We start from the raw sequence: 57,671 nt of genomic DNA, 5'->3' as shown, positions 1-57,671 counted from the left end.
AGTGGTGCCAGTCGGCTTTTCGAGTCGGCCGCGAGGATCAGCCGACGAGTTCGAGCTCCGGCTCCGGCTCGGCAGCCGGCTCGGTCTGCTTGTCCCGCTTCTTCACGAAGAAGGCCGAAAGGGCAACCAGCGCACCGACGATCGAGACGGCCGCGGCGAACATCAGGCCCGGGCGGTAGGTGTCGAGCATCGCGGTCGGCGAGGTGTCACCGTGCGAACCCGACGCGATGATCGCGGTGGTCACCGCGAGCACGATGGCCGCACCGACCTGCATCGAGGTCTGCAGCACACCTGCCGCGAGACCTTGCTCGTCGTCGTCGATCCCGTTGGTCGCCTGAATGTTGATGGCGGGGAAGCCGACCCAGCCGATGCCGATCAGCATGATCGCGGGCAGCAGCATCGTCCAGTACGACGGCGCGGTGTCCAGCCGCAGGAACAGCAGGTAGCCGACGGCCATCACGGCCATGGTGACGCCGATGATCGGGGCGGTGCCGAACCGGTCGACCAGCTTGTCCGAGAAGACCGCGGACAACGCGACCATCAGACCGACCGGCAGGAGTGCCATCGACAGCTTCAGCGGCGACCAGCCCAGGGTGTCCTGCATGTACATGGTCACGATGAACTGCCAGCTGAAGTAGGAACCGGCCACCGCGACGATCGCCAGGCTGGCGCGGACCAGCGACACCTTGCGCAGGATGCCGAGCCGGACCAGCGGGTGCTTGACCCGCTTCTCCACCGCGATGAACCCGGCGAACAGGACCAGCACCGCGGCGAACGAGCCGAGCGTGCGGGCCGACGCCCAACCGGCCTCCGGCGCGGTGACGACGGTGTAGACCAGCAGCAGCATGGCGGAGGTGGACAGCAGCGCACCGAAGAGGTCGTGGCCGCCACCCTCGGCGGGCTTGTCCTTGGGCACCAGCACCCACGCGGCGGCCAGCGCGGCCAGCGCGATCGGCACCGGCAGCAGGAAGGTCCAGCGCCAGCCGACGCCGGTCATCAGGCCGCCGAACAGCAGGCCGGACGAGTAGCCGCCCGCGCCGAACACGGTGTAGATGGACAGCGCCTTGTTGCGGGCCGGGCCCTCGGCGAAGTTGGTGGTGATGATCGACAGACCGGTCGGCGCGGTGAACGCGGCGGCCAGGCCCTTGATGAAACGGGTCAGGATCAGCAGCGGGCCCGAGCTCACCAGACCACCGGCGAGCGAGGCGATGGCGAAGACCGCCAGTGCGATCAGGAAGACCTTGCGGCGCCCGAAGAGATCGGCGGTGCGGCCACCGAGCAGCAGCAGGCCGCCGTAACCGAGGATGTAGCCGCTCACCAGCCACTGCAGCGTTGAGGTCGAGAGATCGAGTTCGTTGCCGATGGACGGCAGCGCCACACCGATCATCGAAACGTCGAGGCCATCGAGGAACAGCACGATGCACAGCGTGATCAGCATGCCCCAAAGGCGGGTAGTCCATCTGGTCGGATCGGTCGCGGAAGCGGCCGCCAGGGCTGCTGGTGAAGTCATGCGGGGTACGCTACATGCGTGCGCATTAAATGCCAACACATTTAATGCAGTTGCATAGACCGCGTAGGACCACTAGGATGGGGCCATGTCGAACCCGTCGGCTATCGAGACAGCCCGGCGCACCGTCGCGCCGACCGGGCTGATTGGCGAGTGGCGAGAGCTACTCGACCGCCACGCGACGGTGAGTTGCGCACTGGAAAAAGCGCTACAGGGCCAGCATCAGATCGGGCTCAGCGAGTTCGAGACGCTGGACCGGCTGATCGACGCCAACTGTGGCGACTATCGAATGAGCGATCTGGCCAACGACATCTACCTGAGTCAGAGCGCGCTCTCGCGTGCGGTGGCGCGCCTCGAACGCGACGGTCTGGTGGCACGCACCATGTGCACCGACGATCGCCGCGCCGTGTTCGTCTGCCTCACCGAGAAGGGGCGCGAGGTCTACGAGCGAGCGCTGCCGACGCACCGCTCCGTGCTGACTGCGACCTGGGGTACGCCCGGCCAAAAGTGCTGAGCCCCAACAACACCTAGGTAGCGCACCATGCCACAGCTCAGACGCTGCAACTAGCCCGCGCGTCCTCGATGCTTTCGCGCGCGTCCACCGCGACCGACGCCAGGCTCCCGAAAGCCTTTCGGTACCGGTCGATTTCGTTTTCCTTGTCCAGGTAGACCGGCCCGGTGAACGCCTCGACGTAGACGACCGGCGGCTCGGGCTGCTCGCCGACCCGCAGCTCGGGGAACTCGAGCATGACGAACCGGCCCGACTCCATGCCGTCGTGGTAGCCGGAATCCGGTGGCACCACCCGGATTCGGACGTTGGGCAGGTCGCACATGCGCCGCAGGTGTTCCAGCTGCCCGGCGGCCACCTCGGCACCGCCGATGCGCCGCCACAGCACGCTCTCGCTGATCACCGCGTCGAGATGCACCGGCGAATCGGTCCGGGTGACCAACGTCTGCCGCGCCAGCCGCAGCTGCACCCGACGGTCGATCTCGCTCGCGGACATCTCCGGGCGCGAGGCGATGAGCATCGCGCGCGTGTATGCCTCGGTCTGCAACAGGCCGGGCACCAGCTCGTTCTCGTAGGTCGACAGCCGGGCCGCGGCCTCCTCCAGACCGATGTAGACCTCGTAACCCTCGGCGATCACGTCGCCGTACGCGGTCCACCACCCCCGTGCCTTGGTCTCCCGCGCCAAGGCGGTGAGCGGTCCGATGAGGTCGGACGGCGCGCCGTAGACCTTGCACATCGCCTCGACATCGAGGCTGCGCAAGGAGGTCTGGCCCGTCTCGATCCGCCAGATCTTGGCTTCCGACCATTCCAGCTGCTGGGCAGCCATCCTGGTGGTCATCCTGGCCCGGTTGCGCAGATCGCGCAGATGGCGCCCGAGCTGGCGCCGCGGCATCGTCGATCCAGTCGTGGCCTGCGGTAAAGCCATAGTTGTTCCCCCCTCGTTGCCGTGCAACGGTCGCACTACCCGAACCCGCACGAGTTCGCGTTGCGACCATCCGTACCAGATGCCCGTTGTCGATACCCCGGCATCCAAACAGCATTGTTTCACAGCGAATCGGACACAGGTCACGATCGGTGGCTCAGCTAGGCCGATGGCCTCGCAACGCCAAACATGTTTGACGAGCGCGGTTTAGCTCCACTACCTGCGCGAGCCGCCCTTGCGGAAGCGCCAGAACTGCACCGCGCGAACGTCTTCGGAGAGCTGGTTGACCGGCTCGGCGACATCGGACAGCGCCTGGAACAGGTCATCGGCGAGTTCGCTGATGTGCTCCATCCGGGTCGCCAGTCGGGACGCGTTCGCCAGGAATTCCAGAATGAGCCGCACCGCGGCCGCGATGGTCAGCCCGAGCGGCACCCCGATCAACGCCGCGAGCACCCCGAGCACGGCCGACACCCGCCACATCGACACCGTCAGCGCGATCGGCACCGCGAAGGCGAACACCAGCCCGAGGATGTAGACCAGCGGCAGCAGCGTGCGCGTGGCCGTGCGACGGAACTGGACATCGAGCAGACCGCGCGCCGCCTCGACGCTCCACTGCCCGAAGGCGCGGGGGCTCTCGAACGGCTCCCGCTGTTGTTCCTCTTCGACCACGGTGCTCCGGGAGAACCGGCGTGCCGCCGATTCCTTCCAAGTGATCCACCGCGATTCGGCCTCGTACTCCTCCGGGTTCGGCAGCTCACTTCCCCTGCCGGTGCCGTTGGACTCATCACTCATGATCGAAATCCTCCCTGTAATCCCACATCCGGGCCAGCTGGAAACTCGGGCAGACCACACGAGACACACCTATGCACAGCAGCCTCGCAGGAGCGGCGCAGTGAAAGAACAGGTCAGCGGCCGAAAGTAGCAGTGGGACAACAAGTCTTGTTACCAGCTCGAGCAACGTCATAGCAATTAGCTTTCAAGCTGGCCTGAAAGAGACGTAGCCAACAGTCCTAAAGAAGTTTTGAAGATCGCGTAACGCTGCGGATGTCCGGCACCGATACGCCCCATGAAGATGCAGGACCCAGATCTACCGGGGAATGGAGAGAACAGTGCGCACCACGTTTCCGACTTCCGTCTCGGCGGCCGCTATGACCGCCGCTGCGCAGGACTACACCCAGCGCGGATGGACGGTCGCAGAAACGGCCAACGGTCTCTGCCTGATCACCGATGACGACCTTTCCGCCATCGAGGTCAGCGGCGAGCTGGCCGGCGAAGTTCGCCGCTTCCTGCGGGCGAACAACCTGTCCGGCCCGGTTATCGAACTGCCCGGCGCCGAGCGTCGCGAGATCCACTTGGTCACCGGCGTCCGCAAGGCCGCGATGGCGCTCGAAGCGCTCACCGCCGCGGGTGCCGTTGTCTACACCGACGGCGCGGGCGTCCCGCTGCCGCCCACCCAGCTCTCGGCGGCCGGTTCGGCCGGCTGGAGCGTCGCACCCGGCGAGGCCCGCTGGGTTCCGCCGGTGGTCGCGATCAGCGCCGCCGTCCGGGCCGCCACCGCCCGCAAGGGCTCGCAGCTCACCAGCGTCGCTTGCTAGCCCGCCTCTCCGCGTATTCAGGCCAGACCTAGGTGCCACGACAGTGGCGTTGGCGGCCGACTGTCAAGTAGTGGGTAAGTCAGCCCGTCCCCGGGGAGTTACCCATGTACTTCCGAAATCACTCGTCTCGTCCGTATCGTCGATGACTCGGGCGAGCGGGTTTCGGCCGTTGTAGCTTCCACAACGCCGCATATCGCCCGTTCTCTTTTCAGACCAGCGTCGGCGCGGGAGGATGGGGCATGGCTACTCCCATCACGGAATCTCGCAACTTGTTGCGCACCTGCCCGCTGTGCGAGGCCGTGTGTGGACTCGAAATCACCCTCGATCCTGACGACCACGTGACCTCGGTCCGCGGCGACAAAGCGGACCCCTTCAGCAAGGGCTTCATCTGCCCCAAGGGGGCGAGCTTCGGAAGTCTGGATGAAGATCCGGATCGGGTGACCGAGCCGCTTATTCGGGATCGGGCGACCGATACCTGGCGGACCGCCTCATGGAACGAGGCATTCGATCTCATCGCGGAACGCTTTCCGGCGGTCATCGCCGAGCACGGAAAACAAGCCGCGGCAGCATATCTGGGCAACCCGAACGCACACACCGTGGCGGGCGCGCTGTATGTCCCCGTGCTGCTGCGCGCGCTGAGCACCAAGAACCTCTACTCCGCCAGCACCGCCGACCAGATGCCCAAGCAGGTGGCCAGCGGGCTGATGTTCGGCGATCCGCTGACGGTGCCGGTGCCCGACCTGGATCGGACCGACTATCTGCTGATGCTCGGCGCGAACCCGCTCGAATCGAACGGATCGCTGTGCACCGCACCGGATTTCCCCGGCCGGTTGAAGGCCTTGCAGCGCAGGGGCGGCCGTTTCGTGGTGGTCGACCCGCGGGTCACCCGCACCGCGAAGCTGGCCGACGAGCATCTGTTCATCCGGCCGGGCAGCGACGCGTATCTGCTGTTCGGGATCGTGCACACGCTGTTCGCGGAAGATCTCACCGACGTTCGGGTCGCGGTCGACGGGCTGGACGAACTGCGCACCGCCGCAGCGGCATTCAGCCCCGACTCGGTGGCGGTGCGCACCGGAGTGCCCGCGGCGACAGTGATTCGCCTCGCCCGCGAGCTCGCGGCGGCGCCGACCGCGGCGGTGTACGCCAGGATCGGCACCTGCACAGCGGAATTCGGCACCATTACGCAGTGGCTCGTCGACGCGATCAACGCGCTGACCGGCAACCTGGACTCCCCCGGCGGCGCGATGTTCGCCACCGCGGCGGCGGGCGGCATCGTGCGCAGCAGGCCGTTCCGGCTGGGGCGCTGGGCCAGCCGGGTCCGCGAATTGCCCGAGACAATGGGCGAACTGCCGGTCGCGACCCTGGCCGACGAGATCCTCACGCCGGGCGAGGGGCAGATCCGCGCGCTGGTGACGGTCGCCGGAAACCCGGTGTTGTCCGCGCCGAGCGGCGCCCGCCTGGACGCGGCCTTCGCTCAGCTCGATTTCATGGTCAGTGTCGACCGCTATCTCAACGAAACGACCAGGCACGCCGACGTGATCCTGCCGCCGCCGCGGCCGGTGCAGTCGTCGCACTACGACTTCGCCTTGCTGCAATTCGCGGTCCACAACTACGCGCGCTACTCCCGCCCCCTGGTACCGCTGGGTGATCGCCCCTCGGAATCGGCGGTGCTGGCGCGCCTCGCCGCGGCGGTTTCGGGCATGCCGCACGAGGGCGTGGACGGAGTCGACCCGCTCACCGGCGTGGACGAACTGATCATCGCGGGCACCCTGCAGAAGGCCGGAATGGCCGACCGGCGCGACGAATTGGCCGGCGCGGACACCACCGAGCAACGCATCGACATGATGCTGCGCCTCGGCCCGTACGGCGAGTGGACCGGTGGCTCGCTGAATCTGCAAGTGCTGCTGGACAATCCGCACGGCATCGACCTGGGCCCGTTGCTGCCGAAGCTACCCGGCGCGCTACGGACCGAATCGAAGCGGGTGGACCTCGCGCCGCGGCCGCTGCTCGACGACGTGGCCAGGATGCGGGCGCGCCTGGCCGATCTCGCGCCGGACGTGGTGCTGATCGGCCGACGCCAACTGCGATCCAACAACAGCTGGATGCACAACATCGGGCAGCTGGTCAGCGGGTCGAATCGCTGCACGCTGCACATCAATCCGGCCGACGTGGCCCGGCTCGGGCTCGGCGAGAACGCGGTGGTGAAGTCGGCCGCCGGAACGCTCACGGTGCCGCTGGAGCCGACCGATTCGATCATGCCCGGCGTAGTGAGCCTGCCGCACGGATGGGGACATGCCGACAGCACGCAGACCGTCGCCAGGGCACACGCCGGCGTCAATGCCAATGTGCTGACCGATGATTCGGTGGTCGATGTGCCGTCCGGCAACGCGATCTTCAACGGCGTCCCGGTGACGCTGAACCCGGCGTGACGCACCCGCCGACCGCCCCACTGACGAGCCGACCGATCGGGAGAACAATCCCGGCCGGTCGGCTTGTAGTCGAGTCACGGAATCCCTTGCGCTAACTATGCATTCGGTGCATTCTCAACGTTGGTTTCACAGTTTTTGCCAGGCCGAACGGACTAAAATGGACAGGATTTCGGTTTAGTCGCGGGCTCAGCGTCGACCCTCGAAGGATCCGGATTCCGGCAAACAGAGGGTGGCGAAGATGCCCGGTATACAGTGCGGCAGCGACGGTGAACACGAGCTACAAGATCGGTACGGCACCCAGGACAGAGCCGCTCGCTTCTACAACGACCAGGTGCTGGAACAGCTGAATCCCACGATGATCGAATTCATCGGCCGGATGGAGATGGCCTTCATCGCCACCTCGGACAAGCACGGCGACTGCGATGCCAGCTTCCGCGCGGGCGAACCCGGCTTTCTGCACGTCATCGACGAACGCACGATTGCGTACCCCGAATACCGGGGCAACGGCGTGCTGGCCAGCCTGGGCAACATCCTGGAGAACCCGCACGTCGGCATCCTGCTCATCGATTTCGTGCGAGACCTGATCGGCCTGCACATCAACGGCTCGGCCCGGATCATCCCCGACGCCACCCTGCGCAACGCGACCCCCGGCCTGCCCGAGAACCTCAAGGGCCGCACCGCCGAACGCTGGGTCGTGGTCGACATCGAAGAGGCATACATCCACTGCCGCAAGCACATTCCGCACCTGGTGCCCGCCGACCGCGAACGCCGCGACTGGGGCACCGACAACGTCCGCGCCAAGGGCGGCGACTACTTCGGCGCCAAGGCCGAGAGCGGCGACCGGACCGGAGCACTGGTCACTCGCTGACCCGGTTAGTTGATCTTGAAGATCACCAGGCGCTGCACGACAAAGTTGATGACCGTCGCGATGCCCTGCGCGATGACGAACGCCAGCAGCTGCCGCCAGGCGGCGTCGGGCAGGCCGTCGTAGAGCACCGCGTTGATGCCGACCTGGACGGCGAAGGTCACCGCGTAGAGGATCACCACGGCGACGAACCGGGCCCGACTCGGCGCGGCCTGGAAGGTCCACCGACGGTTGATCAGGTACGCCGTGGTGGTGCCGACGATGAAGCTGATCGACTTGGCCGCCTCGCGCGGCAGCCCGATCAGGTTGAAGAGCAGGCTGTACAGCCCGAAGTCGACGACCGCCGACAGGCCGCCGGTCAGGGTGAACCGGACGATCTGCGTCTTCAGGTCGACGTCGGTACCGCCCGGCTCGTCGACCAGCGGCAGCTCGACCGGCAGCGGCAGGTGGGGTTCGGCATGCACGCGACGAGCGTAGCGGGCGCTAAACCGATATGTAGATCACTACTCCGGAGTAAGAGACATCGACGCCGATGTCGGGTCATACCTGTAGCCTCTATGCCGATGTCCACGAAAGCTCCGACCGCCACCACGACAACCGGTAACGAGAGCGGCACCACCGTCACAAACGATGGGGCCGCCGCCGGGAACGCGTTCGCATTGCCAACGCAGACCCGCACGTTGACCGGGTGGGGTCGCACCGCACCAACCTCTTCCGAAGTGCTCTCGACCAGCGATCCCGAACTGATCGCCAAGGCCGTCGCCATGGTCGCCGAGGACAATGACTCGAAGCCACCGCACCTGCGCCGCGGCGTCATCGCGCGCGGGCTCGGTCGCTCCTATGGCGACCACGCGCAGAACGCGGGCGGCCTGGTCGTCGACATGACGGCGCTGAACAACATCCATCGCATCGACCGCGACACGCGGATCGTCGACGTGGACGGCGGCGTCAGCCTGGACCAGCTCATGAAGGCGGCGCTGCCGTTCGGGCTGTGGGTCCCGGTGCTGCCCGGCACCCGTCAGGTGACGATCGGCGGCGCCATCGCGTCCGATATCCACGGTAAGAATCATCACAGCGAGGGCAGCTTCGGCAACCACGTGCGCTCGATCGATCTGCTCACCGCCGATGGCCAGGTGCAGCACATCACACCGAAGCGCAACGCCAAGCTGTTCTGGGCGACCGTCGGCGGCAACGGGCTCACCGGCATCATCCTGCGCGCGACCATCGAGATGACGCCGACCGAATCGGCGTACTTCCTCAACGACGGCGTGAAGACCACCACACTCGACGAGACGATCGCGGCGCACAGCGACGGCAGCGAGGCGAACTACACGTATTCGAGCGCGTGGTTCGACGTGATGAACCCGCTACCGAAGCTCGGCCGGGCAAACATCACTCGTGGCCGCCTGGCCAAGGTGGACGAGCTGCCCAAGCGTCAGCGTGCGAACCCACTGAAATTCGATGCGCCGCAGCTGATGACGGTGCCGAACATCTTCCCGAGCTGGGCGGCGAACAAGCTGAGCCTAGGTGCGGTAGGTGAGGCGTATTACGCACTCGGCGGCAACTACACCGGCAAGGTGCAGAATCTGACGCAGTTCTACCACCCCCTCGACATGATCGCCGAGTGGAACCGTGCCTACGGACCTGCCGGGTTCCTGCAGTACCAATTCGTGGTTCCGACCGAGGCGGTCGAAGAGTTCAAGCGGATCATCATCGACATCCAGGCGTCGGGCCACTACTCGGCCTTGAATGTGTTCAAGCTATTCGGCGTGGGCAATCCGGCCCCGTTGAGCTTCCCGATGCCGGGCTGGAACATCTGCGTCGACTTCCCGATCAGGCCTGGCCTGAACGAGCTGGTCAGCGAGCTGGACCGGCGGGTGCTGGAGTTCGGTGGGCGGCTCTACACCGCGAAGGACTCGCGGACCACCGCCGAGACGTTCCACAAGATGTACCCGCGGATCGACGAGTGGATCAAGATCCGCCGAAGTGTCGACCCCACAGGCGTTTTCATGTCCGACATGGCGAGAAGGCTGGAGCTGCAGTGATCAATGCCGTAGGTAACCCGCAGGCCATCCTGCTGCTGGGCGGGACCTCCGAGATCGGTCTGGCGATCTGCGCGGAATACCTGAAGAAGGGCGCCGCGCGCATCGTCCTCGCCGCACTGCCGAACGATCCGCTACGCGAAGCAGCGGTCGCCCAGATGACGGCGGCCGGCGCGAGCCAGGTCGACGTCATCGACTTCGACGCGCTCGATACCGACAGCCACCCGAAGGTGATCGACGCGGCCTGGGACGGCGGCGACGTCGATATCGCCATCGTCGCGTTCGCGCTGGACGGCGATCCCGAAGAGCTGTGGCAGAACCAGCGCAAGGCCGTGCAGGTCGCCGGAATCAACTACACCGCATCGGTTTCCGTCGGCGTGCTGGTCGGCGAGAAGATGAAGGCGCAGGGCTTCGGGCGGATCATCGCCATGTCCTCGGTCGCCGGTGAGCGGGTCCGCCGCTCCAACTTCGTCTACGGCTCGACCAAGGCCGGCCTGGACGGCTTCTTCCTCGGACTCGGCGAGGCGCTGCGGCCGCACGGTCCGCGCGTGCTGGTGATCCGGCCGGGCATGGTGCGGACCAAGTTCTCCGCGCATGTCAAAGAGGCGCCGCTCACCGTGGACAAGGAAGACATTGCGGTGCTTGCGGTTTCGGCCGCGCAGAAGGGCAAGGAGCTCATCTGGGCGCCGGGCACCTTCCGCTACGTGATGATGATCCTGCGCCACATCCCGCGCCCGATCTTCCGCAAGCTCCCTATCTGAGTCCTTGCTTCGCGCCGCACCTCGATCCGCCCCGTATCCGATACGTGGGTCGGGCGGGGTGCGGTTTTCGTTTCGCCACGACCGGCACGTGTTGCCACATCCGAACCCCGACCTGGCAGCATGATCGCCGATCCCCCGCGCGCTCTCGATCCGAGACCGTGCGGCGCCGATGCGAATGCCGACCCGAGTGAACCCGGAGATGCCATGCGAGTAGTCCGAGCAGGTCGCAGCACGGCGTGCCCGCCGCACGTCCAGGCTGCCGGAGCCCGTCGATGACGGCCGTGGTCGCGGAGCAGAGCGAAACACCGGCTCCGGTGCGCGGACGAGGATCGCTGCTGGCCAAGTACATCGGGTCCGGTGTTGGCGAGGCGGTGCTGGCCACGCTTGTCGCCGTCGTGGTGACCGCCGTAGGTCTCACTGCATTCTCGATGGTGCAGTGGCCTGCGTTCAACTCCTCCAACGTCACTCGTGCGTTGACGACGGTCGGGCAGGTTGTCGCCGCGGTCTTCGTGGTGGCGGCGATCGCGCTGACGCGGATGCGCCCGGGTAAGTGGTTCACTCAGCCGTGGGTAGCGAAACTGCTCTCGTGGGTTGGCATTTCGACGTTCGTCACCTTCACCCTCGGTATGCCGTTGGCCGCGACCAAGCTGTACCTGCTCGGCGTCTCGGTGGATCAGGAATTCCGTACGGAGTATCTGACGCGACTCACCGATTCCGCCGCGCTGCACGACATGACCTACGCCGATCTGCCGCCGTTCTATCCGGCCGGATGGTTCTGGATCGGCGGACGCGTCGCCAATGTGCTCGGCATGGACGGCTGGGAGGCGTTCAAGCCGTACGCGATCGGGTCGATCGCGGTGGCCGCGGTCATCTCACTCGTGCTGTGGTCCAAGCTGATTCGCGCGGACTGGGCGATCGCGGTCACGGCGGCGGTGACCGCACTCGCGGTCGCGTACGCCTCGCCGGAGGCGTACAGCGCGGTGATCGTGATCCTGCTGCCGCCTGCGCTCGTGCTCGCCTGGGGTGCGCTGCACCGGCCGGTCGAACGGGGGAACACCCTCGGCGGGTGGGGCGCGGTGTTCGGCACCGGCCTGTTCCTGGGGATGGCCGCCACGTTCTACACGCTGTACGCGGGATTCGCGGCCTTCGCCGTCGGGCTGATGGGCCTCTTCGCGGCCGGACTCGCGGTGCGCGAACAGTATTCCGCCGCGCATCCGCGACGGGCCCGCGGCAACGACGACACCGGCAAGCCGTGGCGGGCGGCCGTCCCGCCACTGGTGCGGCTGGTGGTGATCGCGGCGATCGCCGCGGCGATCGCGCTGATCGTATGGCTGCCGTACCTGCTGAAGACGCTGAGCGGCAAGGTCGCGACCTCGGGCTCGGCGTTCCACTATCTGCCCGAGTCCGGCGCCGAACTGCCGTTGCCGATGGCCGAGTTCTCGCTGCGCGGCGCGCTGTGCCTGATCGGTCTCATCTGGCTCGTGCTGCGGGCCGCCTCGTCGCGGCGCGCGCAGGCGCTCGGCATCGGCGTGCTTGCCGTCTGCCTGTGGTCGCTGCTGTCCATGGCGGCGACCGCGGCGGGCACCACGCTGCTGTCGTTCCGGCTGGAATCGGTGCTGCTGGCGCTGCTGGCCGCAGCCGGTGCGTTCGGTTTCGTCGAGGGCGCCCGGGCGGTCTATCAGGCGTTGAACGAACCGAGCGGATTCCGGCTCGCCGCGGTGGCGGTCGGGATCGTCGGCACGCTCGCGTTCACCCAGAACATCCCGCACATCCTCGCGCCGGAGATCACCACCGCGTACACGGACACCGACGGCAACGGGGACCGTGCCGACAAGCGGCCGCCGTCGGCCGTGTCGCACTACCGCGATATCGACAAGGCACTGCTCGCGCAGACCGGACGGCCGCGCTCGGGCACGGTGGTCCTTACCGCCGACACCAGCTTCCTGTCCTTCTATCCGTACTACGGCTTCCAGGCGCTCACCTCGCACTACGCGAACATGCTCGCCGACTTCCCGGCCCGGGCCGCGACCATCGAGAGCTGGAGCAAGCTGAAGGCGTCCGGCGCGCTGCTGGACGCGTTGGCGACCTGCCCGTGGCGCGCGCCGGACGCCTTCCTGTTCCGGCGCAGCGGCGACGCCTACACGTTGCGCCTGGCCAAGGACGTCTACCCGAACGACCCCAACGTGCAGCGCTACACCGTCACCTTCCCCAAGGACCTCTTCGCCGACCCGCGGTTCAGCACCACCGATATCGGGCCCTTCACCCTGGTCACCCTGCACAGATAACGCAGCTCACGGAACCGGGCAGAAGCGCGTCTCGACCTGCGCCGCTGCCCGGTCCCAGCTCGGCCGACAGCTCCCGTTGCCAGGCACAACACAGCCATGTTGGGTAGCGTGGGCGGCTGAGTTGAAGCTAGTTACAGGAGAAGTTTGCAGGTGGCACGGGCACGGCAGGTCGATCTGGGTACACAGGACGGGTCGGCGGTAGGCGTCGCGGATAGGGCATCCACCGCGACCGGCGTGCGCACCACGGAGCCGTCGGCTCCCGTTCGCAAGCGAAGACTCCCCCGTATCCGGGTCAACCGGGTCGATCTGACCGTCGCGGTCGGGTATCTGGCGCTGGCCGTTATCGTCCTGTCCGGGCAGTGGCGCAATACGCAGAGCGGGTACCTGATCAAGAGCGGTCAGGACCAGACGATGTGGGAATGGTTCTTCGCGGTCACCGCGCATTCGGTGGCGCATCTGGAGAACCCGCTCGGCACGACGCTGCAGAACTTCCCGGCCGGGGTGAACATGATGGCCAACACGGCCATGTTCGGCGTCGGGGTGCCGCTGACCCCGATCACCCTGTTGTTCGGGCCGACCGTGACGTTCGTGCTCGTGCTGACTCTCGGGCTGGCCACTACCGCGCAGGCCTGGTACTGGCTCTTCTCCCGAGAACTGGTCGAGTCCAAGGTAGCGGCCGTGGTCGGCGGGCTGTTCTGTGGTTTCGCGCCCGCGATGATCTCGCACGCCAACGCGCACCCGAATTTCGTTGTGCTGCTCCTGCTTCCGATCATGGCCGGGCTACTGATCCGGATGGCACGGCGGGCCCGGGTCCGCGATGCGGACCGGCGGCACTGGCGGGCCCGCGACGCGGTCCTCTTGGGATTCCTGGTGGCGCTGCAGATCGCGCTCGGCGAGGAACCGCTACTGATCTTCGCGCTGTCGTTCGGCTTGTTCACAGTTGTGTACTACTTGCACACACCGCGCCAAGGACTGCGGGTGCTGCGCGGGATCGCCCCGCGGGTCCTGCTCGCCGGGGCAATTGCCTTGGTGTGCACCGTGATACCGCTGTGGTGGCAGTTCTTCGGGCCGCAGAGTTACCGCTCGATCGATCACGGCCCGATGGGCAACGACCTGAAGGCGATCACGCAGTTCCCGTCCGAGTCACTGGGCGGCATCTTCTCGCCCGGTCAGTACGTCGCGATCAACGAGACCGAGCAGAACGCCTACTTCGGCTGGCCGCTGCTGCTGGTGCTGGCCGCCACCGTCGCGCTGCTCTGGCGGGACCGAGTGGTGCGGGCCGCGGGCGTGGTGATCGTGGTGTTCGGGGTGCTGTCGCTCGGCGCGGTCGCCATGTTCGGCAAGCAGGACACCGGCATCCAATTGCCTTGGCGCTGGGCCGAACACATCCCGCTGCTGAGCACGGTGCTGGAAACCCGACTGACCATGGCGGCGATCCCGGCCATCGCCGCGGTGCTGGCCCTGGCGACCCAGCGGGCGATCGGCTGGTGGCGGGAGTCGCCGATCGACTGGCGCCCGCTGGCCTGGTTCGGCGCGCTGCTGTTCGCGTTGGCGCCGCTGCTCCCGACCCCGCTGCCGGTGGTCCAGCGCCCGGCGACACCCGCGTTCTTCGCGGACGGGACGGTGCGCGACTACGTCGACGACGGATCCGTGGTGATGGTGCCGCCGTCGCGGCCGATGGACGCGGGCGCGCTGCGCTGGCAGGCCGACGCGGACTTCGACTTCCCGCTCGCCGGCGGCTATTTCGTCGGCCCGACCAGCACCCAGAAGAAGGGCATCTACGGCCCCGAGTTCCGGCCGACCACCGCGCTGCTGGTGCAGGCCCAGGACACCGGCACCGTGCCGCCGATCACCGACGAGGCCCGCGAACAGATCCGCGCCGACCTGAACTTCTGGCGGGCCGACGTGTTCGTACTGCCCGCCACCAGGAACATCGACACACTGCGCACCACCGTGACGCAACTGCTCGGCTTCGGGCCGACCCGGGTCGATGACGTGTGGGTTTGGGATGTTCGCGCCATGCGATAGGTGGTGATCACCGGCTCCGGCCCGGCGGGTAGCTAGCATCAACCCCCGTGCGACCGGACCGATCAACTCGAGCGTTCACCCGTTACCGCCTGATCGCCCTCGTCTCCGGGCTCCTCGGATTCGTGCTGGCACTGCTGACACCGCTGTTGCCGGTGCAGGAGGATCGGGCCACCCTGGACTGGCCGCAGGCCGGCGTCAGCAGTGTCGAGGCGCCGCTGGTGTCGTATCAGCCGCTACGGCTGACCGCGACGCTGCCGTGCTCGCTGGTGCAGGCGGTGGGATCGGGCACGGTGGTGTCCACCGTGCCGGTGTCGTCGGGGCAGGCGGCCACCAAGGGGCTGGTGGTCTCGGTCGCCGACGGAACGCTCTCGGTGGTGCTGCGCGATGTGCCGCTGCTGTCCGCGCCGGTCGCCGAGATCACCGCGGCGGGCTGCACCGCGCTCACCGTCGACTCGACGGCGGCCGCGACAACCACCGAGATCACCGGTGCGACCCGGCAGGACGGGACGCCGTTCCGCAACACCGTGACTCGCGATATCCGCCCGCAAATGGTCGGTGTGTTCACCGATCTGGCGGCCGGGCGGTTGGCCGGCGCCCGGTTGCACGCGGACATCGACTCACGCTTCTCCTCGTCGCCGACGGTATTGAAGCTGGCCGCGATCATCGCGGCCGTGGTCTTCACGATCATCGCGCTGATCGCATTGCACCTGCTGGACACCAGCGATCGGCGCCGGGCCCGCCGGTTCCTGCCCGCGCACTGGTGGCGGTTCACGGTGACCGACGCGGTGGTGCTCGGCACGCTCGGGCTGTGGCACTTCATCGGCGCCAACACCTCCGACGACGGCTACATCCTGAACATGGCGCGGGCCTCCGGGCACGCGGGGTACATGGCGAACTACTACCGCTGGTTCGGGGTGCCCGAGGCGCCGTTCGGCTGGTCGTACGAGGTGCTCGCGTGGATGACCCGAATCTCCGATGCCAGCCCATGGATGCGGCTGCCCGCCGTGCTCGCGGGCGTGACGTGCTGGTTGGTGATCAGCCGGGAAGTGTTGCCGCGCTTGGGTGCCCGCGTCCGGCGGAACAAGGTCGCGCTGTGGACGGCCGGGCTGGTTTTCCTCGCCTTCTGGCTGCCCTACGACAACGGTCTGCGGCCCGAGCCGCTGATCGCGGCGGGCGCGCTGCTCACCTGGTGCTCGATCGAACGCGCCATTGCCACCGGACGGCTGCTGCCCGCCGCCGTCGCGGTGTTGATCGCGGGGTTCTCGCTGGCTGCCGGGCCGACCGGGCTCATCTGCATCGCGGCGCTGATCGCGGGGTCGCGGCCGGTGTTGCAGATCATCATCAAGCGGGCGCGTGGAGTGGTGCCCGCGGTTGGTGGCGGGGTGGCCGAAAGTCCTTCGGGTTCCATGGGACTCGACGATGCCGATGAGAACAGCGTTCCGGCAACGAAGTCCGGCGCACATGATCCCAGCGGTGCTCGACCGTCCTGGGCGACAACGTTGTTCCGCTACCTGGCGCTGCTCGCACCCGGCCTGTCCGCCGGAACCCTGGTGCTGGTGGTGGTTTTCGCCGATCAGACCCTGTCGACGGTGCTGGAAGCCACCCGGGTGCGCACGATCATCGGGCCGAATGTGGCCTGGTTCGACGAACGCACACGGTGGGATTCGCTGCTGATGCTCTCGCCGGACGGGTCGCTGGCCCGCCGGTTCGGAGTGTTGGTCATGCTGCTGTGCCTGCTGGTCTGCGTGCTGCAGGTGCTGCGCAAGGGGCGTATCCCCGGCACGTCGCGCGGGCCGTCGGTGCGGATTCTCGGCATCGTGTTCGCGTCGATGGTGCTGATGATGTTCACGCCGACCAAGTGGACGCACCACTTCGGGGTATATGCCGGATTGGCCGGGTCGCTGGCCGCGCTCGCGGCGGTTGCCGTGGGCGGCGAGGGAATTCGCTCGCCGCGCAACCGGGCGCTGTTCGCGGCGGCGGTGCTTTTCCTGCTCGCGGTGACGTTCACCGGGTCGAACGGCTGGTGGTATGTGTCCAGCTACGGCGTGCCGTGGTGGGACAAGGCACCGCTGTTCGCCGGTAAGGGCTTCTCCACGGTGTTCCTCGGCCTCAGCGGGGTCGCGCTGATAGTCGCGGTGTGGCTGCACTATCGAGAGCCGTATCGCCAGGTCCGCACGGCGCCAAAGCGTTTCGATCGGTTCGCGTCCGCTCCGCTGACCATCGCCGCGGCCATCCTCGTGTTGTTCGAAGTGGCGTCGCTGGCCAAGGCGGCGGTCGCGCAGTACCCCGCGTACTCGGTCGCCAAGTCGAATCTCCAGTCGTTGACGGGGGATTCGTGCGCGTTGGCGAACGAGGTGCTGGTGGAGACCGACACGGACAAGTCGGTGCTGCTCCCCTTCACCGGATCGCCCGCGGACGGATTGGCCGCGGAGTCGAAGGGATTCACGCCCAACGGCGTCGCGAGCGATCTCACCGCCGACGCGGATGAGACCGTCTCCGGCGGGGCCAACTCGGTCAACTCCGACTCCAAGAACAAAACCACCAAGACCACCGGCGCGGGCACCGGCGGCGGCACCACGACGCAGACCGGCGCCAACGGCAGCACCGTCGCCCTGCCCTTCGGCCTCGACCCGGCCACCACGCCGATCATGGGCAGCTACCAGGAGGACGAGCAGCAGCAGGCCTCGCTCACCTCCCAGTGGTACCGCCTCGACCTGGCCGACAGCATGCGCCACGACCCCGCCTACCAGATGCTGGCCATCACCGCGGCGGGCCGGATCCGGCACGTCGACGCCGACGGCGTCGTCACCTACGGGCAGGAACTGCACCTCGAGTACGGCGTGCACGAGGCGGACGGCTCGGTGCGCAAGCTCGGTTCGGTCGACCCGATCGACATCGGGCCCGCGCCGTCCTGGCGCAACCTGCGGGTGCCGCTGGATCAGCTGCCGATCGAGGCGAACGCGGTGCGGCTGGTCGCGGTGGACAACGACATCACCCAGAAGCAGTGGCTCGCGGTCACCCCGCCCCGGCTGCCCAAGCTGGCCACGCTGAATTCCGTTGTCGGCTCGGCCAATCCGGTGCTGCTCGACTGGCACGTCGGGCTCGCCTTCCCGTGCCAGCGCCCGTTCAACCATCACGACGGCGTCGCCGAGGTGCCGAACTGGCGCATCCTGCCCGACCGGGTCGGTTCCGACGCGTCCAACGCCTGGCAGGACGATATCGGCGGCGGCCCGCTCGGCTGGACCGGGCTGCTGCTGAAGTCGGAAACCATGCCCAGCTACCTCGACCACGACTGGTCCCGCGACTGGGGATCCCTGGAGAAGTTCACCCCCTATGACACGAAGGCCGGACCCGCTGAGATCGGCGTCACCGTGCAGAACCGGACCGGTCTGGCCGAGGACGATCCGATCCGGGTTCGCTAGCCGCCGTTGCCGTTCCGCGACACCGGACCAGCTGGTTCGGTGTCGCGGGGCCGCAAAGATGTTGTAAACAGACCGCTCGGACGGCAAAAACACCGCACGATCGCAGGACGAAACCCACAGAAATCCGTAACCTGTGCATTATGACGTCGGCTTTCGACCACATGGATCTGCGCGACCTCGTCGGTCTGCTCACCGCAGATGAGCAACGCGAACTGCGCCCCGCCGTGCTGCGCGTACTCGACCGCCTCCCCTCCCAGGAGGTCCTCCGCCGCGAACTCGGTCTGCGTATGACAAAGGTCTGAGCAACCCACCAGCGACCGCCGCGGTGCCGCGGTCGCGGTGTTATCCAGCCCCTTTGCTACCGCCGCCTGACCTGGTCAGCTGATATCCGCTGTTCCCTTGTGGCTCCGGCGATTTCGGCATATCCATGATCCGCACCCGCCCGTCCCCGCTCGGGGGCGGGTTTACTCTTTGGGCCACTGTCGCAAACATGCCATCCATGCCCGCGAATCGACCCGGCCACGAACGGCCGCAGGGCGGCCAAATCCTGGGTCGAACAACGCATGGACGAGGTCCTCTTGGCCCAGGCCGCTACGATGCGCCGCCTACCCTGACGTCAGATCACCGAACACGACGTCGACCGAGATGGGTGAATCCAATGTCAGGCGGCGGGTGTGCAAGCAGACGAGGTGGTATCGACCTTCAGACAGGCGATACTCCTCGATCAGCTCGATACCGTCGCCGGCTTCGGTCAGAAACACTATGAGGTACACCGGAATACCCGCCGCGGCGTAGGCCGCCTTCTTCTCCACGGTGTCGGTGTGGAAGGAGCTGTCGGGCGAAACGACCTCGACAGCAAGCACTGTGTCGCCCGCGTAGAGCTTCGAGTCGTCGTCGAGGCAGCGATACACGATCACATCAGGTCTGCGGAGGCTCAAGGGAACGTCACTGATCCGGACGTCGACATCGGTGTCGACCATGAGGCATGGCTCCGGCTTACGTCCAGCTTCCATGTGCGTGGCTATGCGTCGCGCCACCCGGTTATGCAGGCGCGACGGGCTCTCGCATTTCACGATGTGGCCGTCGACGACTTCGATCGTGCGGCAGAAGTCTTCTGGCAGAAGCTCATAATCCCGTGCGGTGATCTGCTCCGGGATCCACCGGTACCAGTCGCTGGGAGCGCCGCTCGTCATGCCGTGAGCCTACCGGGCGCCGACCGAGATCTTTCCAGGTCGACAGCAAAGCGGCGGTCGATGAGTTTCATCGACCGCCGCTTCGAGCGCGGGCTAGAACACCCGGAGTTGGCCTGGGGACCAGAAGCCGGAGCGGGTGGCGTTGCCGGTTTCCAGTTGGGCGGGGGTGGCGCTGCGGTCGTACTGGTCGTAGCGCTCCAGGGAGCCCCAGTCGCGGGCCCAGTTGTCCTTGAGGTAGGTCGGGACGGTTACCGACTTCGCCAGCATCTGGGCGAAGCCGAGCAGGCCGCCGAACTCCTGGGCCTGCCAGGTGTTGGTGGAGGTGGTGGCCAGTGGGCGGTCCGGCAGGATGCGGTAGCCGGGAACCTCCGCGACGCCGTTCTTGTGGTCGAGCGGGTGCTGGCAGGGGAACTGCAGGCCGACCGCCCAGTCCTCCAGGACCGGCTGCTTGTCGCCGAGGAAGGTGTTGAGCGACTGCAACTTCGGCATGCGCGGCGGGGTGAACGCCAGCCACTGGTCACCGATCAGGATCGGGTCGTTGGCGACGATGCGCACCGCGTCCGCGTCCGGCGCGATCTCGGCGAGCGGGACGCGCAGGTTGCGCCAGGACGGGAACGGGCCGATGTCGCGCGGCAGGTAGGTGCCGAGCTTCTCGACGCCGCCGTCCGGCAGCTTCCGGCCGTAGTCGACGGTGAGCGACTGGCCGTACTTGGTGTCGCCGGTGTCGTCGACCGACAGGATGCGGCCTGCCGCGGAGATCACCACGAGCGGGCTGTCCGCGGCGCGCGGCGCGAGCCCGTACCAGCTCGACGTGAGGTGTGCGGGCTGCTGCACATTCTTCTGGTAGCTGCCCAGGATCGGCGTGGTCACCGGATCCAGCCCGAACGGCAGCGCCACGGTGCTGCCGTTCACGCCGCGCGAACCCTGACCACCGCCGGTGCCCGCGCTCTGTCCCTCGGCGAAGGCGGCGCCGACCGACTGGGTGGAGGTGTTACCGGTGCCCGGCTTCACCTCGACGCTGTCGGCGGACAGGTCGTCCGGCACGCCGTTCGGATCGAAGCCGACCGGGTCGACCCCGGCCAACGGGTCGTTCGGATCGGTGAGCGGATGCGCCGGATCGACGATCGGCTGCAGCGTGCCGCCGTTCGGATTCGGTTCCACCAGCACGTCATTGGCGAGACCGCAGCTGTTGCCGCCGAGCGCGTCGAAGTTCGAGCGCGCCAGCGAGTACGCCGGGTACTGCGCGACCGCGCCCTTGACCAGCGACATCACCTCGAGCAGCACCATCAGCGCGGCGACAACGGTCAGCGGGATCGCGGCGAACTTACGAATCCGCTTGCCGCGCGCCGACTTCGGCGAGGCCTCCGGTTTCGCGTAGCCCTCACGCAGCGAGTGCCAGGCGACCAAGGCGAGCGCGAGGCCGAACAGACCGAGCATCAGGCTGTTGGACTGGTACCCGTGCAGCGAGATGCGCTTGTCGAACCACGGCACACCGAAGCTCGACACGTACCAGTAGCCGTTGATGCCGGAGAACGACAGCGCGAGCACGAACAACAAGCCGGCCAAGAAGATCGCGCGATTCTTCCTGGCGCGCAACGCCGATGCCGAGACCGCGACCGCGGTGACCGCGGCCAGCGAACCGGCGATGCCCGCGTACGCGCCGAAGTGGTGCGTCCACTTGGTCGGGTTGAACATCATGAAGAAGATGGTGCCGAAGACGACGCCCATCAATCGCCAGGTCGGCCCGCTCGCGATGCCGGGAACCTGCCTGCGCCGCAACAACACCAGCATGGTGGTGAACAGGCACAGCAGCATCACCAGGAACGCGAACCGGCGGGACAGCGAGCCGTCGACGGTCTCCACGAACAGGTAGTAGTAGCGCAGGTAGTCCTCGTACCAGGCCAGGTTCGGCCCGGTCACCTGACGCACCCGGTTGGCCTCCTGGATACCCGCGAAGGTCTGGTCGCTGTAAACAACGATCAGTACGAGCAATCCGGACGCGGCGATCGGTGCGAGCAATGGCAACGTCGACCACCACTTCGCCCCTGCGGAGCCGAACTGCCGTCGCCTGCGCACCACGATCCGCACCAGCGGGCGAACACCGGCGAGCAACGCCGCCACACACATCAATCCGGTGGGCGCGGCCGCGAGAGTGAACGCCGCGACCAATACCGCGACACCGGCAGGCAACAGTCGTCCGGTCGCAATGGCCCGCTCGATCGACACCCAGGTGAGCAGCGCGCCGAGCGCGACGATCGGCTCCGAGCGCAGGCCGTTGTCGAACGGCATCCAGAATGCGAGGAACACCAGGCCGCCGGTCCACAGCGCGACCTTGCTGTTGCGCACACCGCGACCGAGGCGGGGCACCACCTCGCGGCTGATCACCATCCAGCAGAGGATGGCGCAGGCCAGCGCGGGCAGGCGCACCCACGGGCTCGCGGTGGAGAACTCCGCGAACAGCTGAATCACGTAGTAGTACCAGCCGAACGGCGCCTCCGGCACGCCGTACCAGCGGAAGTAGTTGGCCATATAGCCCGCGTGCGGCGCGACCCGCACCATGCTCAGGATGTAGCCGTCGTCGGAGGTGTTGGCGCCGACGAAATGCCACACCAGCAGCGTGCCGACGACCGCGCCGTCCGCCCAGGTCGGCTTCAGCCAGTTCGACGGCAGGATCCGGCGGTGCCCGCGCCCGTCACTGCCGTCGAGCCGAGCCAGCGCCGCGAGCGCGACGAGGGTGCACAGCACCGCCGCGATCATCGCGATCAGCTTGATCACGGTCGGGCTGGTGGAGAACCGCGTGTCCACGGTGATGTGGAAGCCGAGTCCGGCGGGCGCCGCGCCCTTCAGCTCGGAGAAGACGCCGACCACCTGTGGCCGCAGGTCCCCGTTCAACGTGCCCTCGACCGGCACCTCCACCTGCTGCTCGGTGCCGGGCGCCGCGCCCTCGACCGGCTTGGTGACCGTGGTGGTCAGGCCCTTGAACTCCGCGTGCGTGCGGTCCTTGTCGGAGGTGAGCTCCAGCGCCGAACACCGCTCCATGTCCGAGCGCGGCGCCGACACCACCACGGCGTTGCGGTCGATGACGTCCACCGTGGTGTCCGACACCCGGATGAACATGGCCTCCAGCGCCGCCCGGTCGCCCTGCGGCGGCGCGGTGGCCAGCAGCATGCCGCCCTTCTCCGGCAGCTGCGCGACCGCGCTGCACGGGATGGTGGCGGTCAGGTCGATCGGGACCTGAGACATCAAGGGGGCCTGCACATTGCCGAGCGTCGCGCTGTGTTTACCCGCCCCGTCGGCTGCGCCTCCTGCCATCCCCGATTGCGGCCAGTTCAGCTCCGCCGTGGTCTGGGTGACCGGCAGAAACGGAGTGGCCAAGGCGAACAGCGCGCCGAGTAGTCCGGCGACCAGCGCGATGATTCGCGCCGTCCGGAAATCGGCCGAAGAGGCCGCTGGCACGGCGGGCGGTTTCGTCAGGACAGCAGTAGCGGCGTCGGGCACGATTGGCAATGCTAGCTCCCCGGCCCCCTGGCGTCTTCAGGCCAGGCTTGTCCGCCCATCCGCGTTTTCAGGCGAGGCTCACCCGGCGCCCTGAGTATTCAAGCCAGACTTAAGTCCGAGGCAAGTTTCGTCGACGTCCGGCGGTAAGTGCCGAATCGCGTTGTGGGCGTGCGCGGTGAGTTACCCGTGTTCACCCGAGATCAGTTGTCCGTTTCTAGATCAATTGAAATGCGAAATGAACTTTGCCCCATCCGACCTGGAGAAATGTCACAGCTGATCGCGCCGACACCGAGCCGACTCGCTGGACACGCCCAGCATGGCCGCCGTTCCCAGTCGCGGGTCGCGGGCGATAGTCGGGCCGCATCCCAAGACCGGCAAAAGGCGCGCGACGGCGGGCTGGCAAGGTGTGGGTATGACCAAGGTGAATCTCTCGACGAATTACGGACCGATCGTCCTGGAACTTGACGACCAGAAGGCACCGAACACGGTGCAGAACTTCGTGGATTACGTGAACGCGGGTCACTACAACGGCACCATCTTCCACCGCGTCATTCCGGGCTTCATGATTCAGGGCGGCGGCTTCGAGCGCGGCCTGCGGCAGAAGGGCGTGCAGGCGCCGATCCAGAACGAGGCCAACAACGGCCTGAAGAACGACAAGTACACCGTGGCGATGGCGCGCACCAACGACCCGCACTCGGCGACCGCGCAGTTCTTCGTCAACGTCTCCGACAACGCGTTCCTGAACCACTCCGCGCCGACCCCGTCCGGCTGGGGTTACACGGTGTTCGGCAAGGTGATCGAGGGCACCGAGGTGGTCGACAAGATCGCCGCCGTGTCCACCGGCACCACCGGCGGGCACCAGGACGTGCCGACCGACGACGTCATCATCGAATCCGCCAGCCTCGGCTGAGGTAGCCCGACTCGGGTGAATCGGGCCGCGCCGCAACGGGATGCGGCCCGATTCCGGTGCTACAGCGGCAGCAGGTGGTGCTTGCGCGGATTGCGCGCCAGCGACTTGTCGCGCAGCAGCTGCAAGGCTTTACGCAGTTCCAATCGGGTGTTGGCGGGCTCGATGACCGCGTCGATGTACCCGCGTTCGGCGGCCACCCACGGCGTCGCCATGGTGGCGTTGTAGAAGTCGATCATCTGCTGGCGCATGGCCGCCCGCTGGTCCTCCGGTGCGGCCTCGATCTGCTTGCCGCCGATCAGGCTCACCGCGCTCTCCGCACCCATCACCGCGATGCGCGCGGTCGGCCAGGCCAGGTTCACATCGGCGCCGAGCTGCTTGGAGCCCATCACCGCGTAGCCGCCGCCGTACGACTTGCGAATCACCACAGTAACTTTCGGTACCGTCGCCTCCACGTAGGAGAACAGGAACCGGCCGCCGCGCTTGATCACGCCGATCTTCTCCTGCTCCACGCCCGGCAGAAAGCCCGGGGTGTCGACGACGAAGACCAGCGGGATCTCGAACGCGTCGCTCAGCCGCACGAAATGCGCCGCCTTGTCCGAGGCCCGCGCGTCCAGCGCACCCGCGTACACCATCGGCTGGTTCGCCACCACACCGACGGGACGGCCGTCGACGCGGGCGAAACCGGTGATGATGTTGCGGCCCGCGGTGGCGCCGATCTCGTGGAAGCCACCGTCGTCGAAGATCCGCAGCAGGATGTCGTGCATGTCGTACGCGGCGTTATCCGAGTCCGGCACCAGCGAATTCAGTTCCCGGTCGCTGTCGGTGAGCTCCGGCTCCATGCCGGGATTCACGATCGGCGGCAACTCCTGACAGCTGGTCGGCAGGAAGCTGAGGTAGTCGCGCACCCACTCGAACGCCGACTTCTCGTCCGGCGCAACGTGATGGATGTTGCCGTACTCGGCCTGGCTCTGCGCGCCGCCGAGCTCATCGAGACTCACGTCCTCGCCGGTGACCTCGCGGATCACCTTGGGACCGGTGACGAACATGTACGCCTCTTCGGTCGCCACCACCACGTCGGTGTTGATCGGGGCGTACACCGCACCGCCCGCGCACTTGCCGAGGATCATCGAAATCTGCGGCACCAGACCGGATAGCGGCTCCTGACGACGACCGAGCTCGGCGTACCAGGCGAGCGAGGTGACCGCCTCCTGCACGCGCGCGCCGCCGGAGTCGTTGATGCCGACCACCGGACAGCCGACCTTGGCCGCGTACTCCATGATCCCGGCGACCTTGCGGCCGAACATCTCGCCGACCGAACCGCCGTAGACGGTCTGGTCGTGCGAGAAGACCGCCACCGGGCGGCCCTCGACGAGACCGTGCCCGGTGACCACACCGTCGCCGTAGAGCGCGGTCGGGTCACCCGGCTTGCGCACTAACGCACCGATTTCCACGAAGGTGCCTGGATCGAGCAGCATATTGATCCGGTCGCGAGCGCTGGGGATACCTTTCTTCGCTCGCTTCGCCACCCCCGCTTCGCCTGCCGGTTCCTGCGCAAGATCCAATCGTTTACGCAGTTCGGCGAGCTTCTCGGCAGTAGTGCTCACGGCTGCACCTCGCTAGCGCTCGGCTCCGCCGTGCCCCCTAGCGCTGTGCCTTTGGTTAGTTCGCTGCGCTCGCTCACTTCACCTCTTTCGTCAGGTGCACCCTTAGGGGGCAATCACCGCAAGCTTCGCGGTGAGGTCGGCTCCGATCCTTCCGATCCGCGGTTCATCGACGATCTGCAGGTGGTCACCTGGGATGTGGATGACCTCGAGGTTTGGAATGTATTCGTCCCAACCACCATTCGGACGCCGATCGGCGAATCGAGGCTCGAGTTCGATCATGCCGTCTTGGTAGCGATCGGCGAGGTACAGCACGACATCACCGTCGTAGTGGGTCGGCGCGGTCCGGAACAAATGCCTGCTCTCGACCCACGAAGTACGCTGGTGCTCGAGTACGCCGCCGGGAATCTTGGTGCCGCTCAACTTGACCAGATCAGTGATCATCTTGATCTGGTCCTCGTCGGACGCAGCTGCCAGTTCCTCCAGCTGCCCGCGGTCCAACTCACCTTCGACGCCATAGGTCTTCTTCGCGAACACCTGGTAGCGCTCGATCCGGCGCAACCGCTCCTCTGGGCTGTTGTCTTCGCCCTCGACCGGGAGAGCCAGGTCGAGCATGCCGACCAAACGCACGTCGGCGCCGTCGGCCCGGAGCAGCTGCGCGACCTGCAGCGCGAACACCGCGCCGAGCGACCAGCCGTACAGGACGTACGGGCCATCACCCTGCATCTTGCGCAGCTCGGTCACGTACTGCTGCGAGCGCTCCAGAATGTCGCCTTCGACGCGTTCGAAGCCGTACATGGGCGTGCCTGCGGGCAGCCGCTTCAGCAGCGGCTCGTAGACCAGTGTGTTGCCACCCGACGGGTGGAACACGAAGACCGGCACCGCATTCGAGCCCGCTTCGCGCGGCCGCAGCGGGCGGATGAATCCGTCCACGTCGGCGCCGCTGTCCTGCAGGTTGCGCACAACATCGGACAGCTGCTCGATGGTCTCGCAGTCGAGCACGTCGTCGACGGTGATCTCGGCCTTGATCCGCTCGGTGAGTCGGTCCGCCAGCTTCTCGGCGACCTCCTCCTCGAGGATCGGCAGGGTGTTGAAGATGCCGCCCGCGGACTTGCCGGTGACGATCGCCCAGGTGGCGAAGGTCAACCGCTCTGCGGCGTCACGGGGTGGCACGTCGTCTTCCTCGGCCGCGGACGGTGCACCGAAGGCCGGCGCGGCAGCGGGAGCCGCCTGCGCGGTGACCGCCTCGGCGGCGCCGATCGCGGTGGTGTCCACGTTGTCGAGCGCCCGCTCGATCGCCGCTTCCTTCGCGTCCGCCGCGGCGGCCTGCTCGGTCGAGACCGGAGCCGGGGTCGCCGTACCGGCGGCGGCACCGGTGATACCGGCCGCAGTCTCTGCCTCCGCGACGATCTCCGCGGCTTCCGCGGCCACCGACGTGCTCGCTATGTCCAGCGAAACACCTTCGGCGGCAGCCGCTTCCGCGACAGCTGCGGCGGGATCGGCACCGGCTTCGACCGCGGCGCGCGCCGCGGCGATGAATCCACCGTCGACCACGATCTCTTCGCCCGCGGCCTGCCGCTCGGCCACCGCCTGCATCTCTTCGCGGTGGTCGATGGCGTAGCGCAGCACCTTACCGACCTCGTTGAGGTTGGCGTCGCGCACGGCCTGGATCTGCAGCTGCGGGATATCGAATTCGTATTCGACGCGGTTCTTGATGCGCATGGCCATCAGCGAGTCGAGGCCGAGCTCCATCAGCGGGATCTCCATCGGGAGGTCCTCGACCGCGTAGCCCATCGACTCGGCGACGATCAGCGCGAGCCGGTCGTCGAGCGACTGGTTGCCGTTCGGATCCCACCGATCGCCGAAGGTCTCCACGACCTCGAGGTCGGCGCCGCCCGCCGGTTCGATCGCCGTGCTGGTGGCCGGAACGCTCTGGGCCGCAACGGATTCGGGTAGCGGCGCACCGGAGGTGACCACCGCGTCGAACAGCAGCCGGAAGGTCGCGCCCTCCTTGACGTGCACCTGCGCCGACGCGCCACCAGGGTGCGGGGTCAGCGTGGTAGTCAGGGTGCCGACGGCGGGAACGGCGGCGTGCGCGATCGACGCACCCAGCGTCACGTCGCTGAGCACCTGTGCCGCAGCGGCATTCACCAGCGCGGCGAGATCGCCTGCCGCCTCGGCCCGCACCTCCCACGCGTGCCTGCCGTCCGGCAGCGCCACGTGCGCGCCGGGCACCCCGGTGTTCCCGGTCGCGGCCAGCGAGACCTTCGGCCAGAACTCCTTGCGCACGAACTTGGTTCGCGGAATGTCGGCGTAGTCACCCGGGGTGAGCAGCGACGACAGGTCGACCTTGTGCCCGTGCACGTACAGCTGGGCCAGCGCGCCGATCACGCCGGCGGCCTCGTCTTCCTTGCGCTTCAGCGTCGGGATGAGCTGCGCGTCGTGCAGGCCCGCCGCGAAGGTGGTGCCCAGCACCTGCATCAGCGCAACGGAATTCGGCGCGAGCTCCAGGAAGGTGGTGTGTCCGGCGTCCACCGCGAGCTTCACCGCATTGGTGAAGTACACGCTGCTGCGCAGGTTCTTGACCCAGTAGTCCTCGGTGTGCACCGGGTCGTTGCCCGGGCGGTAGAACTCGCCCTTGTGCACCGTCGAGTAGAGGCCGGTCTTCAGCTTCGTCGGCTCGATACCGGCCAGCTCCGCGGCCAGCTCGCCGAGCAGCGGGTCCATCTGCGAGGTGTGGCCCGCGCCGCGGGTCTGCAGGATGCGGGCGAACTTGCCCTCCGCCTCGACCCGGGCGACGATCGCCTCGACCTGGGCCTTCGGGCCGCCGATCACCGTGTTGGTCGGCGCGGCGTACACGCCGACCTCGACGTCCGGGTAGTCGACGAGCAGCTTCTCGATGTCCTCGGCGCTGTATTCGACGAGCGCCATGTTGCGCACGTCGTCGTCGGTGATCATCTGCTCGCCCTCGTACATCAGCCGCGAGCGCGCGCAGATCACCCGCACCGCGTCCTCGAGCGGGAGGCCACCGGCGATGTAGGCCTCGGCGACCTCGCCCATCGAATGGCCGACCACCGCTTCGGGCTGTGCGCCGTGTGCGCGCAGCACCGCGGCCAGGCCGATCTGAATGGTGAAGATGCCGACCTGCGAGGTGCCGACGTTGTAGTCCTGGCTGTCGTCGAGGAACAGCTCGCGGATCGAGTAGCCCGCCTCGTCCTCGACCAGCAGGTCGACCTCGTCGACGGCCTTGGCGAAGATCGAGTTCTCCAGGTAGAGCCGCTTGGCCATCTTGCGGTGCTGCGCACCGAAACCGGAGAGCACCCAGACCGGGCCCATGACGGCGGGCGCGTCGGCGGTGAACACACCGGCGCCCGGCTTGCTCGCCGCGATGGCGCGCAGGCCGCTGACGGCCTCCTCATGCGTGCTGGCGAGCACCACGCCGCGCGAGCGCCAGTGGCTGCGCTTGGCCAGCGACCGGGCCACATCCTCAAGCGAAACATCGCGGCCTGCTTCGGATTCCAGCCAGTCGGCCAGTTCCGCGGCGGCCCGGCGGCGACGCGAGGGCAGGTAGCCGGAGACCGGCAGGATCACCGGCAGCGGCTCGGTGCGCTCGGCGGTCCATTCGGCAACGGGGGCAACGATTTCCGCGACCGGCGCGGCGGCTTCTACAGCGGGAGCGGCGGTTTCGGTTGCGTCGTCCGCGTCCGCGACGACCGCGTCCGCTTCCGCGATCACGTCGGTCGTCTCGTCGTCGAGGTCGGCATCGAGAGCGGCGACCGCGGCGTCTTCGGCCGCGGCCTCGGGCACTACCGGCTCGACGGCCGCGACCTCGGCCGAAGCCGGAACGTATTCCTGCACAACGACATGCGCGTTGGTGCCGCCGAAGCCGAAGCCGGAGATACCGATGGTGGCGGTGCCGCTGTAGCGCGGGAATTCCGTCGGCTCGACGACCACCTTCAGGTGCGACTGATCCCACGGGATGTACGGGTTGGGGCCCGCGTAGTTGATGTTCGGCGGAATGACGTTGTGCTGCAAGCCCATCAGCACCTTGGCCAGGCTCGCCGCACCCGCGCCGGACTCCAGGTGGCCGAAGTTGGTCTTCGCCGAACCGAGCAGCGCGGGCTTGTCCTCGTCGCGACCGCGGCCGACCACCTTGGCCAGCGCGTCGGCCTCGATCGGATCGCCGAGCGGGGTGCCGGTGCCGTGTGCCTCGATGTAGTCGACGGTGGACGGCACGATGCCCGCGTCCCGGTACGCCCGGCGCAGCACGTCGGCCTGGGCATCGGGGTTCGGCGCGTACAGGCCGTTGGAGCGGCCGTCGCTGTTGACCGCGGAACCCTTGATCACGGCCATGATTCGGTCGCCGTCGCGTTCGGCGTCGGTGAGACGCTTGAGCACGAACAGCCCCGCGCCCTCGGAGCGGACCATGCCGTCGGCGTCCGAGGAGAAGGCCTTGACCCGGCCGTTCTTGGCGACGCCGCCGCCCATGTCGAAGCCGAGGGTGGCCATCGGCGCCAGGATCATGTTCACGCCACCGGCCAGCGCCACATCGGCGTCGCCCTCGCGCAGCGCGCGCACCGCCTGATGCACCGCGACCAGGGTCGACGAGCACGCGGTGTCGACCGTGACCGAGGGGCCGCGAAAGTCGTAGAAGTAGGAGACCCGGTTCGCGATGATGCCGTTCGAGCTGCCGCTGATCCCGTACGCCTGCGCGGACGCGGGCACGTTCGGCCCCTGATCGGCGCCGAGCCCGAGCGCGGCGATCAGCATGAAGTCACTGGTGGACGAGCCGATGAACATGCCGACCGGCGCGCCCTTGAGCTCGCTCGCGGGAATCCGGGCGTGCTCCAACGCTTCCCAGGTCAGCTCCATCATCAGGCGCTGCTGCGGATCGACCCGCTCGACCTCGATGGGCGACATCGCGAAGAACTCCGCGTCGAAGCCCTTGACCACGTCCTGGTCCAGATAGCCGCCGAGGGTGTTGCCGTCGGCGATGGCCTTGGCGGCCGCAGGGTTACTGGTGAACTCCTCCCAGCGGCCCTCGGGCAGCTCACGGATCGCGTCGCCGCGACCGATGAGGAACTCCCAGGTCGACTCGGGGGTGTCGCCCGCGCCGGGCAGCCGGGTGGACAGGCCGATGATGGCGATGTCGTGTGCCTCGCCCGGCTTGAAGCCCTCGGTGTAGAAGGCGTCGCCGGACGCCTCGTCGACGGTCTCCGGCTCGCCGTTGATGACCATCTCGGCCAGCGAGGCGATCGTCGGATGCTGGAAGTAGGCGGTCGCGGTGAGCACCACACCGGTCAGGTCCTCGATGTCACCGACGAGCGCGATGCCGTCGCGCGAGGCGAGCCCGAACTCCTCCATCGGCCGGTCGACGGTGATCTGCTCGACCGGCTGCCCGATCGCCTCGGCGACCCAGTTGCGCAACCAGTCGCGCAGCTCGGCGACCGTCATGTCGGTGTGCGCCCCGCCGGAAGCCTCGGTGGAGGCGGCGGCCACCTGCGCGGCTGCCTGGTCGGCGTCCGCGCTGGCGGGCAGGGATTCGGTCGTCGTGGTGGACGTGCCCTCGTTGTCAGCCATCAATTCCTCAAGCTACCTGTCTGCGAACCGGGCGTGCCGCGCTTGGGACATTGGACGACGTGTCGGCTGTCCGAGGCCACCCCTGGGCAATTACTCTTCCGGTGCATCGGGGAACGCCTGCTGGGTGTAACCACCCCGTAGCGTTCCCTCGAGGTAGGCGGCCTTGCAGGCCCGCCGGGCGATCTTGCCGCTGGAGGTACGCGGGATGGAACCCGCGGGGACCAGCAGTACGTCTCGAACGGTGACACCGTGACGCGACGCCACCGCGGCGCGCACCTCGTCGGCGATGGGTAGCGGATCAGCCTTGCCCGCACCCGGACCACGCTCGGCCACGATCACCAGCTGCTCGGAGGCGTCGTCGGCGTCGAACTTCAGGCCGGAATGGCTGCCCTGATCGAAGACGAGCGCGGGCAGTTGGTTGGCGGGCACCGAGAACGCGGCGATGAAGCCGGGACGAAGGGCCTTCGAGGACTCCTGTGCGGAGAACTCGAGATCCTGCGGGTAGTGGTTGCGGCCGTCGACGATCACCAGGTCCTTCACCCGCCCGGTGATGTACAGCTCGCCGTCCAGGTACACGCCGTAGTCGCCGGTGCGCATCCAGTTCGCGTCGCGCTCGGTACCTTCAGCATGGCTGCCCTCGGCCAACCGGTGCGGCACCTTGTTCTGGAAGGTCGCCGACGTTTCGTCCGGCCGACCCCAGTACCCGATGCCCATGTTGTTGCCGTGCAGCCAGATCTCGCCGACCCGGCCGTCGGGCTGCTCGTGCCCGCCGTCGACCTCGACGGTCTCCGGGTCGACGATCACGGCCCACTGCGACAGCGCGACGTAACCGCAGGAGACCTGCGCGATGGCGTTCTCGGTACCCGGCTCGACCTTGACCATCCGGCCCGCGTTGAGCTCGATGCGGTCGACGTAGGTGACCTTGGCTTCGTCCTCGGCCTTGGTCGCCGACACGAACAGCGTCGCCTCGGCCATGCCGTAGCAGGGCTTGATCGCGGTCTTGGGCAGGCCGTACGGCGCGAACGCCTCGTTGAACTTCTTCATCGAGGAGGTGGTCACCGGCTCGCTGCCGTTGATCAGGCCGATCACGTTCGACAGGTCCAGCGACTCGCCGTTCTTCGGCAGGCCACGCGCGGCGGCGTGCTCGAACGCGAAATTCGGTGCGGCGGCGAAGGTTCCGGCGCCGTCGGACTGCGCGGCGAGTTCCTTGATCCAGCGGTACGGGCGGCGCACGAACGCGCTCGGCGACATGATGGTGATGTACTTGCCGCCGACCGCGGGCAGGATCACCGTCAGCAGGCCCATGTCGTGGAACAGCGGCAGCCAGGTGACGCCGCGCGAGTTCCAGTCCAGGTTGATCGCGTCGACCATCTGCAGCAGGTTGGTGCCGACCGCGCGGTGGGTGATCTCCACACCGGCCGGGGTCCGGGTCGAGCCCGAGGTGTACTGCAGGTAGGCGATGTCGTCGATGGCGATATCGGGACGCACCCAGCCCTCGCCGACGCTGTCCGGGATCGCGTCCACCGCGATGATCCGCGGACGTTGCGCGGCGGGCAGCGACCGGAAGAATTGCCGCACACCGGCCGCCGACGAACTGGCGGTCAGGATGGCGGCGGGCTCACAGTCGGCGAGCACGGCGTGCAGGCGATCGGTGTGACCTGGCTCGTCCGGGTCGAACAGCGGCACCGAGATGGTGCCCGCGTAGATCGCGGCGAAGAAGGAGATCACGTAATCCAGGCCCTGCGGCGCGAGGATCGCGACCCGGTCGCCCGGGTTGGTCACCTGTTGCAGTCGAGCGGCCACCGCGCGCAGCCGAATGCCGAACTCACGCCACGTCAGTTCGTGCGCCTCGCCATCACGCTCACGCGAGTAATCGATGTAGCGGTACGCCAGAGTGTTCGCGTCGTTCCGGGTGTGCTTCTCGACGTGGTCGACCAGGGTGTGATCCTCGGGAATTCGGATGTTCCCGGTCTCGTCCAGGTAGTCGTCGAAAGTCTCTTCCATTCCTTCTTCTCCTCCGAGGCACACGCAGCAAGACGGCGACAACGCCGTTGTTACCTGTGAGGCCCCGACTCGCTTTCGCCCGCGGGTGTCTCCAAGTGCCCGAGTCAGCCTGCAGTTATTGGGCGGTCTGCGCGGTGACCGCTATCGGCTAGATGTACTCAAACCAGAGTCATGTTACAGAGAAGCCCGGCTCACTCGTCTCGCAGCAGGGGAATAACGGGGGCGAATGCGTCCATCTGGGTGGGAAACACCCCGACATACGACATCGAGGTGAGTTGGCGCACACGACGGATCTGCTCGGCGATTTCCTCGAAGCTGCCGATCGCCACGTAGGGCGAGTTGAGGATGTCCTCCACCGAAAGCTTCACGTCCACTTCGAGATCCTGGTGCAGACCACGTTCGATCGCGGAAAGTGCCATCTCAGCGGTCTTCTCGCGATCGTCGGTGATGACGATGGCGGTGATGGCCCAGTTCAGCTCGATGTCGGCGAACCGGTCGCCCGCGGCCTCGCGGATCAGGTTCACCTTCTCGATCGTCTTCTCGAGCGTGATACCCGACAAGAGGCCTTTACCGTTCTTGGTGGTCACCGGCACGATCGAGATGATGTCGGCGTGCTTGGCGGCCAGCCGCAGCATCTTCGGGCCACCGCCGCCGGTGCAGATCGGCGGGCGCGGACCCTGCCGCGGTCGCGGCGTGCCCTTGATCCCGCGTACCTGGTAGTACTTGCCCTCGAAGTTGCACTCCTGGCCGCGCAGCAACACGTCCAGGATGGTCAACGTCTCGTCCAGCTTCTCCAGCCGGATGCCCGGCGTCTCGTAGGGCAGGCCCGCGGCGACGAACTCGTCCTGCTTCCAGCCCGCGCCGACGCCGACCTCGAGCCGACCCTTGGACAGCACGTCGATGGTGGCCAGGTCCTTGGCCAGCACCACGGGGTGCCGGAAACCGTTGGCCAGCACCGATGTTCCGAGGCGGATCTTCTCGGTGGCCTGGGTCAGCGCGCCGAGCGCGGCGATCGGGCCGATCTGGTCACCGAGGTGATCCGGCACGAAGAAGGTGTCGAAGCCGTATTCCTCGGCCTGCTGGGCCGTCTGGACGAACTTGCGGGCACCACCCTCTTGCTTGTTTCCCTCGCCCGCTGCCCCGAAGCGGAAGCTGCGCAGCGGCGTACCCAGCGCGGTCAACTCACCGGCGGGTGCGGCGGCTTCTGTCATGAACTCATGCTCCTGGCTGTAAGGAATTTCTGGCGCGACGGTGCAGGGCGGTCATACCCCGAACACTGCGTCGGTGTTGCCTGCGTCGCGATCACCAGCGGCACTTTACAGCGTCCTGCCCAACGGGAGTCGCGCTTGTCGGAGCAGTTCTAGGTGTCCTGCGTGCCGACCGGAACATTGGCTGTGACTTCTCACGAATCCACCCCGCTGACACTCACGAATGCGCCGGATGCGGCGCCGATTCGATGAGCCCGTTCGCCCAGTTGACGGTCCACTGGGTGGAGGTCGCTCCGTTGTCCTCGACGACGAAACCGTTGTACAGCGCGTGCACCGGATTGCCCGCCGCGCGCACCAGCGCGCCGACGCTGCCCATGATGTTGAACGGGCTCAACGCCTGTCGCGGCGCGTCGCAGATCAGATCGCCCTGCGCGCAGATGGTGAAGGTGCGCTCGGCCAGTTCGCCGAAGCCGCCGGGCCGTGGGCCGGTCATCGTGATGCCCGGAACGTTGAGGCCCTTGAGCGCGACCTCCGCACCGACGCCCGCGGGCACCGCACCGACCTGGACCGCTTCGCCTGGTCCGGTGTCACCGGTGCGCCTGCCGTCCGAAATCAGCGTCACGCCGAGCACCTTGTTCGCCGGCACCGGACCCTTGCCCTGGCCGATGTCCGAGGCCACGTCGCCCGCGATCACCGCGCCCTGCGAGAACCCGGCGATCACATAGGTGGTCAGCGGACAGTCGCGGTAGCGCGCGGCCATCGCGTCGACCATCCGCTGGGTGCCCTCGGAGCGGCTGGCGTTGTAGGACGCCTGGCCGTCCGGTGGGAGCGCGACCGGATTGGAGAACTGCGCGACGTACGGGACGGTGTACACGTCCAGCCGTTCCTTCGGGAACTGCTGGCCGACCGGGTTGGAGACGTTGAGCATCAACGACACCGGGTTCGCCGTCGGGTTGTGCGGGTCGTCGTTGCTGTTGGACTCCCAGGTGCCCGGCACCGAGATCATCTGCACGTCCGGGCAATCCGCCGACTGCGAGGTCGGCTCCTTCGGCGGCTTGGGTCCCGGCTTCGGTTGCCGCAGGAAACCGGCGAGCAGGTACCAGAGCAACAGCACCACGATGATGATCAAGATGGGGATCCCGATCAGCAGGAGACAACCCACCGGCCTTGACCGGCGAGCTGTCGAACCGCGGCGCGCGTTCACTTGCAGTACGTCTGCTTAGCGGCGCTGATGTAGACCTGCCCGGCCTTCTCCACCGGCATCTTCGCCGGATCGAAGGACGGATCGGAACCGGCCATCGCGGTCACGAAGGTCATCAGATCCTGGTCGGACGCCCCGGACGCGGTGCCCTGGCAGACGTAGTTCGCCACGCTCAGCGCGATATCCGGGGTGGACGGGGTGACGCCCTGCTGCTTCAGCGCGTCGAGGTACTTCTTGTCCTTGTCGGTCAGCTTCGAGGTGTCCGCCGGGGGCGCGGACTCGATCGGCTGCGGACGCTCGGGCGCCACCGTCTCGGCCGGCGGCTGCTCGGGTGCGGGCGCCGGGGCGGGCGCGGGCGCCTGCTGGCCGGTGGTCGAGGCGGGCGGCTGCGTCGCCGCCGTGGTGCGGGTCAGCGTCGGCGTGCTCGACGCGGTCGAGTCGTTGCCACCACAGGCGGCGAGCAGGCCGGTCGCGGCGATCGCCACAACAACGCCGAATACCTTGCCACGGGTCCTCTGCATGAATTCTGTCCTCGATCTGTTCGCAAACGGGGGAGGTCGCCCCCCAGGCTAGCTGTGTTATCGGCCGCGTGGCCGCAGCGGGTTCGCGGCCTCGGGTGTCTCGCGAACAGGGTGGTGTTAGCCAGTGATAGGTGCGGCCAAACTATTAGAGGCCGTGGACTTCTGGTTTTCCGTCTTTGACGACTATGAAGCCCGCCTGGAAGTTCTGCTGTACGCCGCCGGGCACGGGAAACTCGTCGCTGATCGGATACCCGAGTTTGCCGTTCTCATAGCCGAGCACCTGCCAGGCATCCATGAGCGGGCCGTTCTTCACGGCCCAGGCACCGGAGAGCGGGCTCCAGTAGATGTTGCCGCCCTCGAAATGGCTGTACCGGCCGAGGTCCTTCAGCGGCTGCTCCTCGGTGGCGGGGAAGCCGAGCCAGCTGTTCTCGTAACCCATTTGGGCGTACTTGCCGAGGACCATGCCCTGCACGCGGTGCACACCGGTCTTGGCGCTGTAGTAGAACGGGCCGTTCTCGAAGGCCTGCACGGCGCCGTCCCGGTTCGGCGTCTTCACCTCGGGTGCGACCGGATAGCCCGCCGGGCCACCCTCGTAGCCCTGCCTGCCCCATTCGTCGAGGATCGCGCCGCGCACCACCTGGGCGCCGGTCTGCGGGGTCCAGTAGAGCGAGCCGTTCTGGAAGGTCTGCATGCGGCCCTTGCCGTCCGGCAGCCCGCGTTCGTCGCCGGTCGGCAACCCGAGCGGTCCGGCGGCGCCCTGCGCGGCCTGATATCCGCCGCCGATCATGCCGCCGACCGGGTGCGCGCCACCGCTCGGCGTGAAGTAGACCCGGCCGGACCGGAAGTCTTGCGCCACACCGCCGGCCACCGGGTATTCACCGGACAGGCAGTCGCCGAGCCAGTTGTTCGCGTTGGCCACCGCGGCGATCTGGCCGCTGACGGTGCACGCGGTCTTGCCGGGATCGACGCCGAGCGCGGCCGCGGCCTGGGTCCAGGACTGGCGCATCTCGAAGTCCCAGTAGGGCCACGAATGCGTGCCGGACGGGCGGTAATTCACCTGTGCCGGGATGGCCAGCCTGCCGAGCTTGGTGACGAAGTTCTGCGAGGTGAGCCGGGACAGGATCTCCAGCCCCATGCCCGCGTAGTTGGTGCTGACCCCGGGAATGCCGGACGCCTGGTCGAACGGACCGGTGGCGCCGCTGCCGCTGGAGACGTAGAGGGTGATCCCCTTCAGCTTCTCCGCCAGCGTGTACGGGTCGTGCGCGGCCCATTCCGGGCTGGTCGGCGGTCCCCACATGGCGCCGGTGTCGAAGCCGCCCGCGTCGCGCATGGCGAACTGGATGGCCTGCGGCATGCCGATCGTGGTGGTGGTGAGGAAGCCCGAGTAGGACGCGGCGAACTTGGCGAAGCCCGGGTTGCGCGCGGCCAGGAACATGGCCGCCGTGCCGCCCATCGAAAGCCCTTCCAGGGCACGGACATCGGTGGCCCGCCAGTCGCCTTCGAGCAGCGGCGGCAGTTCCTTGGTCAGGAAGGTTTCCCACTTGTAGTTCTTGCCGTTGTTCGGCTGGATCCAGTCGGAATAGAAGCTGGACTGGCCGCCGATCGGCAGCACGACGGTGACGTTCTTGTCGGCGAAGAAGTCGACGGCGCCCGCGTCCTTGGTCCAGCCGCTCTCGTCGTCTTTCGCGCGCAGGCCGTCGAGCAGGTACAACACCGGGAAGCGCGCGTCGGGGCGGGTGGCCCAGTCCTTGGCGAGCAGCAGCTGCACCTGGATCGGGGTGGCCATCGACGGCGAGTTGATCCACAGCGCGACCCGGCGGTCGGTCAGCCAGATAACCTTCTGGATGGACGCCGGGGCGACGGCGTCCGATGCCGCAGGACCTTGTGCCGGACCCGGGGTAGGTGCTGGTGCTGGTGCCGGGCCGGGGGCAGGAGCCGGTTGCGCGGTCGCTGGTGCGATACCCGCGGCCAACGGGATCACCATCGCAGTAGCGAGCAGCACCAACCGCCCGCGAGCCGCGCGAGCGCCACGACGCTCGCGTCTCCCCCACCTGCCGCGCCGAATCCCTGCCACAAGAGCTTTCTACCCCCGCACGCGCCGTGTTCCGGGGAGGACACGCACGATAGGAAAACCCTCGTGTTCGTTTTACGGGCTCGCACAACGCATCCGGCGCCACCTCTTCCGTGCTGGAAGCTGTGGCGCCGAAGCGGTCTTACCGGGACAAATGATTTGTGAGTACATAGATACCTCATCGGGTTGCCCTTGAAACCACCTGTCCCAAAACGTAACTCAGGCCGTACCCCGAAGGGTACGGCCTGAGTTGGTCAAGCAGCGATCACCGGGCGCCAGTGGCGTCCAGGATGCCGTTGCGGGACTTGAAGAGCTCACTCTCCCAGTACTTCCAGGAGTGGGTGCCCTGAGCCGGGAAGTCGAACGTGGCGGGGATGCCGAGCGAGGTCAGGCGAGCCTGGAACGCACGGGTGTTGACCAGCGAGAGCGCCTCGAGCGCCATCGCATTGCCGGTGTTGAACGCGCCGACCGCCGAGTTCGGCGAGTCGTACTGACCCGGCAGGCCGCTGGCCGCCGAGATGTACATCGGCAGGCCCTTGAGCTGCGGCGCGAACACGAACGGGTCCATCCGCAGCCATGCGGGGCTCCATGGCGCCGCCATCGAGTCGACGTTGTAGCGGCCCGCGTCCAGCATCGCGACGCGGATCGCCTCACGCATGCCCGGCGCGGAAATATTCAGGTAGCCCGAGTAGGAGGCGGCGTACTTGAACTGGTCGCGATGGTAAGCCGCCAGCGCGAGTGCGGCGCTGCCACCCATGGAGAGACCGGCGACCGCGTTGTTGGTGCGGGAAACGCCGTAGCCCTCCAGGAAGGCCGGGAGCTCCTTGGTCAGGAAGGTCTCCCACTTGTAGGTGGTCTTCTGGCCGTTGGTGTTGCTGGTCGTGTACCAGTCCGTGTAGAAGCTGGACTGACCACCGACCGGCATGACCAGGGTGATGTTGTCGCCGCCGAACTGCTGCAGTGCGTTCGTCTCGAACGACCACGCGTTACGGTCATCACGCGCCCGCAGTCCATCGAGCAGGTAGAGCGCCGCGTTGCCGCCGCGCGATGCCCACTGCACCTGGACCTTGATCGGGCCCATGCTGGACGGGACCATCAGATCTTCGAATCCACCTGCGGGGGTACGCAATACCGGTGCGTGCACCGGCGACGCGGTGGCGATCGGGGCCGCCACACCTGCGGCGATCGGTAGCGCCAATGCAGCGGCACCGACAGCCAGAATTCGATTACGCCAACCACGAGGTGCGCCTCGCCGTCCCGATTTCGTTCTCATCGGCGCGGCCGCCCTGCCGAAACGCATGAATCCTGCTCTCTTTCTGCTTTTCTGCCTGTTGTGGTGCCGTAGGCGACCCGCGAGGGGCGCAACCGCACCAGTGCTGCCAACGAGTCACACACCGCCACACACCGGACCCCGACATTCCGGCGCAGGCGACTGCGAAACAACGATCTGGTCACACTTGCGCTCGCTGGACGATATTCGACACCCGTGGCCTTAGCAAGGCCGAGGCAACCAGGTGGCCGAAATCCGCCCGTACGCAATCTGTGATGGTGCGGTGACCCTATCGCGTTCCCCCGGTGATTGTCGTGCCGGAACACCAAAATTTCACCCTGATGGCCGGAAGTGTCAGCTTCCCGCGGCGCGAGCGTCAGGCCCGGAGGCGGCAGCGCAGCGTAACCACGTAGGGCCAAGGGAGGGCCGCGAATTCAAGTCAGCCTAAATTGGCGCTCAGGTCGGGCAGCATCTGGAACACCTGGTCCTGCCAGTAGTTCCAGCTGTGCACGCCCACGGGGGTGTAGACGAACACCGAGTTGCTCGGGCCGAGACTGTTAATCCGAGCTTCAAAGGCGCGGGTGTTGGCCAGCGCGATCGTTTCCAGCGCCATCGCGTTGCCGAGGTGGTAGACGTCGATCGGCGCGTTGATCACGTCGCGCGGTCCGTTCAGGCCGTTGCCCGAGGCGATCCACAGCCGAGTTCCGTTGTTGCGCAACAGCTGCGCGAACATGAACGGATCGTTACGCAACCAGCGCGGATCCCATGGCGGACCCCACATCGCGTCGATGTTGTAGCCGCCCGCGTCGAGCATGGCCAGCCGCAGCCCCTCCTTCATGGCGGGCGCGGAGATGTTCAGGTAGCCCGAATACGAACCGGCATAACGGAACTGGTCGGGATGGTATGCGGCCAGCGCGAGCGCGGCGCTGCCACCCATGGACAGGCCGAACACTCCGTTGCCGCGCGGATTGAAGCCGAGCCGGTCGCGCAACGCCCAGCGCAGATTGTTCGTGAGAAAGGTCTCCCAGGCATAAGGCTGCTGTTGGCCATTGGTATTACTCGGCGCAATCCAGTCCGAATAGAAGCTGGACTGCCCGCCGACCGGCATCACCACATTGATGTTCCACTTCGGCAACACCCTGGAGATGTCGGTGTCGACTTCCCAGCCGCTCAGATCGTTGCGGGCGCGCAGGCCGTCCAGCGCGTAGACCACCCGGCGGGTGTTGCCGTCGACGGCGCGAAAGATCCTGGACTTGATCGGGCCCATGCTGGAGTCGACCCAGAAGTCGTAGCCGCCGGGGTTGAAGCCGGCCTGGGCGGGCGCGCCGTGGCCGCCGAGCGCGGCGCCGAACGGCAGCGCGAGCGCCAGGGCCAGGGCCAGGGCCGAACGCCGAAACCAGCGGCGCTCCGCCGATTCCCGTCCAATGGCAACCGCCCCGCATACTCCGCCTGATCGCATCGATTCGACCTTTCGCCCGTGCGCTCGCCGTTGACCGCAACTGTGGTGCAGGTAGATCAACACCTGGCATCGATGGCTTCTCAGCAGCTATTCGAGTTCTGCCCGTCGGAAAACGCACTGCGATGCCGGATCGTGACGAAAACCAGAGATTTGCCGAAGTCGCGGGTATGCCCGAGCGACCCGGCGGTGACAAGAGCACAATTCATCGCCAGCGATCCACCAGCCAATCATCTCCTGATATCCGCGGGATGGGCGAAAACAACAGACCGCCCGGCACTTTGCAGTGCCGGACGGTCTGTTTACGACGAATTCGTCAGCCGATATTGGCGGACATATCCGGAATCATCCGGTAGGCCTCATCGGTCCAGTTGTTCCACGCGTGAATACCGTAGGCCGGGTAGGAGTAGACGGTGTTGCCGCCGCCCAGCGTCGCCATCCGCGCGTTGAACGCGCGGGTGTTCACCAGCGCCAGCGCCTCCAGGCCCATCCCATTGAGGGTGTTGAAGCTCGGTCCGTCGTTCGCCGTCGGCAGACCACTCGCCGCGGCGATCCACAGCCGGGTGCCGTTGCGAACCAGGTTGGGCGCGAAGACGAACGGATCCATCCGCAGCCACTGCGGGCCCCACGGCGGCGCCATCGAGTCGACGTTGTAGCCTCCCGCGTCCAGCATGGCGATGCGGATCGCCTCACGCATGCCCGGCGCGGAGATGTTCAGGTAGCCGGAGTACGAACCGGCAAAGCTGAACTGGTCCGGGTGGTACGCGGCCAGGGTGAGCGCCGCGCTGCCGCCCATGGACAGGCCGAACACGCCGTTGCGGTTCGGGTTGAAGCCGAGCCGGTCGCGCAGCGCGTTGCGCAGGTCGCGGGTCAGGAAGGTCTCCCACTGGTACCGGTAGCTCTTGCCGGGGCCCGCGGCCAGGATGTTCAGCGCGCCGGAGCCGGAGGACGAGCCGGTGCCCGCCGGGATGCCGGCCAGCTCGCTCGGCGCGTTCCAGTCAGCGTAGAAGCTGGACATACCACCGACGGGCATGACCACGTTGATGTTGGCGTCGGCCAGGCCCGCGGGAACGTTGGTTTCGATCTCCCAGCCGTTCAGGGTCTCGGGCGCGCGCATGCCGTCGAGCACGTAGGCGACCCGGTTGGTATTGCCGTCCCTGGCGCGCAGCACGCGGGTCTTGATCGGCCCCATGCCGGAATCGACCCAGAAGTCGAACGCCCCGGGGTCCATGCCCGCAGATGCGGTGGCCCCACTACCCGCTGCCGCGATACCGAAGGGCAGCAAAAGCGCCACGGCGACCCCGAGTGCGGATCGCTTCACCCACGAACCAGTCGTTCCGGACGTACCGGATCTACCTTTCCAGCGGGCAATTCGCATCTAACTCGACCTTTCGTTCGGGCGGCCGGGGGGCAAACAGCTGGCGATCTCGACCGGCCCCCTCTGCGGACACCGAGTGCCGCCGTCCACCGAAAACGGACGAATCGACCTCCGTGCATGTTCCTCGTGTATCAATCGGCATCGGAAGCTTATATGTTGCTGGAAAGTGACTCATGCCACAACTTACCTGCCGCTACCCCTTCACATTCGTTACCAAACCCCCGTTGGACGACTGGCAAACGAAAAGACCGCCCGGTGCACTCGCACCGGGCGGTCTTTCGAACAGACTTACCCGTGAATCACCCGATATTGGCGGACATGTCCGGGATCATCCGGTAGACCTCATCGGCCCAGTAGGTCCAGTTGTGCACACCTACGGCCGGGAAGTCGTAGGTGGCGTTGCCGGCACCCAGGGTGGCCATCCGGACCTGGAACGCGCGGGTGTTGGCCAGCGCCAGCGCCTCGAGTCCCATCGCGTTGACGGTGTTGAAGCTCAGACCGTCGGCACCGCTGGGCAACCCGCTACCCGCGGACACCCACAGCCGGGTGTTGTTGGCCTTCAGCCGCGGCGCGAAGACGAACGGATCCATCCGGAGCCACTGCGGACCCCACGGCGGCGCCATCGCGTCGATATTGAAGCCGCCCGCGTCGAGCATGGCCACCCGCAGTGCCTCGCGCATACCCGGCGCCGAGATGTTCAGGTAGCCGGAATACGAACCAGCGTAACGGAACTGGTCCGGGTGGTAGGCCGCCAGAGTGAGCGCGGCACTGCCGCCCATGGACAGGCCGAACACCGCGTTGCCGTTCGGATTGAAGCCCAGGCGGTCCCGCAGCGCGTTGCGCAGGTTCTGGGTGAGGAAGGTTTCCCACTTGTAGGTATTCGTCTTACCCATGCCCGCGGAGCCCGAGAGCAGTCCGGAGCCGGAGTTGGCGGAGCCGGTGGACGACGAGCCCGCGCTGCCGAGACCGAAGAAGTTGCTCGGCCCCGTCCAGTCGGCGTAGAAGCTCGACGGACCGCCGACCGGCATGACGACGTTCATATTCCACTTGGTCAGCTCGCGCACGACTTCGGTGTCGACTTCCCAGCCGCTCAGGTCCGGCCGGGCCCGCATGCCGTCCAGCGCGTAGACCACGCGGCCGGTGTTGCCGTCGGCGGCACGGAAGACCCGGTTCTTGATCGGACCCATTTCCGAATCGACCCAGAAATCGAAGCCGTCCGGGTTGAACGCCGCGGACGCCGGTCCGGCCGGGCCTGCCACCGACACCCCGAGCGGCAGCAGAATCGCCATCGATACCAGCGCCGAACGCTTCAGCCACGATCCGGCTCTTCGAGTATTCAGACGCCCGAACACGCCTCGCATCAGTTTCGACCTCTCGTTCATGCAACGGCATCGGCCGTCATCTAACGATGACCCGCCGATGCCCACAACTAGTGGACGTGATGACGGGCGTACTTTCGCAGCCTAGCGCGTCATCGTGACAAGGGCGTTATCGAACCGAGACAGAGGGGTGTACGTCAATTTTGTGAAACCTGCCCAAAGCCAACACCGGGCACCCTGTGAAGGGGACCCGGTGTTGTTGTCGATCATTGGGATTTACGTCAGCGCGGCGCCGGTGCGGGCTTGGGGAACGGATCGACCAAACCGCAACGCTCGATCTCGTACTTGGGCACCCGGTCGATCCGGTACTTGGCGAAAGTCAGTGCGTAGCGCAGGTTGTGCCGGAAGCGCTCGAAGGTGAGCGGGTCGCGGTAGGAGATCAGCAGCGCCTCGGTGGTCGGGCACGACATCGCGGTGCGCGCCTGGGTCACCCACTTCTCGTCCAGGTACCACGGCATCCACGGCTTGCGGTCCACCATGCCGGTGTCCACCACGACCCAGTCCGGGTACAGGGCCTTGTCGTGCCCGATCCGGCCGTCGGTGAGCCGCTCGGTGTGCGCGGCCAGCGGATAGGCCAGGCCCATCTGGTCGATGACGCGCACGTTCAGCGGGACGTTCATACTGGTCATGCCGAGGTTGAGGAAGTACACGGTGTGCCCGGCACCGCCGACCGGGATGGGCTGCGGCGGCGGGGCGATGTACCAGAACATGAACGACGGCGAGTTCAGCAGCAGGCCGCCGTTCGGCGTCTCGGTGATGTTGTCCACCATCGGCCGGATACGCGGGTAGTCCAGGTAGTCCTCGGCCAGGATCGGGTGATCGTGGCCGGTGTTGAGGACGTAGTAGACCCGCTCGTCCACGATGCCGGTCGAGGTGATCTTGGTGCCGGACGTGATCGCGGTCGTGTTGGCGGCGAACAGCGCCCAGCCCGCGGTGCCGAGCAACGCGAACAGCACCACGGCGAAGGACCAGTCGGCGGCGGTCGCGGAACGGAACCCGCCCATCGGCAGCCGGATCGGCACCACGGCGACCGGCAGCAGCAGCAGGAACAGCTGCGCCAGCAGCATGCGACCGTGCATGAAGTCGCCGCCGACGCGCAGCGCGTAGACGGTGAGGATGAATCCGCTCAGCAGCACCAGGGTGACCACCGCGGCGGGCGAGCGCAGCCACTCGCGAATCCGGCGCGCGTTCCACCGGGACTGCCCCTCCGGCGCGGCATGCCGCCCGGCCGGGTCGGCGGGCTCGGCCAGCTTGCTGCGCCCCGCGACGACGCCCGCGACGAGCAGCACGAGCAGCGGCACCCACAGGTAGTACGGGCCGACCAGATCCCAGAGGTAGATGAAGCCCTGATGCCACTTCGCGCCGCCCGCGTCCTTGGCGACCGCGGTGTTCGGGTAGGGCAGGCCGTAGTAGCCCATCCGCCAGATCTGGTAGCCCATCGGCACCAGGCCCGCGACCAGAATGATCAAGCCGCGCAACACGATCGGGCGCAGCCGGGCCTCCGGCATCGGCGCGATGACGATCATCAGCAGCGCGAGCCCGCCGACCAGCGTCATCTCCGGACGGATCAGCGGGGCCAGCCCCGCGAGGAACACCAGACCGAACAGGCCGGGCAACTTGACGCGCTCCGCCTGGCTCCAGCGGATCAGCTGCCACCACAGCAGGCCGAGCCAGCAGATCACCAGGCAGCTCTCCAGCCCCGAGGTGACGTAGTCGCGGGCCGGCGGGATGGCGATGTACACCAGCATCCCGGCGGGCAGCAGCAGCGCCGACTTCGGGCCGCCCCACAGCCTGCTCGCGCCGAGCATGGCGAACACGACCGCGGCCAGCGACAGCGTGAGCGCGATGCCGAGCACCACGTACTCGAGTCGCGCCTGGGTCAGCCAGCTGAAGAACCAGACGATGTAGGTCCACGCGGTGCTGGTGTTGGTCTCGACCCGCTCGCCCTCGTTGAAGACGGGTCCGTTGCCTGCCAGCAGGTTGCGCACCGTGCGCAGCACGATCAGGCCGTCGTCGGCGATCCAGCGACGCTGCCAGCCGCCGACGGCGAAAAGGACCACGGTGAGCGCGATCCCACCGACGAACGTGGCACGGGATAGCAAGGTGTACCGCGACGCCGAGCGGGCCGGCTGCTTGGCCGGCCCCTCGTTCGCGTATTCCTCTTGCTCCACTCCCGCTACCAACATCTCGTCAGGTGAGATAGACAGCGACACCTACCGCTCCGATCCAGGCGATTGCGAGGAACTGAAGGACACGGTCCCCCAGTGCGATCTCTTCGGGTTCACCGGCCTCGCCGCCATCGACGTCGACCGCGTAACGCAGGATTGCGATGGTAAACGGAATCATCGAGATTGCATACCAATTGGTGTCTTTTAGGTTGTCCTGTTGGAACGCCCACAGACCGTAGAACACCACGACGGCGGTGGCCGCGAGGGTCCAGATAAACCGCAGATAGGTCGGCGTGTAGTACTCGAGCGACTTGCGGATCTTGGCGCCCGTGCTCACCGCGATCTGCAGTTCGGCGTAGCGCTTGCCCGCCGCCATGAACAGCGAACCGAACGCCATGATCAGCAGGAACCACTGGGACGGTGCGATATTCGCGGCCGCGCTACCGGCGACGGCGCGCAGCAGGAAGCCCGAGGACACGATGCAGATGTCCAGCACCGCCTGGTGCTTGAGGCCGAAGCAGTAGGCCAGCTGGATGCCGATGTAGATCGCCATCACCACAGCCAGGTGCCAGGACGCGAGGAACGATCCGGCGATCGAGGCGATGAGCAGCACCACCGACAGCATGTAGGCCAGGTTCACCGGGACGACGCCCGCGGCGATCGGCCGGAACCGCTTGGTCGGATGCGCCCGGTCGGCTTCTACGTCGAGCGCGTCGTTGACCAGGTAGATGCCGGAGGCGGCCAGACAGAACACCACGAACGCGATGCCGACATGCGCGAGCACGTCGATCTCGTTGACCGTGCCCGCGGCCAGCGGGGCCGCGAGCACCAGGACGTTCTTGACCCACTGCCGCGGCCGGACAGCCTTGAACAGCCCGCCCGCCAACGTCTTCGGCGGGCCTTTGACGACCGCTTCAGCTAGGTCGGCACCAGTCGGCTCTTCGCTCATGACTCCGCCTCGCTGGCGCTCGGCTCCGTCATGCGCAAAGCGCGCTGTGTCATGATTCGCTCGCTTCGCTCCCTCATGTCAACCAAGGCTCTTTCTGTGGCGGTCATCGAATCTCTTTTCGGCGGCAAGCACAACGGCGGCGGACGCGGCACCGAGCGCCGAACCAGCGAGCACATCGGAGGGATAGTGCACCCCGAGCACGACCCGGGAAAGCAGCATCGGTGGGACGAGCACCGCAGGCAAGGGTAGCCCGGTCAATCTGCCGAGCAACACCGCCGCCGCGGTCGTCGAGGTGGCGTGCGAGGACGGGAAGCTCAGCTTGCTCGGGGTCGACACGTTGACCTGTACCGACGGATCGTTCGGGCGAGGCCGCCGGACGATCCGCTTGATCACGATCGACGCGGCGTGCGCACCGACCGCACCCACCGCGGCCCCGGCCCACTGTCTGCGGCGCGGCTTGTCGACCAGCCAGCCCGCCGCGGCGATGCCGACCCAGCCGAGCGCGTGCTCGCCGAAGTGCGACATGCCGCGGGCCGCTTTGATCACCTCAGGGGTGGCGATCCTGGCCTGCACGGCGTTGATGATCTTGACTTCGGGCGGCGCGGGCTCGGTCGACGGCACCGCGGACACCGGTCCGCCGTGGCCGTTCGTGCTTTGCAGCGGCTGGTTCACCGCGGTGTTGTCCGCGAGGCTCACTGCTTGTCACCCTTCGTGTCGGCGCCGATGCCGAAGGCGTTCTCCCAGGCCGCGGTGCTGGTCAGCTGCGGGTGGGCGGCGCGGTAGCGCTGCTGCATTTCCGGGAAGCGGGCGGCCAGTTCCTTGCGCAGGCGCAGGGCTTCCTTGAACAGGCCGAGGGCCTGGCGCGGGTCGCGCTTGCGGTAGACGACGCCCCGTCCGTCAGCGGTGGTGACGGTAACGCCGTCCACCTGCGACAGCAAGAACCACCGCGCGTCCAGCGTCGGGACGTTCAGCTGCGGGGTCTCGTGGTGCTGGGTGTGCGCCGGGCGGAAGTTGTGCACGACGCCCTTGGCCAGCCGGGCCACCTTGGCGATCGGGTTGGCGGGCTCGGCGACCGCGCCGACCTCGAGGTGACTGGCCAGCGGCAGTTCGGTGGACGACGGCAGGATCACCGCGTCGGGGAACTGCTTGCGCAGCGCGTGCACCGCGCCGAGCGCGCTCGGCAGCAGTTGGAACAGCCGCTCCGGGCCCGCGAGGAAGTCCTGGATCGCCAGGTTTTGGATGGCGACCGTCGAATACTCCAGGCACAGCAGGTGTTTCAGCGTTGCCTTGACGGTGTTGACGACCATGCCGCGCCCGTTGCCCGGCATGTGCAGCGAGGCGACGACCAGCCGGTTGCGCAGGTGGAAGTACGCCTGCCAGTCGATGGCGTCGTCCTTGTCGCTCCACGCCATGTGCCACACCGCGGCACCTGGCAGGGTGACCGTCGAGTAGCCGTGGTCCCGCGCGCGCAGGCCGTATTCGACGTCGTCCCACTTCAGGAACAGCGGCAGCGGCTGGCCGATCTCTTCGGCCACCCGGCGCGGGATCACGCAGGTCCACCAGCCGTTGAAGTCGACGTCGATGCGCCGGTGCAGCAGCTTGGAGTTGTCGCGATCCTTGAGCGGATACTTCGAGAAGTCGTGGTCGTACTCGACGTTCGGCGCGGAGGTCCACATGAAGATGCCGCGGTCGACGACCTCACCCATGCTGTGCAGGTGCGAGCGTTCCTGCAGGTTGAGCATCTGCCCGCCGACCAGCATGGGCGACTTGGCGAACCGGGCGAAGGCCAGCGCGCGCAGGATCGAGTCCGGCTCGATCTCGATGTCGTCGTCCATGTAGACGATGTACTGGGCATCGGTGGTCTTCAGCGCCTCGTACATCACCCGGCTGTAGCCGCCGGAGCCACCGAGGTTCGGCTGATTGTGGATGGCCAGCCGGTCACCGAGCGGCGCAGCGGCCTCGGCGAAACCGGGCTCGTCGACGACCTTGCGGTTGCCCTGGTCCGCGACGATCACCGCGGCGATCTTCGCCACCACCAGCGGGTCCGAGCCAAGGGCGGCAAGGGTTTTCACCAGATCGGTGGGCCGGTTGAAGGTCGGCATGCCGACCGCGATGGTGCCCTCGTCGGGCGCCTCGACCGGCGCGTACCAGCCGCCGGACAGCAGCGTGACCGCCGTGTCGGTGGTGATGTCGAACCAGATCCAGCCGCCGTCCTCGAACGGGCCGAGGTCGGCCTCGAACTCGACGTGCACCGACTCGGTGCCCGGCGCGACCGCGAATTCCTTGCCCTGCACGTGGATTCGCGAACCGTCCGCCTTCGAGCGGTAGACGTCCACCCGGCCGTGGCCGGCCAGTTCCAGGCGCAGCACCACCGATTCCAGGATGCTCCAGCGCCGCCAGTAGCTCGCGGGCAGCGCGTTGAAGTAGGTGCAGAACGACACCTCGGACTCCGCGCCGATGGACAGCGAGGTGCGGGTGGCGGCGTGCGCGCGCTTGGCGTTGGTCTTGGATTCCTCGACGTAGAGGGTGCGCACGTCGAGCGGCTCACCCGGCCGGGGCAGGATGATCCGCTGGAGCAGCGATTTCGCGCGGGTCTCGGTGGTCATGTCTTCCAAAATGGATTGGGAGGTCATTCTGCACTTTCGTCAGCGAGCGGCGCACCGGTCTCCAAGTGCGGCCGCAGCACATTGTCGAACATGCTGAGCGCACTGCCGATGGCCATGTGCATATCCAGGTACTGGTAGGTGCCGAGGCGGCCACCGAAAAGGACCTTGTCCGTTGCGGTTTCCTTCTTGGCGAGCGCGCGGTAGGCGGCCAGCTTGGCGCGATCCTCCGGCGTGTTGATCGGGTAGTACGGCTCGTCGCCGGTCTGCGCGAAGCGGGAGAACTCGCGCATGATGACCGTCTTGTCCGCCGGGTAGTCGCGCTCCGGGTGGAAGTGGCGCGGCTCGATGATGCGGGTGAAGGGCACGTCCGCGTCGTTGTAGTTCATCACCGAGGTGCCCTGGTAGTCACCGGTCTCCAGCACCTCGGTCTCGAAATCGATGGTGCGCCAGCCGAGTTCGCCCTCTTGGTAGTCGAAGTAGCGGTCCAGCGGGCCGGTGTAGACAACCGGGGCGTCCGGGTTCGCGGCGCGCAACTCGTCGCGCACGTCGAACCAGTCGGTGTTCACCCTGACCTCGATGAGCTCCGAGGCGGCCATGTTCTCCAGCCACTTCGTGTAGCCCTGCTTGGGCAGGCCCTCGTAGGTGTCGTTGAAGTAGCGGTTGTCGAAGGTGTAGCGCACCGGCAGCCGGGTGATGTTGCCCGCGGGCAGTTCCTTCGGGTCGGTCTGCCACTGCTTGGCGGTGTAGTCGCGGATGAACGCCTCGTACAGCGGGCGGCCGATCAGCGAGATCGCCTTCTCCTCGAGGTTCTGCGCGTCCTTGGTGTCGATCTCCGCGGACTGCTCGGCGATGAGCGTGCGCGCCTCGTCCGGCGTGAAGTAGCGGCCGAAGAACTGGGAGATCAGGCCGAGGCCCATCGGGAACTGGTAGGCCTGCCCCTTGTGCTTCGCGAAGACCCGGTGCTGGTACCCGGTGAACTCGGTGAACTTGGTGACGTAATCCCAGACGCGCTTGTTCGAGGTGTGGAACAGGTGCGCGCCGTACTTGTGGATCTCGATCCCGGTATCCGGATCCGGCTCCGAGTAGGCGTTGCCACCGAGGTGGTAGCGACGATCGATCACCAGCACGCGTTTACCGAGCTCGGTAGCGGCGCGTTCGGCGACGGTCAGCCCGAAGAATCCGGAGCCGACGACGATCAGATCGAACTGTGAGGTGGAGTTGGCGGAGTTACCCGGGGACGATGCGACGGTCACGGGAGCCCAGAGTATCGGAAGTCCGCGCGGGGTCTGGGTGGAGTCGTGCGGGGCACATTGCGGGACCGGGTCTGCGCACGTTTTCGTGTCCGAGCCATCCCGTTTTCGCCGGAAGTTTGCCGATAGTGGACTTGACGGCAATGGAGGCTTTATAACCTCACCGGTTTGCGGCCCCGAGGGATGCGACGAGGTCGAGCATGTCCGCGTGGAACAGCGCGGCGGGGTCTGTGTAGACGGGGCGCAGATGGCCGTGGACCTCGAGGGAGACCTGGCCGTGTACCCGGCCCCACACGCGCAATGCGAGTGCTGCGATTTCCGGGGTCAGGCCGAGCACGTCGGCGCGGATCTTCGTCAGGTATTCCTCGGGGAAGTTGGACCATGCCGAGTTATCCACAGCTATACCGTGATTCGGTGCACAGACCGCGGCGACCAGCTCGTTGAGTCCGCCGCAGATTCGCTGCGCGGCCTGTTCGACCGGGGCACCGTCGGGGGCGGAATAGCCGGGGACCGGGTCGCCGTAGATGAGCCGGAAACCCTCCGGGTGGGCCAGCGCCCATTCGCGTAGCTCCGCACACCAGGCCAGCAATCGGCCGCCCGGCTCGTCGGCGGGGACGGCGTCGCGGGCCGTCTCCAGCGCGTCGGCCAGCGCGGTGCTCAGGTCGCCGATCAGTGCGGTGATCAGGTCGTCGCGGTCGGCGAAGTAGCTGTAGATGGCACGCGCGGTCATGCCCATCTCGCGGGCGATGCCGCGCAGCGAGATCGCACCGGGACCGTCGGCGGCCATCTGACGCAGGGCGATCGTGGTGATCTCCGCGGTCGTCATCGTGCGCAGCCGTTCCCGTCTGGTCGGCTGTTCCGTCGCTGGCATCTTGACACGGTACATCGTTGCGATAGTCTTCGCCGTGTCCCTATGACACACCGTTTCCTTTTTCCACGCCAGATAGGGACAGTGCTCGCGACTGGAGGTTCATGACCGCGTATGTGATCGTCGATGCCGAGATTCAGGACGAGGAGCGGGCCAGGGCGTACCGAGCGGTGGCCGTGCCGTCGGTTCTGAAGTACGGCGGCCGCTATCTCGTCGCCGGTGCCACGCCAGAAACGGCGGTGGGTTCCTGGCCTGCGGCCGCAGTGACCACCGTGATCGAGTTCCCGGATATGGACCGGCTGCGCGAGTGGCACGCGTCGGCGGAGTACGCGGCCGCGAAGGAGTTGCGCGCCGGAGCGTTCAAGTTGCGCCTGCTGTTCGCCGAAGGGATCGCGGCGGCGTAGCCCGGTCCCGCACGCCGATGCCGAGGTTCGGCGTGCGGGAGCAGCTCAGTCCGGGAAACCGACCTCGACCTCGACCTGGTCGCGGTGGGTGTACATGCGCCAATAGTGTTCGCCCAGTTCAGCATTGCCCATGCGGGTGATCTCGAGGTCGGCCGGGAACAGCTCGGGGTGTTCGTCGACGAGTTGTTCGGCCTTGCTGTTGCCGATGAGTACGCCGATGTCGAGCAGGCCCGCGTAGACGCCGGTGCCGTGCAGTTCGACGGCGAGTTGGCGGATGTAACCGCGCTGGGCGGCGAGGGCGACGCCGAAGTTGGACAGGAACGGCATCGGGTGGCTGTCGGACAAGCCCGAGGAGAACAGCAGGGTGCCTTCGCCGCGTTCGATCATCGCGGGTGCCAGTGCGCGGGTCATCAGGATCGGCGAATAGAGCTTCAAGGCGAGCGGGGTCTGCAACGCGGGCACGTCCACCGCGAGCGTGGACGGGATGCGGTCGACGGGGTCGCCCGCCGCACCGTGCATCGCGACGTCGATCCGGCCGAAGGTCGCGCCGATCTTCTCGATCGCGGCATGGACCTGGGCCTCGTCGGTGACGTCCGCAGGAAAAGCTGCGGCTTCGATGCCCTCCGCGAGGAGTTCGTCCACGTGCCGCCGCGCCTTGTCCGGCTTTCGCCCGATCACCGCCACCCGGAAACCCTCGCGCCCGAAGCGTCGCGCGGTCCCCACACCGAGTCCGGGCCCGTACCCGAATATCGCGATGGTCTTCGACATGCCTACCTCACTAAGTTGAGCAATGGTTCAAGTTAGATTTCCGACAGTAGCACTAACTTGAACCTATGCTCAACATAAATCGGGGCCCTGATTTGTAGGATCGGCGAATGCCCGTGGACAAGCCGTTACGCAGCGACGCTCGCCGCAATCGCGACGCGCTGGTGACCGCCGCCCGCGAGGTCTTCGAAGAACGCGGCCTCGACGCCCCGCTCAAGGAGATCGCCGCGCGCGCGGGCGTCGCCATCGGCACCCTCTACAACCGCTTCCCCACCCGCGACGACCTGATCGCCGCCGCCGTCGAAGACCGCATCGAAGCGGGCGGGCGCATCGCCGAGGAAGCGCTCGCCATCGACGATCCGTGGGATTCGTTCGTCTACCTCGTCGAAAAGGTCTGCGAACTCCAGGCTTCCGATCGCCTACTCAGTGAACTGGCCGTCCGCGCCGCACCTAGTCACGCCATCGCCGACGCGCAAGAGCACGGCCACGGCATCATGCGCCGAATCATCACTCGCGCCCAGCAATCCGGTGCCCTGCGCTCCGACTGGGTGCTCGAGGACATTGCCTTCATCACCTGGTCGCACACCAGAATCCTGGAAGCCACCGCCACTATCGCGCCCGATGCCTGGCGCCGTCATCTGGCCCTGACCTTGGATGGTCTTCGCGCCTCGGCGGCCCACGCGTTGCCGGTCCCCCCGATCACCGAAGACCAACTGATGCAATCCCTCCGAGGTCACCCCGAAGAGGGCCGATAACTCAGGGGTGTGGAGTTCGTTGGGGCGGGCGGGTATTGGGATGCGCCGAGCGGGCGAGCAGTGCCGGATGACTCGAGCGCGGCCCGGCTAAGCGTCAGTGGAGCCCAAAGTCGCTTGACTACTAGGGGTTTCGGCGCGGAAGCTGGGTCGCTTGTAAGCGACCCAGCGGACGGTGTGGCCGGAGGAGGCCAACAGGAAGACAGCCAGCGGCAGGACCACGGCGGTCAACGAGGCGATCCACTCGCGATGGAGCAGTGCGGTCAGCGTGCCGATCAGGCCGTCGAAAGTGCCGTTGACGATTTCGAGCGATTGCCGCTGCTTCGGGAGCCAGTCGATGCCGTAGTCGGGCTGGTAGCCGGTGAGCGAGCAGACGAGGGCGATGAGGGCGAAGGCGGTCAGCAGGCCCGAGGTGAGAATGAGGATGTACCGGGCGGTTTCGTCACGGCGGAGCAGCATGATGGCGCCGTAGACGAGGGCGATCGCGGCGAGCAAAGCGCCGAGGATCGAGAAGACGGCGAAGGACTTGTCGAGGTGCGGGCCGTCGCGCAGGGCGCTCAGCACGTTTCGTTCGCCCCACAGGTTGGCCAACCCGGCGAGCAGCGCCAGCACTGCCGCGGTGGTCGCGACCACTCCGCTCGGCTCCGCGGGCGCGATCGCTCGCGGACTCTCACTGGCGTATGTCATTGCTCGGATGCCCTCTCTCCGCCGACGGCCGGCACGCATTCAGTATGCGTACCGGCCGTGTGTTGGGCGCGATCTACAGGTGTGTCGCGGCGTAGACCTTCATGGCGTCCCGGACCAGCTCCGCGGTCCCCGCGCCGTGCACGTCGTAGTTGGCCGTGAAACGCGGGTCCGCGACGTACATCTCGCCGAGGCCGATGAAGGCCTCCTTCACCACGGGCCTGCCCTGCCAACCGTCGCCGAGCCAGGCGCGGTGCCTGGCGACGATGGCCTGCACCTCGTCGCTGTCGGGCGCGAGCCCGGCGACGTGTGCCCTGCCGTAGTCGGCGGCAATGTCCAGGTGGGTCTGGAAGTGCGCCTGCTGCTGCGCCTCGCTCATCGAGCGCCACCACTTGTCGCCGCTTTCGTAGGCGTCCTTGCCCCAGCGTTCGATCACCTCATCCTTGTACTGAGTGTGGTCGAAGCCGTCGAAAACTTCTGCGGCCATAAGTTGTTCACCTCTTTCCGTCTTCTGCAGCGTGGTTTGCACCGACTCGATCTGGCGCTGGATCCGATCCTGTTCCTGCCGAAGCAGTTCCAGGTGCGTGCGCAGTGCGGCTCCGGAGTCCTTTTCGCCAGCAAGGACTTCGGCGATGACCGGGAGGCCGAGGCCGAGTTCTCGCAGCAGCAGGATGCGTTGCAACCGCACCAGGGAGTCCTGGTCGTAGTAGCGATATCCGTTGGTGCCGATCCGGCTCGGCGGCAGCAGCCCGAGCTGGCCGTAGTGGCGCAGCGTGCGGCTGGTGGTACCGGCCGCCTTGGCCAGATCCTGGATGGACCATTCGGTGCGCACGACCTTGTTCTCCCTTCTCATCTCGTCGGTGTAACCAGCATGCAAGTTGACGTTACGTCAAGGTCAATCCTCTTTATCGGCGGATCAGCGCGCGCCCGCCAAGACCGGCACGGTCGGTTCCGGAACAGTGACCGCGACGGCCTTCGGCCTACCCGCCATCTGGCCGAACACCGTGCCGGCCAGCGCGATGACCAGGCCCAGCATCTGCAGCGGGCTGAGCGCCTGACCGAGCGCGATCCAGCCGATCACCGCGGCGGACACCGGGCTCAGCAGACCGAGGAAGGCGACCGAGGTGGCGGGCACCTTGGAGATCCCGCGGAACCAGAGCCAGTAGGCCGCCGCGGTACCGACGATGCCGATGTACAGGTAGCCACCGATCGCGTCGGCGTCCAGCGCGGGCGGCGCGCCCTCGATGAGCAGGGCGAGCGGCAGGATGAACAGGCCACCGGCGGTCAGCTGCCAGCCGGTCAGCGCGAGCGGACCGACGCCCTCCGGCCGTCCCCACCGCTGGGTGAGCACGGTGCCCGCCGCCATGGACGCGGCACCGGCGAGTCCGGCGATGACACCGACGGTATCGAGTTGCGCGTTGGCCCGCAGCACCACGAGTGCGACGCCGAAGACGCCGATCAGACCGGCAATCACCTTGCGCCCGTTGGGCTTCTCGGCGAGCACGACGGTGGCCAGACCGAGCGCGAACATCGGCGCGACCGCACCCAGCACGCCCGCGACACCGCCCGGCAGCCGGTACGCGGCGAGGAACAGCAGCGGGAAGAAGGCGCCGATATTGAGGAGTCCGAGGACGGCGGCGCGCCCGACCCATATGCCGCGCGGCAGCACCCTGGTGATGGCGAGCAGCGCGAGACCGGCGGGCAGTGCGCGCATCAGCGCAGTGAACAGCGGGCGGTCCGGCGGCAGGAACTCGGTGGCGATGGCGTAGGTAGAGCCCCAGACGATAGGAGTGAGGGCGGTGAGCGCCAGGGTGCCCGCGTACGAGTTTCCGGTGCGCGGGGTGGTGCTTGTGGTCATGTCGTTCGCTCCTCATTGATAATCTCAACGTTGAAATATCTACCCCGCCGGGTACCTCAACGTCAAGTAGATCAATGTTAAGATTCTTAGAGTCGAGAGGAGCGGTCATGGCGGACGCGGTTGATCTGTTCACCCAGCACTGGAATCGGGAGCGGCCGGAGGTCGACGTCTCGCCGATGGCGGTGATCGGCCGCATCCAACGGTTGTCGCGCCTGTTCGAGCAGGAGCTCAAGCGGTTCTTCAGCGGGTTCGGCATGGAGTTCTGGGAGTTCGACGTGCTCGCCACGCTGCGCCGTTCCGGCGGCGACGATGGGCTCACCGCAGGCGCGCTGATCAAGGTGGCCATGGTCACCTCGGGCGCGATCACCAACCGGATCGACCGCCTGGTGGCCAAGGACTGGGTCGAGCGCCTGCCGTGCCCGGAAGACCGCCGCGTGATCCGCGTCCGCCTCACCCCGGCCGGCCGCCAGATGATCGACGACGTGCTGCCGAAGCACATGGAGAACGAGCAGCGCCTACTCGCGTCGTTGAACCTGGAATCGCGCGACCAGCTCGCGGGGTTGTTGCGCACGCTCGCGGAATCGCTGGGAGACGGCGTACCGGACTGACACCGGTATACCGAAACCCCTTCCTAGCCGGACACTTTCGGCCACAGGTGGGCTTCTATCGTTGCAGGGCAACGAAAGTGTCCGCCTAGACCGCCACTACCGCGAACCCGCCGCCGCGATCCATCACCGCCTGGCCGTACCGGGTTCCGATGACCCAGGCGAGAACGGAACACTCGTCGCCCCACCAGACGGAATCGGCATCGGCCGCGGCGTCGGAGTAGCAGCGGTAGTCGGCGCAACAGTGCTCCCAGGTGCCGCCGAAGGCGCAGGCGGCACCATGACGCCGGACGGAGCGGACTGGAACGCAGGCGGCACACTCACAGCCGACGGAACCGCCTCGGGCACAGGCACTACGCCGACGCTGGACGGCGCAGGCTCAGGCACTGCGCTGACACCGGACGGCGCAAGCTCGGGCACGACCGGCTCGCTCGCGCCAGCCGGAACAGACTCCGAGGTCGACGGCGCATCGGCAACGGACGGATCCGACGCCGACGCGGATGGCACGCCCGGATCGGACGGAACAGACTCGGACTCCGACGACGTATCGGCCACGGACGGAACCAATTTGGACACCGGCGACGCGATCGCACCGGACGGCGCAGGCTCACTCTCCACACCGGCACCCGACGGGAGCACCGCTGAAACCGGCCGTCCGCCAGCGCCGGACTGCGCAGATTCACCCACCGCCCGCACACTGTCGCTGGACGGGACCGCCACGGACACCGGCACCACGACGACGCTGGACGGCGCAGGTTCACGGACAGACGGCACGCTCGCACCGGACGGAACCGGCTGTGCGCTGGTATCGAACAAGACGGGCTCGTGGGCAGGCAGCACGCGGGCTTCAGGCGAAACCGCCTCGGGCACAGGCACTTCGGTTGCATCGGGCGGCGCAGATTCAAGCACCGCCGGAACACTGGCGCTGGACGGGACCGACTGGGATATCGGCGGCACACTCGCACCCGACGGCGCGGACGCGGGCACCGGCTGTGCACCCGCACTGGGCGGGGCGAATTCCGGCGCTGATGGCACGCCGTCGCTGGACGGTGCAGTTTCATGCACCGGGGGCGCGCTCGCGCCGGACGGGGCAGATTCCGACACTGGTGGCACACCGTCGCTGGACGG

At 67.2% G+C, this 57,671-nt stretch carries 42 protein-coding genes (1 of these 42 running past the window's edge); 14 read left to right on the top strand and 28 right to left on the bottom strand.

Going from position 1 to position 57,671, the window contains the following annotated elements; translation table 11 throughout:
* Nucleotides 1–37 precede the first annotated feature (37 nt).
* Nucleotides 38–1,510 (bottom strand): MFS transporter, encoded by a 1,473-nt coding sequence (locus ACQPW1_RS01315; protein ID WP_433660952.1) that lies wholly within the window; start codon nt 1,508–1,510, stop codon nt 38–40.
* 85 nt (nt 1,511–1,595) lie between these two features.
* Between ACQPW1_RS01315 and ACQPW1_RS01310 the strand changes: the two genes are divergently transcribed.
* Entirely contained in the window at nt 1,596–2,021 is a 426-nt protein-coding gene (locus tag ACQPW1_RS01310; RefSeq protein ID WP_433660951.1) for a MarR family winged helix-turn-helix transcriptional regulator, read from the top strand.
* A 37-nt stretch (nt 2,022–2,058) separates the two neighbouring features.
* Here the strand turns inward: ACQPW1_RS01310 and ACQPW1_RS01305 are convergent, their stop codons facing one another.
* The gene (locus ACQPW1_RS01305) at nt 2,059–2,907 is read right to left on the bottom strand and encodes a helix-turn-helix domain-containing protein (RefSeq protein ID WP_433660950.1); all 849 of its coding nucleotides are present in this window, start codon (nt 2,905–2,907) and stop codon (nt 2,059–2,061) included.
* A 246-nt stretch (nt 2,908–3,153) separates the two neighbouring features.
* Nucleotides 3,154–3,729 (bottom strand): DUF4282 domain-containing protein, encoded by a 576-nt coding sequence (locus ACQPW1_RS01300; protein WP_433660949.1) that lies wholly within the window; start codon nt 3,727–3,729, stop codon nt 3,154–3,156.
* 317 nt (nt 3,730–4,046) lie between these two features.
* On the opposite strand from ACQPW1_RS01300, the gene ACQPW1_RS01295 reads away from it, so the two are divergent.
* The 3 genes from ACQPW1_RS01295 (at nt 4,047) to ACQPW1_RS01285 (ending at nt 7,829) form a co-directional block, all read left to right on the top strand.
* Nucleotides 4,047–4,532: a hypothetical protein gene (locus ACQPW1_RS01295; protein ID WP_433660948.1), complete on the top strand. Its 486-nt coding sequence runs from the start codon at nt 4,047–4,049 to the stop codon at nt 4,530–4,532.
* A 239-nt stretch (nt 4,533–4,771) separates the two neighbouring features.
* Nucleotides 4,772–6,961 (top strand): molybdopterin-dependent oxidoreductase, encoded by a 2,190-nt coding sequence (locus ACQPW1_RS01290; protein WP_433660947.1) that lies wholly within the window; start codon nt 4,772–4,774, stop codon nt 6,959–6,961.
* Between the two features lie 238 nt (nt 6,962–7,199).
* Entirely contained in the window at nt 7,200–7,829 is a 630-nt protein-coding gene (locus ACQPW1_RS01285) for a pyridoxamine 5'-phosphate oxidase family protein (RefSeq protein WP_433660946.1), read from the top strand.
* A 5-nt stretch (nt 7,830–7,834) separates the two neighbouring features.
* Here the strand turns inward: ACQPW1_RS01285 and ACQPW1_RS01280 are convergent, their stop codons facing one another.
* Complete coding sequence (locus tag ACQPW1_RS01280; protein WP_433660945.1) at nt 7,835–8,290, bottom strand: GtrA family protein; 456 nt, start codon at nt 8,288–8,290, stop codon at nt 7,835–7,837.
* Nucleotides 8,291–8,383: 93 nt separating this feature from the next.
* Between ACQPW1_RS01280 and ACQPW1_RS01275 the strand changes: the two genes are divergently transcribed.
* The 6 genes from ACQPW1_RS01275 (at nt 8,384) to ACQPW1_RS01250 (ending at nt 18,666) form a co-directional block, all read left to right on the top strand.
* The gene (locus ACQPW1_RS01275; protein ID WP_433660944.1) at nt 8,384–9,871 is read left to right on the top strand and encodes an FAD-binding protein; all 1,488 of its coding nucleotides are present in this window, start codon (nt 8,384–8,386) and stop codon (nt 9,869–9,871) included.
* Nucleotides 9,868–10,629: a decaprenylphospho-beta-D-erythro-pentofuranosid-2-ulose 2-reductase gene (locus ACQPW1_RS01270; RefSeq protein ID WP_433660943.1), complete on the top strand. Its 762-nt coding sequence runs from the start codon at nt 9,868–9,870 to the stop codon at nt 10,627–10,629. Before ACQPW1_RS01275 ends, ACQPW1_RS01270 begins: the two co-directional genes overlap by 4 nt.
* Before the next feature lie 272 nt (nt 10,630–10,901).
* The gene (locus ACQPW1_RS01265) at nt 10,902–12,914 is read left to right on the top strand and encodes an arabinofuranosyltransferase (RefSeq protein WP_433660942.1); all 2,013 of its coding nucleotides are present in this window, start codon (nt 10,902–10,904) and stop codon (nt 12,912–12,914) included.
* Nucleotides 12,915–13,088: 174 nt separating this feature from the next.
* Nucleotides 13,089–14,942, top strand: coding sequence for a glycosyl transferase (locus ACQPW1_RS01260; protein WP_433665582.1), 1,854 nt, complete (start codon nt 13,089–13,091; stop codon nt 14,940–14,942).
* 47 nt (nt 14,943–14,989) lie between these two features.
* Complete coding sequence (locus ACQPW1_RS01255) at nt 14,990–18,364, top strand: arabinosyltransferase domain-containing protein (protein WP_433660941.1); 3,375 nt, start codon at nt 14,990–14,992, stop codon at nt 18,362–18,364.
* A gap of 140 nt (nt 18,365–18,504) precedes the next feature.
* Nucleotides 18,505–18,666 (top strand): hypothetical protein, encoded by a 162-nt coding sequence (locus tag ACQPW1_RS01250; protein WP_191093775.1) that lies wholly within the window; start codon nt 18,505–18,507, stop codon nt 18,664–18,666.
* A gap of 303 nt (nt 18,667–18,969) precedes the next feature.
* On the opposite strand, the gene ACQPW1_RS01245 is transcribed toward ACQPW1_RS01250, so the two are convergent.
* Nucleotides 18,970–19,557: a Uma2 family endonuclease gene (locus tag ACQPW1_RS01245; protein WP_433660940.1), complete on the bottom strand. Its 588-nt coding sequence runs from the start codon at nt 19,555–19,557 to the stop codon at nt 18,970–18,972.
* Between the two features lie 93 nt (nt 19,558–19,650).
* Nucleotides 19,651–23,055: an arabinosyltransferase domain-containing protein gene (locus ACQPW1_RS01240; RefSeq protein WP_433660939.1), complete on the bottom strand. Its 3,405-nt coding sequence runs from the start codon at nt 23,053–23,055 to the stop codon at nt 19,651–19,653.
* Nucleotides 23,056–23,467: 412 nt separating this feature from the next.
* Here ACQPW1_RS01240 and ACQPW1_RS01235 point away from each other — a divergent pair, with 412 nt between their 5' ends.
* On the top strand, nt 23,468–23,965 hold the full coding sequence (locus ACQPW1_RS01235) for a peptidylprolyl isomerase (RefSeq protein WP_433660938.1): 498 nt from the start codon (nt 23,468–23,470) through the stop codon (nt 23,963–23,965).
* A gap of 59 nt (nt 23,966–24,024) precedes the next feature.
* Here ACQPW1_RS01235 and ACQPW1_RS01230 read toward each other — a convergent pair whose 3' ends face one another.
* The 17 genes from ACQPW1_RS01230 to ACQPW1_RS01150 form a co-directional block, all read right to left on the bottom strand.
* Nucleotides 24,025–25,569, bottom strand: a complete 1,545-nt coding sequence (locus ACQPW1_RS01230; RefSeq protein WP_433660937.1) for an acyl-CoA carboxylase subunit beta — start codon at nt 25,567–25,569, stop codon at nt 24,025–24,027.
* A 102-nt stretch (nt 25,570–25,671) separates the two neighbouring features.
* Entirely contained in the window at nt 25,672–31,146 is a 5,475-nt protein-coding gene (gene pks13, locus ACQPW1_RS01225) for a polyketide synthase Pks13 (RefSeq protein ID WP_433660936.1), read from the bottom strand.
* Between the two features lie 90 nt (nt 31,147–31,236).
* Nucleotides 31,237–33,150, bottom strand: a complete 1,914-nt coding sequence (fadD32, locus tag ACQPW1_RS01220; RefSeq protein WP_433660935.1) for a long-chain-fatty-acid--AMP ligase FadD32 — start codon at nt 33,148–33,150, stop codon at nt 31,237–31,239.
* 191 nt (nt 33,151–33,341) lie between these two features.
* A complete protein-coding gene (locus ACQPW1_RS01215) occupies nt 33,342–34,361 on the bottom strand; it encodes an LLM class F420-dependent oxidoreductase (protein WP_433660934.1) in 1,020 nt (339 codons plus the stop codon).
* Between the two features lie 214 nt (nt 34,362–34,575).
* Nucleotides 34,576–35,562 carry a cutinase family protein gene (locus ACQPW1_RS01210; RefSeq protein ID WP_433660933.1) on the bottom strand — a complete coding sequence of 329 codons (987 nt, stop codon included), beginning with the start codon at nt 35,560–35,562 and terminating at the stop codon, nt 34,576–34,578.
* Complete coding sequence (locus ACQPW1_RS01205) at nt 35,559–36,080, bottom strand: DUF732 domain-containing protein (protein WP_433660932.1); 522 nt, start codon at nt 36,078–36,080, stop codon at nt 35,559–35,561. The genes ACQPW1_RS01210 and ACQPW1_RS01205 overlap by 4 nt, the downstream gene beginning before the upstream one ends.
* A 145-nt stretch (nt 36,081–36,225) precedes the next feature.
* A complete protein-coding gene (locus ACQPW1_RS01200; protein WP_433660931.1) occupies nt 36,226–38,064 on the bottom strand; it encodes an alpha/beta hydrolase-fold protein in 1,839 nt (612 codons plus the stop codon).
* Nucleotides 38,065–38,416: 352 nt separating this feature from the next.
* Nucleotides 38,417–39,451: an alpha/beta hydrolase gene (locus ACQPW1_RS01195; RefSeq protein ID WP_433660930.1), complete on the bottom strand. Its 1,035-nt coding sequence runs from the start codon at nt 39,449–39,451 to the stop codon at nt 38,417–38,419.
* A gap of 409 nt (nt 39,452–39,860) precedes the next feature.
* On the bottom strand, nt 39,861–40,880 hold the full coding sequence (locus tag ACQPW1_RS01190; protein WP_433660929.1) for an alpha/beta hydrolase: 1,020 nt from the start codon (nt 40,878–40,880) through the stop codon (nt 39,861–39,863).
* A gap of 313 nt (nt 40,881–41,193) precedes the next feature.
* A complete protein-coding gene (locus ACQPW1_RS01185; RefSeq protein WP_433660928.1) occupies nt 41,194–42,255 on the bottom strand; it encodes an alpha/beta hydrolase in 1,062 nt (353 codons plus the stop codon).
* Nucleotides 42,256–42,554: 299 nt separating this feature from the next.
* Complete coding sequence (locus ACQPW1_RS01180) at nt 42,555–43,637, bottom strand: alpha/beta hydrolase (RefSeq protein ID WP_433660927.1); 1,083 nt, start codon at nt 43,635–43,637, stop codon at nt 42,555–42,557.
* A gap of 218 nt (nt 43,638–43,855) precedes the next feature.
* Nucleotides 43,856–45,820 (bottom strand): flagellar motor control protein ZomB, encoded by a 1,965-nt coding sequence (gene zomB, locus ACQPW1_RS01175; protein WP_433665581.1) that lies wholly within the window; start codon nt 45,818–45,820, stop codon nt 43,856–43,858.
* Nucleotides 45,821–45,824: 4 nt separating this feature from the next.
* Nucleotides 45,825–46,751, bottom strand: coding sequence for a decaprenyl-phosphate phosphoribosyltransferase (locus ACQPW1_RS01170; RefSeq protein ID WP_433660926.1), 927 nt, complete (start codon nt 46,749–46,751; stop codon nt 45,825–45,827).
* 78 nt (nt 46,752–46,829) lie between these two features.
* Nucleotides 46,830–47,381, bottom strand: a complete 552-nt coding sequence (locus ACQPW1_RS01165) for a phosphatase PAP2 family protein (protein WP_433665580.1) — start codon at nt 47,379–47,381, stop codon at nt 46,830–46,832.
* A gap of 62 nt (nt 47,382–47,443) precedes the next feature.
* The gene (locus ACQPW1_RS01160) at nt 47,444–49,384 is read right to left on the bottom strand and encodes a glycosyltransferase (protein ID WP_433660925.1); all 1,941 of its coding nucleotides are present in this window, start codon (nt 49,382–49,384) and stop codon (nt 47,444–47,446) included.
* On the bottom strand, nt 49,381–50,610 hold the full coding sequence (gene glf, locus ACQPW1_RS01155; protein ID WP_433660924.1) for a UDP-galactopyranose mutase: 1,230 nt from the start codon (nt 50,608–50,610) through the stop codon (nt 49,381–49,383). Before glf ends, ACQPW1_RS01160 begins: the two co-directional genes overlap by 4 nt.
* 157 nt (nt 50,611–50,767) lie before the next feature.
* Nucleotides 50,768–51,478 carry a TetR/AcrR family transcriptional regulator gene (locus ACQPW1_RS01150; protein WP_433660923.1) on the bottom strand — a complete coding sequence of 237 codons (711 nt, stop codon included), beginning with the start codon at nt 51,476–51,478 and terminating at the stop codon, nt 50,768–50,770.
* 101 nt (nt 51,479–51,579) lie between these two features.
* Here ACQPW1_RS01150 and ACQPW1_RS01145 point away from each other — a divergent pair, with 101 nt between their 5' ends.
* Nucleotides 51,580–51,879 (top strand): DUF1330 domain-containing protein, encoded by a 300-nt coding sequence (locus ACQPW1_RS01145; RefSeq protein WP_433660922.1) that lies wholly within the window; start codon nt 51,580–51,582, stop codon nt 51,877–51,879.
* A gap of 45 nt (nt 51,880–51,924) precedes the next feature.
* Here ACQPW1_RS01145 and ACQPW1_RS01140 read toward each other — a convergent pair whose 3' ends face one another.
* On the bottom strand, nt 51,925–52,647 hold the full coding sequence (locus tag ACQPW1_RS01140) for an SDR family NAD(P)-dependent oxidoreductase (protein WP_433660921.1): 723 nt from the start codon (nt 52,645–52,647) through the stop codon (nt 51,925–51,927).
* A gap of 107 nt (nt 52,648–52,754) precedes the next feature.
* On the opposite strand from ACQPW1_RS01140, the gene ACQPW1_RS01135 reads away from it, so the two are divergent.
* Nucleotides 52,755–53,399 carry a TetR/AcrR family transcriptional regulator gene (locus tag ACQPW1_RS01135; protein WP_433660920.1) on the top strand — a complete coding sequence of 215 codons (645 nt, stop codon included), beginning with the start codon at nt 52,755–52,757 and terminating at the stop codon, nt 53,397–53,399.
* Nucleotides 53,400–53,486: 87 nt separating this feature from the next.
* On the opposite strand, the gene ACQPW1_RS01130 is transcribed toward ACQPW1_RS01135, so the two are convergent.
* From ACQPW1_RS01130 to ACQPW1_RS01120, 3 genes are all read right to left on the bottom strand, one after another.
* Nucleotides 53,487–54,083, bottom strand: coding sequence for a hypothetical protein (locus tag ACQPW1_RS01130; RefSeq protein ID WP_433660919.1), 597 nt, complete (start codon nt 54,081–54,083; stop codon nt 53,487–53,489).
* Nucleotides 54,084–54,156: 73 nt separating this feature from the next.
* Complete coding sequence (locus ACQPW1_RS01125; RefSeq protein WP_433660918.1) at nt 54,157–54,933, bottom strand: MerR family transcriptional regulator; 777 nt, start codon at nt 54,931–54,933, stop codon at nt 54,157–54,159.
* 63 nt (nt 54,934–54,996) lie between these two features.
* A complete protein-coding gene (locus tag ACQPW1_RS01120; RefSeq protein ID WP_433660917.1) occupies nt 54,997–55,938 on the bottom strand; it encodes an EamA family transporter in 942 nt (313 codons plus the stop codon).
* A gap of 107 nt (nt 55,939–56,045) precedes the next feature.
* Here ACQPW1_RS01120 and ACQPW1_RS01115 point away from each other — a divergent pair, with 107 nt between their 5' ends.
* Nucleotides 56,046–56,546 (top strand): MarR family winged helix-turn-helix transcriptional regulator, encoded by a 501-nt coding sequence (locus ACQPW1_RS01115; protein WP_433660916.1) that lies wholly within the window; start codon nt 56,046–56,048, stop codon nt 56,544–56,546.
* Between the two features lie 123 nt (nt 56,547–56,669).
* On the opposite strand, the gene ACQPW1_RS01110 is transcribed toward ACQPW1_RS01115, so the two are convergent.
* Nucleotides 56,670–57,671, bottom strand: partial view of a SpoIID/LytB domain-containing protein gene (locus ACQPW1_RS01110; protein ID WP_433660915.1) — the end only. It continues 1,356 nt past the right edge of the window; the window shows 1,002 of its 2,358 coding nt (coding positions 1,357–2,358); the start codon falls outside the window, past its right edge; its stop codon occupies nt 56,670–56,672.

The sequence above is a fragment of the Nocardia sp. CA-128927 genome (genome assembly GCF_050955855.1).
Classification (GTDB): domain Bacteria; phylum Actinomycetota; class Actinomycetes; order Mycobacteriales; family Mycobacteriaceae; genus Nocardia.
This window is presented reverse-complemented; position numbering and strand designations above follow the sequence as displayed.

What these genes read in the sequence shown, in the direction of transcription:
- ACQPW1_RS01170 (WP_433660926.1), bottom strand. Translation starts at nt 46,751, where the DNA reads ATGAGCGAAGAGCCGACTGGTGCCGACCTAGCTGAAGCGGTCGTCAAA.
- ACQPW1_RS01245 (WP_433660940.1), bottom strand. Translation starts at nt 19,557, where the DNA reads ATGACGAGCGGCGCTCCCAGCGACTGGTACCGGTGGATCCCGGAGCAG.
- ACQPW1_RS01185 (WP_433660928.1), bottom strand. Translation starts at nt 42,255, where the DNA reads ATGCGAATTGCCCGCTGGAAAGGTAGATCCGGTACGTCCGGAACGACT.
- zomB (WP_433665581.1), bottom strand. Translation starts at nt 45,820, where the DNA reads ATGTTGGTAGCGGGAGTGGAGCAAGAGGAATACGCGAACGAGGGGCCG.
- ACQPW1_RS01290 (WP_433660947.1), top strand. Translation starts at nt 4,772, where the DNA reads ATGGCTACTCCCATCACGGAATCTCGCAACTTGTTGCGCACCTGCCCG.
- ACQPW1_RS01125 (WP_433660918.1), bottom strand. Translation starts at nt 54,933, where the DNA reads ATGAGAAGGGAGAACAAGGTCGTGCGCACCGAATGGTCCATCCAGGAT.
- ACQPW1_RS01250 (WP_191093775.1), top strand. Translation starts at nt 18,505, where the DNA reads ATGACGTCGGCTTTCGACCACATGGATCTGCGCGACCTCGTCGGTCTG.
- fadD32 (WP_433660935.1), bottom strand. Translation starts at nt 33,150, where the DNA reads ATGGAAGAGACTTTCGACGACTACCTGGACGAGACCGGGAACATCCGA.
- ACQPW1_RS01190 (WP_433660929.1), bottom strand. Translation starts at nt 40,880, where the DNA reads ATGCGATCAGGCGGAGTATGCGGGGCGGTTGCCATTGGACGGGAATCG.
- ACQPW1_RS01315 (WP_433660952.1), bottom strand. Translation starts at nt 1,510, where the DNA reads ATGACTTCACCAGCAGCCCTGGCGGCCGCTTCCGCGACCGATCCGACC.
- ACQPW1_RS01305 (WP_433660950.1), bottom strand. Translation starts at nt 2,907, where the DNA reads ATGCCGCGGCGCCAGCTCGGGCGCCATCTGCGCGATCTGCGCAACCGG.
- ACQPW1_RS01135 (WP_433660920.1), top strand. Translation starts at nt 52,755, where the DNA reads ATGCCCGTGGACAAGCCGTTACGCAGCGACGCTCGCCGCAATCGCGAC.
- ACQPW1_RS01310 (WP_433660951.1), top strand. Translation starts at nt 1,596, where the DNA reads ATGTCGAACCCGTCGGCTATCGAGACAGCCCGGCGCACCGTCGCGCCG.
- ACQPW1_RS01195 (WP_433660930.1), bottom strand. Translation starts at nt 39,451, where the DNA reads ATGCGTTTCGGCAGGGCGGCCGCGCCGATGAGAACGAAATCGGGACGG.
- ACQPW1_RS01215 (WP_433660934.1), bottom strand. Translation starts at nt 34,361, where the DNA reads ATGACAGAAGCCGCCGCACCCGCCGGTGAGTTGACCGCGCTGGGTACG.
- ACQPW1_RS01145 (WP_433660922.1), top strand. Translation starts at nt 51,580, where the DNA reads ATGACCGCGTATGTGATCGTCGATGCCGAGATTCAGGACGAGGAGCGG.
- ACQPW1_RS01150 (WP_433660923.1), bottom strand. Translation starts at nt 51,478, where the DNA reads ATGCCAGCGACGGAACAGCCGACCAGACGGGAACGGCTGCGCACGATG.
- ACQPW1_RS01300 (WP_433660949.1), bottom strand. Translation starts at nt 3,729, where the DNA reads ATGAGTGATGAGTCCAACGGCACCGGCAGGGGAAGTGAGCTGCCGAAC.
- ACQPW1_RS01180 (WP_433660927.1), bottom strand. Translation starts at nt 43,637, where the DNA reads ATGAACGAGAGGTCGAAACTGATGCGAGGCGTGTTCGGGCGTCTGAAT.
- ACQPW1_RS01130 (WP_433660919.1), bottom strand. Translation starts at nt 54,083, where the DNA reads ATGACATACGCCAGTGAGAGTCCGCGAGCGATCGCGCCCGCGGAGCCG.
- ACQPW1_RS01285 (WP_433660946.1), top strand. Translation starts at nt 7,200, where the DNA reads ATGCCCGGTATACAGTGCGGCAGCGACGGTGAACACGAGCTACAAGAT.
- ACQPW1_RS01235 (WP_433660938.1), top strand. Translation starts at nt 23,468, where the DNA reads ATGACCAAGGTGAATCTCTCGACGAATTACGGACCGATCGTCCTGGAA.
- ACQPW1_RS01200 (WP_433660931.1), bottom strand. Translation starts at nt 38,064, where the DNA reads ATGGTGATCCCGTTGGCCGCGGGTATCGCACCAGCGACCGCGCAACCG.
- ACQPW1_RS01115 (WP_433660916.1), top strand. Translation starts at nt 56,046, where the DNA reads ATGGCGGACGCGGTTGATCTGTTCACCCAGCACTGGAATCGGGAGCGG.
- ACQPW1_RS01120 (WP_433660917.1), bottom strand. Translation starts at nt 55,938, where the DNA reads ATGACCACAAGCACCACCCCGCGCACCGGAAACTCGTACGCGGGCACC.
- ACQPW1_RS01275 (WP_433660944.1), top strand. Translation starts at nt 8,384, where the DNA reads ATGCCGATGTCCACGAAAGCTCCGACCGCCACCACGACAACCGGTAAC.
- ACQPW1_RS01140 (WP_433660921.1), bottom strand. Translation starts at nt 52,647, where the DNA reads ATGTCGAAGACCATCGCGATATTCGGGTACGGGCCCGGACTCGGTGTG.
- ACQPW1_RS01265 (WP_433660942.1), top strand. Translation starts at nt 10,902, where the DNA reads ATGACGGCCGTGGTCGCGGAGCAGAGCGAAACACCGGCTCCGGTGCGC.
- pks13 (WP_433660936.1), bottom strand. Translation starts at nt 31,146, where the DNA reads ATGGCTGACAACGAGGGCACGTCCACCACGACGACCGAATCCCTGCCC.
- ACQPW1_RS01160 (WP_433660925.1), bottom strand. Translation starts at nt 49,384, where the DNA reads ATGACCTCCCAATCCATTTTGGAAGACATGACCACCGAGACCCGCGCG.
- ACQPW1_RS01205 (WP_433660932.1), bottom strand. Translation starts at nt 36,080, where the DNA reads ATGCAGAGGACCCGTGGCAAGGTATTCGGCGTTGTTGTGGCGATCGCC.